The sequence below is a fragment of the Paenibacillus lemnae genome, assembly GCF_012933385.1.
In the GTDB taxonomy this organism is placed as follows: Bacteria; Bacillota; Bacilli; order Paenibacillales; family Paenibacillaceae; genus Paenibacillus_AQ; species Paenibacillus_AQ lemnae.
Genome location: NZ_JABBPN010000012.1, coordinates 57,672 through 115,342, shown reverse-complemented (window position 1 = coordinate 115,342; position 57,671 = coordinate 57,672). Strand labels below are relative to the sequence as shown.

The 57,671-nt window shown below is 48.1% G+C and carries 46 protein-coding genes and 1 pseudogene (2 of these 47 cut by a window edge); 13 read left to right on the top strand and 34 right to left on the bottom strand.

Annotation, left to right across the window (positions count from 1 at the left end; genetic code table 11):
- From HII30_RS13770 to HII30_RS13725, 10 genes are all read right to left on the bottom strand, one after another.
- Positions 1-77: the 5' portion of a cache domain-containing sensor histidine kinase gene (locus HII30_RS13770; protein WP_169505612.1), read on the bottom strand. The gene continues 1,771 nt to the left of window position 1, outside the view; the window shows 77 of its 1,848 coding nt (coding positions 1-77); the start codon lies at positions 75-77; the stop codon falls past the left edge of the window.
- A 1-nt stretch (position 78) separates the two neighbouring features.
- Positions 79-1,500, bottom strand: a complete 1,422-nt coding sequence (locus tag HII30_RS13765) for an extracellular solute-binding protein (RefSeq protein WP_169505611.1) — start codon at positions 1,498-1,500, stop codon at positions 79-81.
- 275 nt (positions 1,501-1,775) lie between these two features.
- Positions 1,776-2,585, bottom strand: a complete 810-nt coding sequence (locus HII30_RS13760; protein ID WP_169505610.1) for an alpha/beta hydrolase — start codon at positions 2,583-2,585, stop codon at positions 1,776-1,778.
- A 316-nt stretch (positions 2,586-2,901) separates the two neighbouring features.
- Entirely contained in the window at positions 2,902-4,143 is a 1,242-nt protein-coding gene (locus tag HII30_RS13755) for an MFS transporter (protein ID WP_246246397.1), read from the bottom strand.
- 16 nt (positions 4,144-4,159) lie between these two features.
- Positions 4,160-5,269 carry a hypothetical protein gene (locus HII30_RS13750; protein WP_169505608.1) on the bottom strand — a complete coding sequence of 370 codons (1,110 nt, stop codon included), beginning with the start codon at positions 5,267-5,269 and terminating at the stop codon, positions 4,160-4,162.
- A 23-nt stretch (positions 5,270-5,292) separates the two neighbouring features.
- Entirely contained in the window at positions 5,293-6,696 is a 1,404-nt protein-coding gene (locus HII30_RS13745) for a family 43 glycosylhydrolase (protein WP_211184584.1), read from the bottom strand.
- Positions 6,697-6,719: 23 nt separating this feature from the next.
- Positions 6,720-7,598, bottom strand: coding sequence for a carbohydrate ABC transporter permease (locus HII30_RS13740; RefSeq protein ID WP_169505606.1), 879 nt, complete (start codon positions 7,596-7,598; stop codon positions 6,720-6,722).
- Between the two features lie 24 nt (positions 7,599-7,622).
- Positions 7,623-8,585 (bottom strand): ABC transporter permease, encoded by a 963-nt coding sequence (locus HII30_RS13735; protein WP_169505605.1) that lies wholly within the window; start codon positions 8,583-8,585, stop codon positions 7,623-7,625.
- A 107-nt stretch (positions 8,586-8,692) separates the two neighbouring features.
- A complete protein-coding gene (locus HII30_RS13730) occupies positions 8,693-10,240 on the bottom strand; it encodes an extracellular solute-binding protein (protein WP_169505604.1) in 1,548 nt (515 codons plus the stop codon).
- A gap of 219 nt (positions 10,241-10,459) precedes the next feature.
- On the bottom strand, positions 10,460-11,950 hold the full coding sequence (locus HII30_RS13725) for an extracellular solute-binding protein (protein WP_169505635.1): 1,491 nt from the start codon (positions 11,948-11,950) through the stop codon (positions 10,460-10,462).
- A 200-nt stretch (positions 11,951-12,150) separates the two neighbouring features.
- Here HII30_RS13725 and HII30_RS13720 point away from each other — a divergent pair, with 200 nt between their 5' ends.
- The 5 genes from HII30_RS13720 (at position 12,151) to HII30_RS13700 (ending at position 17,954) form a co-directional block, all read left to right on the top strand.
- Complete coding sequence (locus HII30_RS13720) at positions 12,151-14,439, top strand: helix-turn-helix domain-containing protein (RefSeq protein ID WP_211184593.1); 2,289 nt, start codon at positions 12,151-12,153, stop codon at positions 14,437-14,439.
- 121 nt (positions 14,440-14,560) lie between these two features.
- Complete coding sequence (locus HII30_RS13715) at positions 14,561-14,773, top strand: hypothetical protein (RefSeq protein WP_169505524.1); 213 nt, start codon at positions 14,561-14,563, stop codon at positions 14,771-14,773.
- 544 nt (positions 14,774-15,317) lie between these two features.
- The gene (locus HII30_RS13710) at positions 15,318-15,812 is read left to right on the top strand and encodes a cation:proton antiporter regulatory subunit (protein ID WP_169505602.1); all 495 of its coding nucleotides are present in this window, start codon (positions 15,318-15,320) and stop codon (positions 15,810-15,812) included.
- Between the two features lie 4 nt (positions 15,813-15,816).
- On the top strand, positions 15,817-17,058 hold the full coding sequence (locus HII30_RS13705; protein ID WP_169505601.1) for a cation:proton antiporter: 1,242 nt from the start codon (positions 15,817-15,819) through the stop codon (positions 17,056-17,058).
- 53 nt (positions 17,059-17,111) lie between these two features.
- Entirely contained in the window at positions 17,112-17,954 is an 843-nt protein-coding gene (locus HII30_RS13700) for a YitT family protein (RefSeq protein WP_169505600.1), read from the top strand.
- 75 nt (positions 17,955-18,029) lie between these two features.
- Here HII30_RS13700 and arfA read toward each other — a convergent pair whose 3' ends face one another.
- Entirely contained in the window at positions 18,030-19,541 is a 1,512-nt protein-coding gene (gene arfA, locus HII30_RS13695; protein WP_169505599.1) for an arabinosylfuranosidase ArfA, read from the bottom strand.
- Positions 19,542-19,780: 239 nt separating this feature from the next.
- Here arfA and HII30_RS13690 point away from each other — a divergent pair, with 239 nt between their 5' ends.
- Positions 19,781-20,692: an ArsR/SmtB family transcription factor gene (locus HII30_RS13690; RefSeq protein ID WP_169505598.1), complete on the top strand. Its 912-nt coding sequence runs from the start codon at positions 19,781-19,783 to the stop codon at positions 20,690-20,692.
- Between the two features lie 20 nt (positions 20,693-20,712).
- Here the strand turns inward: HII30_RS13690 and HII30_RS13685 are convergent, their stop codons facing one another.
- On the bottom strand, positions 20,713-21,738 hold the full coding sequence (locus HII30_RS13685; protein WP_169505597.1) for a dienelactone hydrolase family protein: 1,026 nt from the start codon (positions 21,736-21,738) through the stop codon (positions 20,713-20,715).
- A 143-nt stretch (positions 21,739-21,881) separates the two neighbouring features.
- On the opposite strand from HII30_RS13685, the gene kduI reads away from it, so the two are divergent.
- From kduI to kduD, 3 genes are all read left to right on the top strand, one after another.
- Positions 21,882-22,715, top strand: coding sequence for a 5-dehydro-4-deoxy-D-glucuronate isomerase (kduI, locus tag HII30_RS13680; RefSeq protein ID WP_169505596.1), 834 nt, complete (start codon positions 21,882-21,884; stop codon positions 22,713-22,715).
- A 40-nt stretch (positions 22,716-22,755) separates the two neighbouring features.
- Positions 22,756-23,514, top strand: a complete 759-nt coding sequence (locus tag HII30_RS13675; protein WP_169505595.1) for a DeoR/GlpR family DNA-binding transcription regulator — start codon at positions 22,756-22,758, stop codon at positions 23,512-23,514.
- Between the two features lie 62 nt (positions 23,515-23,576).
- Complete coding sequence (gene kduD, locus HII30_RS13670) at positions 23,577-24,329, top strand: 2-dehydro-3-deoxy-D-gluconate 5-dehydrogenase KduD (protein WP_169505594.1); 753 nt, start codon at positions 23,577-23,579, stop codon at positions 24,327-24,329.
- A gap of 94 nt (positions 24,330-24,423) precedes the next feature.
- Here the strand turns inward: kduD and HII30_RS13665 are convergent, their stop codons facing one another.
- The 13 genes from HII30_RS13665 to HII30_RS13605 form a co-directional block, all read right to left on the bottom strand.
- Complete coding sequence (locus tag HII30_RS13665; protein WP_169505593.1) at positions 24,424-25,077, bottom strand: 50S ribosomal protein L25; 654 nt, start codon at positions 25,075-25,077, stop codon at positions 24,424-24,426.
- Positions 25,078-25,265: 188 nt separating this feature from the next.
- On the bottom strand, positions 25,266-27,617 hold the full coding sequence (gene pulA, locus HII30_RS13660; protein ID WP_246246396.1) for a type I pullulanase: 2,352 nt from the start codon (positions 27,615-27,617) through the stop codon (positions 25,266-25,268).
- 263 nt (positions 27,618-27,880) lie between these two features.
- Positions 27,881-29,596 (bottom strand): phosphoenolpyruvate--protein phosphotransferase, encoded by a 1,716-nt coding sequence (gene ptsP, locus HII30_RS13655; RefSeq protein ID WP_169505592.1) that lies wholly within the window; start codon positions 29,594-29,596, stop codon positions 27,881-27,883.
- Positions 29,589-29,864, bottom strand: a complete 276-nt coding sequence (locus HII30_RS13650; RefSeq protein ID WP_169505591.1) for an HPr family phosphocarrier protein — start codon at positions 29,862-29,864, stop codon at positions 29,589-29,591. The genes ptsP and HII30_RS13650 overlap by 8 nt, the downstream gene beginning before the upstream one ends.
- 47 nt (positions 29,865-29,911) lie before the next feature.
- The gene (ptsG, locus tag HII30_RS13645; protein ID WP_169505590.1) at positions 29,912-31,978 is read right to left on the bottom strand and encodes a glucose-specific PTS transporter subunit IIBC; all 2,067 of its coding nucleotides are present in this window, start codon (positions 31,976-31,978) and stop codon (positions 29,912-29,914) included.
- Positions 31,979-32,248: 270 nt separating this feature from the next.
- Positions 32,249-33,100, bottom strand: coding sequence for a glucose PTS transporter transcription antiterminator GlcT (gene glcT / locus HII30_RS13640; RefSeq protein ID WP_169505589.1), 852 nt, complete (start codon positions 33,098-33,100; stop codon positions 32,249-32,251).
- Positions 33,101-33,153: 53 nt separating this feature from the next.
- A complete protein-coding gene (locus HII30_RS13635; RefSeq protein WP_169505633.1) occupies positions 33,154-34,365 on the bottom strand; it encodes an aminotransferase class I/II-fold pyridoxal phosphate-dependent enzyme in 1,212 nt (403 codons plus the stop codon).
- A gap of 171 nt (positions 34,366-34,536) precedes the next feature.
- The gene (gene floT / locus HII30_RS13630; protein ID WP_169505588.1) at positions 34,537-36,072 is read right to left on the bottom strand and encodes a flotillin lipid rafts scaffold protein FloT; all 1,536 of its coding nucleotides are present in this window, start codon (positions 36,070-36,072) and stop codon (positions 34,537-34,539) included.
- 3 nt (positions 36,073-36,075) lie between these two features.
- A complete protein-coding gene (locus tag HII30_RS13625; RefSeq protein ID WP_169505587.1) occupies positions 36,076-36,609 on the bottom strand; it encodes an NfeD family membrane protein in 534 nt (177 codons plus the stop codon).
- A gap of 150 nt (positions 36,610-36,759) precedes the next feature.
- Positions 36,760-37,923 carry an iron-containing alcohol dehydrogenase gene (locus tag HII30_RS13620; protein ID WP_169505586.1) on the bottom strand — a complete coding sequence of 388 codons (1,164 nt, stop codon included), beginning with the start codon at positions 37,921-37,923 and terminating at the stop codon, positions 36,760-36,762.
- Between the two features lie 173 nt (positions 37,924-38,096).
- The gene (locus HII30_RS13615; RefSeq protein WP_169505585.1) at positions 38,097-39,692 is read right to left on the bottom strand and encodes a UDP-glucose--hexose-1-phosphate uridylyltransferase; all 1,596 of its coding nucleotides are present in this window, start codon (positions 39,690-39,692) and stop codon (positions 38,097-38,099) included.
- 12 nt (positions 39,693-39,704) lie between these two features.
- The gene (galE, locus tag HII30_RS13610) at positions 39,705-40,694 is read right to left on the bottom strand and encodes a UDP-glucose 4-epimerase GalE (RefSeq protein WP_169505584.1); all 990 of its coding nucleotides are present in this window, start codon (positions 40,692-40,694) and stop codon (positions 39,705-39,707) included.
- Entirely contained in the window at positions 40,695-41,876 is a 1,182-nt protein-coding gene (locus tag HII30_RS13605) for a galactokinase (RefSeq protein WP_169505632.1), read from the bottom strand.
- Positions 41,877-42,065: 189 nt separating this feature from the next.
- On the opposite strand from HII30_RS13605, the gene HII30_RS13600 reads away from it, so the two are divergent.
- The gene (locus HII30_RS13600; RefSeq protein ID WP_211184583.1) at positions 42,066-42,920 is read left to right on the top strand and encodes an AraC family transcriptional regulator; all 855 of its coding nucleotides are present in this window, start codon (positions 42,066-42,068) and stop codon (positions 42,918-42,920) included.
- A gap of 84 nt (positions 42,921-43,004) precedes the next feature.
- Here the strand turns inward: HII30_RS13600 and mgrA are convergent, their stop codons facing one another.
- From mgrA to HII30_RS13585, 3 genes are all read right to left on the bottom strand, one after another.
- Entirely contained in the window at positions 43,005-44,009 is a 1,005-nt protein-coding gene (gene mgrA, locus HII30_RS13595) for an L-glyceraldehyde 3-phosphate reductase (protein ID WP_169505583.1), read from the bottom strand.
- Between the two features lie 101 nt (positions 44,010-44,110).
- Positions 44,111-44,845 (bottom strand): NAD-dependent protein deacylase, encoded by a 735-nt coding sequence (locus tag HII30_RS13590; RefSeq protein WP_211184591.1) that lies wholly within the window; start codon positions 44,843-44,845, stop codon positions 44,111-44,113.
- Between the two features lie 62 nt (positions 44,846-44,907).
- The gene (locus HII30_RS13585; protein WP_169505581.1) at positions 44,908-45,675 is read right to left on the bottom strand and encodes an HAD-IA family hydrolase; all 768 of its coding nucleotides are present in this window, start codon (positions 45,673-45,675) and stop codon (positions 44,908-44,910) included.
- A 232-nt stretch (positions 45,676-45,907) separates the two neighbouring features.
- Here HII30_RS13585 and HII30_RS13580 point away from each other — a divergent pair.
- Positions 45,908-46,150 (top strand): annotated as a pseudogene (locus tag HII30_RS13580) (KGG domain-containing protein); the annotation flags it as partial.
- A gap of 242 nt (positions 46,151-46,392) precedes the next feature.
- Positions 46,393-48,078, top strand: coding sequence for a dihydroxy-acid dehydratase (gene ilvD / locus HII30_RS13575; RefSeq protein WP_211184581.1), 1,686 nt, complete (start codon positions 46,393-46,395; stop codon positions 48,076-48,078).
- Between the two features lie 82 nt (positions 48,079-48,160).
- On the opposite strand, the gene HII30_RS13570 is transcribed toward ilvD, so the two are convergent.
- Positions 48,161-49,546, bottom strand: coding sequence for a polysaccharide deacetylase family protein (locus HII30_RS13570; RefSeq protein WP_169505579.1), 1,386 nt, complete (start codon positions 49,544-49,546; stop codon positions 48,161-48,163).
- A gap of 140 nt (positions 49,547-49,686) precedes the next feature.
- On the opposite strand from HII30_RS13570, the gene HII30_RS13565 reads away from it, so the two are divergent.
- Complete coding sequence (locus tag HII30_RS13565; RefSeq protein WP_169505578.1) at positions 49,687-50,832, top strand: AI-2E family transporter; 1,146 nt, start codon at positions 49,687-49,689, stop codon at positions 50,830-50,832.
- Positions 50,833-50,964: 132 nt separating this feature from the next.
- Here the strand turns inward: HII30_RS13565 and HII30_RS13560 are convergent, their stop codons facing one another.
- The 5 genes from HII30_RS13560 to HII30_RS13545 all read right to left on the bottom strand — a co-directional run.
- Positions 50,965-52,731 (bottom strand): peptidoglycan D,D-transpeptidase FtsI family protein, encoded by a 1,767-nt coding sequence (locus tag HII30_RS13560; protein WP_169505577.1) that lies wholly within the window; start codon positions 52,729-52,731, stop codon positions 50,965-50,967.
- A gap of 24 nt (positions 52,732-52,755) precedes the next feature.
- On the bottom strand, positions 52,756-52,878 hold the full coding sequence (locus HII30_RS21860; RefSeq protein WP_281363485.1) for a hypothetical protein: 123 nt from the start codon (positions 52,876-52,878) through the stop codon (positions 52,756-52,758).
- Between the two features lie 4 nt (positions 52,879-52,882).
- On the bottom strand, positions 52,883-55,045 hold the full coding sequence (locus HII30_RS13555; protein WP_169505576.1) for a methyl-accepting chemotaxis protein: 2,163 nt from the start codon (positions 55,043-55,045) through the stop codon (positions 52,883-52,885).
- 228 nt (positions 55,046-55,273) lie between these two features.
- Complete coding sequence (locus HII30_RS13550) at positions 55,274-56,572, bottom strand: peptidase U32 family protein (protein WP_169505575.1); 1,299 nt, start codon at positions 56,570-56,572, stop codon at positions 55,274-55,276.
- A 267-nt stretch (positions 56,573-56,839) separates the two neighbouring features.
- On the bottom strand, positions 56,840-57,671 hold the 3' portion of the coding sequence (locus HII30_RS13545; RefSeq protein ID WP_169505574.1) for a peptidase U32 family protein. Its footprint extends 101 nt past the window's final position; 832 of the gene's 933 nt are visible here — the last part of the coding sequence; the start codon falls outside the window, past its right edge; it ends in the stop codon at positions 56,840-56,842.

The following is a 57,671-nucleotide window of genomic DNA, read 5'->3' as shown; positions in this document are numbered from 1 at the left end:
AGCAGAAAATAAGCGGTCAGCCGGGTCTGAATATGTCTGGAGAATCGTTCACGGACAAGATGTATAATTCTATTCATCTTAGAATTCCTCCGCCGGTTTATCCCTTTGAGCCGCATACCAGGCATTGACTTCCTTGGTGATTTCATCACCGCCGTATTGTTTCCACTGGGCTACAAAGTGATCGAATGCATCCAAAGGCTCGACTCCTAGAATAATGCTTGTAAACACACCCTGCAGTTCATCCAGCTTCTTATCATATTTGCTCATGGATGGAGTAGGAATCCCGTAAAATGCATCCTTCATCACATGCTCCCGTATGCGTTCCAGATTGTCATATAAATGAAAATCCCCCAGGGAATCCAGCCGATTCTTAAACAGCTCCGGGTCTGGTACATCCACCAAAGACTGATACATCCCCCTGTAGAGATGCTCATCATGCTGCTGAAAATCAGTGACCATCACCCCATTCTCCATTCGCCAGATTTCATTCTCAAAACCGAGTTTGAGGTTTCTATAATCGCTCACAATAAAATCCAGCATACGAATCACATCTGCAGCATGCTCTGAACCTGCTGGGATGACATTATATCCGCGAATTTCATTGGTTCCGTAAACTCCCTTCTGCCCTTGTGGTCCGGCAAGATACTCCAGCGCAATCCATTCGGCCTTCGGGTCCTTCAATTTGCTCGCAGCAATAGGACCGCGTGTATCGTACCAGGTCGCGGAAAATAATCCGACTCTTCCACTTTCAATTTTTTCATATAAATTATTCTGCAGATTGAGCGGAAATTCCCGGTCCAGAAGGCCCTCACGATACAATTCAGCCAAATAACCCAGCGCCTGCTTGGTCTGCGGCATAATGCTTCCGTTCACGAGTCTGCCGTCTACATCAAACCAGGTATCCAGCTGTGTACCGAATGCGCCGAATATAGGAGAAGACCGTCCGAGATTGACCGTCAGGGGAAGTCCAATCGTATCATCTTCACCGTTCCTGTCCGGATCCCGCCGTGTAAACGCCCTGATGACTTCCGTGTACTCTTCGAGCGTTTGCGGCGGCTTCATTTCAAGACGGTCGAGCCAGTCCTTACGGACATACATGAGCTCAATTCCGCTGACTTCGTTCAGGCTGGGGACAGCATAAATTTTCCCGCCATATCGGACTCTATCCCAAATCCGATCCGGTATTTTCTTCTTTAGATTGGGGCCATAGGTGTTAATCAGATCATCAAGGGGCATGAAGGCCCCCTGTTTTGCATAATTGCCGAACCATACCGGTTCATAGGCATGAAGCATATCCGGCAGGCTGCCGGAAGACATAATGACGTCCAGCTTCTCATCGTACACCTCGGCAGGTGGTGTAGTAACCTGAATGTCGATTCCCGTCTGCTCCCTAATGTAATTCAAATAGCGGTTGTCATTCTCATCCATACCAGCCGGAAAAGTCATCCCAAGGCTTGATATGACAATGCTTATCGAGGCTTGGGGCGGATTCCTTTCCATTGTCACCCCTTCTGGAGCACTGCAGCTGGCACAAATAAAGAAAGCGGTTGCAAAAAAAGTCGAAATCCATCGATTTGTTATTCTGCTCACCACAGTCACCTTCCCCTTAAAGATTAGTCAACATCATACTATACTTTTGGGTATTTTTGGAGGGAAATGTAATTTTGATGTCAGAAATAATATTAACTTTGAAAAGACGTCAAACAGAGTCCTCCTTGAGCTGGTTCGCCTTGGAGAACTCTGTTCGTTATCGTGCATATGTATCCTGCCCTATACTATACGGTTCCATTTTCTCCATGGATAATCCCGCTGGTACGCAGCCATCCAGCACATAGATGGGTCCACTGGGCGACATGCGGCTCATCATGCGCCAGGCCTAAGCCGTGTCGTCCAGCTGGAAATACATGAAGTTCAAATGGAACTCCTTTTGCGGAAAGAGCGCTTGCATACATCAAGCTGTTCTCTACCGGTACAGCTCCATCGTCGGCCGTATGCCACAAAAAGGTCGGCGGCGTCTCTGATGTTACCTGCAGCTCGCCCGACATCAGCTTGATCATTTCTTCTGAAGGACGCTCTCCCAGCAAACTGATCATGGACCCTTCATGCCTGTGCTGGGAGAATGAAATGACCGGGTAGCACAGAACGGCAAAATCAGGCCGGGAGCTTACATGCTCGACAGGGTCATCAGGATCCGGCCAGCCAGGCTCAGCATGAGTACAGACTGTGGCAGCCAGATGGCCGCCGGCTGAGAATCCCAGAACTCCGATTTTTTCCGGATCAATGTTCCACTCTGCTGCTCGGTATCGCACTTGTCTTACCGCACGCATACCGTCCATCAATGGATACGGATGTTTGACCGGAGCGACCCGGTAATGCACAACAAAAGCAGACAATCCCAGGCTGTTAAGCCAAAGGGCAATAGGTTCTCCCTCATGCTCGGCCCGATTCACATAACCGCCGCCAGGAAAGACGATTACGGCTGCGTGCGTTTGATCCGAGTCGATTACATAGGGGGTTATGTAGGGCTGGTGGGTATCCTGTTCCTCGAACTCGGATCCCGGCGCATGCTGTTCCCACAATTTCATTTGAATGGCTCACCTCTTCCTTTTTCTTCTATATAGAATCAAGTTAAGAGTTACCGTTCTTGGTGGCTGCGATGGCAAGTGTTCTTACGACCGCTGTTGCCTCCAAAATGCTTGGAATTATAATCTAAGGTAGCATTTTGGAGACAAAGGCGGACGCTGACGCTTCTCCAGAATCACTTGTCATCTCCGCTATAGAAGGGTTTGTCTTTAATTCATCTTATAATCAGATCTTCTCTGATCGCGGTTAAATCGTCAACCCATAAAATCATGCATCAGACGCCTGTAAGTCCCGACGTGCATTCTGATTGTCAGCTTCTCATGTTCTTCTCATGTTTATGTCACTGCTGTGTCTCGGTAACCGAAAAGACGGATAGGCCGGAGATGCCAGCCAGCCAATCAGCAGCTGAGACACCGCAGCAAACATCAGCATTCCTGCAAGCGCTCCCTGCTGCATATCTGCCGAAAGAAACATTAGAATGATTACCCCTGCGCTGCGGCCTGCGTTCGTGCATACCTCACGGAGTACAACCGCTTCCACACGAAAGTGCTCTCCAAGCGGCAGACGTGCGCTGAGGTCATAATAATACGCCGTATATGCGTTGTTCTGCAGCGGCTTGACACATGAATACAAGAGCATAAACAAGACTACCGGCCAAAGGCTGATTCCAAAAAACAACGGAATGGTCCCTGCAATAAAACCGACTGCCGCCATTCTTAAATACTGATAGTTGTGACGGCTGCTTCCCCACCTGGCTAACATAAAGCCTGCCGCCATAGTCACACCTAGAAAAAGCACATTCATATAGTTGACGAAAGATTCACTCGGAACCGCCTCATACAGTAAAATTGCCGGAATATAAGCCAGCACGCCCTGCGGAAGTCCAAATACAAACCATCCTGCCAGCGCGCGTCCGAAGGCCGGATACTTTCGGCTCATCTGCCATGAATATTTGATGTAGTAAGTTTTATGCGGTGACGGCTTCCTGCTCATCTTCCAGCTGTTGATCGATGCATAAGCGAACATGACAAAAGATAGCAGATACACCGCCATATAACCGCGGAGTCCTCCAAACATATCTACAAGCAGGCCTGCGACCGCTGGACCTGCGAGCATCGCCGCATTCGTGATGATCAGATTAAGGCCCAGATACCGGTGACGGTTCTCTTCATTACTGACATCCTGAATCATGGTGAAGTGTCCCAGCCAGTAAAACGAGGTCGATACACCTTTCAATACCGCAAAGGCAACATAATAGTTCACTAACATCTCACCCGCCACGAGAATCAGCAGATAAAAAAAGGCCGTCAGTACGATGCCAAGCCGATACACCAATAATCGGTCTTTGACTTTGGCCAGCTTGCCGACAAGCAGGGTGGCTGCAGGAGCAGAAGCCAGTGTAAGTAAGTTGTACATGCCATTAACCCACACATCATTAGTCAGCCGCCAGAGGTAAAGGTTCACCAGGATGGCAGCAAGTGCATTCCCGAACTGGTAGATACCATGATTGGATAAGGTGATGGAGGCTTCCCGGGAAAGCCTCACACTGCTAGAATTCATGCTGCCGCTTCCGATTTTATTTCTCATCCAGGAAAACGGTAAACGGCAGCTTGGACTGCGGCAAATCCTGATCAGGCAGTTCTGCAAGCTTACGAAGCGAATAGCGGATCAATACGGCTTGGGTTCCAGCGTTCATATCTCCTTCTGCCAAGCCTTGACCGATTGGAACGGGAGCAGGCATGTCTGGATAATATTCTCCCGGCTTCACTTGAGCCACGTTCGGGGCGGCAGGAGAATGATTCATTTCCCGGGAAAAGCCTCCATCAGACCTCTTCAGTTTCGACATGTTCGTCAGGGTGATTGTAGTGATCTCCTCCAAATCAGCTTGGGGTATCGCTGCTTCCATCGCAGAGAGCAGACTGATTGGATTTCGGATATAGCACATATCCACCGCCTTCTCATTTCTCAGTGCATAAAGGAGTGACGTATAAATTGCTGCCGTACCAGGCAGCGGCCTCCCAAACCGCTTATAATAGGTTAGCAGCTTAAAGGTGCCGGATATCCGGACATAAGGACTTCCTTCACCCCATAAACCGCTGTCCACATCCTGAATTTCATCAAAATAGGACCATGCTTCGTCAAGAAACAGTGTCTTCTTCTCAACCGGCATTCTGGCAAGGTAGGGTGCCGAGTTGCACAGCCGGTCACACCCCCTCCAGCTGTTGATTAAGCTTATAGAGCGGAGCCACTCCGCATACTTTGCCGGAGACTGGCAGTACCCCGGCATGAGGTCCTCATGATCCGGAACAGGATGCAGTGGAGATGCTCCCAGTTTTCGGAGCGAGTTCTGGCTGTAACCCAAGGCACGTCCGACCATCACCTCGTCACAAGGCATATCCGGGTGCCGGTCGTAGAAGTACCCACTCTTCGGATCCTGCCTGGATTGATAGAAGGAAATGATCTGCTGTTTCATGTGATTCCCCATCATGTCTGCCGCTCCGCAGCGTTCCATTATATTTAATGCCTGGGAAGTGGATTCAATATCCGGACCAAGCTGAGCGGAACGCGAACTTGCTGCATAATAAAAACCGCCGCTGTCACTGTCAAACTGTCCGGAAAGCCAACCATAAAAACCGTTAAATAATTGATCGCCCTCCTGTAATACGGATGTTAAACCAGTGCCCATCTATATCCCTTCTTCCCCGTATTCTAAAGTCCGTGTTCTAAAGTCCGGTAAGAGAAGCTGTGAAAGATCACCTCTCCTTCTCCTGCAGCATCCAGCCCGATCCGGAGGCTCTGGAATCCGCCGAGCGTATTATGATGGAAGCCGGAAGTCTCCAATGTTTTGTCATAACGGCGCCAGATTACGCCATCAAAGCTGTAGTAGAACGACACGATATGCCGGTCATTGACTACTTTCAGATGAACATTGGAACTTCCCTCCCCAGGTACCCGCCCATAGTTTTTAAAGGAACGGAAATGGCGCACACCTTCCCGGTTGACTCCGATCCCGAAATAGGCTTCCTGGTTGTAAAATAACAATAACTGCCCCTCGGCATTGCCCTGTACAGTCACTTCAACGATGGTCTCATAACTTTCATCAGCAGCCATAAACAGAAGCGGAGAGACCGAGTCTCCACTTTCCCCCTGTACAATTAATCCTCTTTCGTCTGTAGTAAATCTTACGGATGGCGCAGCTCCCTCACACTGCCAGTGAAGATTCAGATTTTCCTTCTTAAAATCATCGACAATAGAGGCGGACGGAGACTTGGACCAACCGTGGTATGGAGTTGTTCTATACCAGCCGTCTTCCGTCCACTCCACTGGCTCCATCAGAGTCTGCCTGCCTAATGTATGAAAACCGCTTCGATAAGCATGATACGCCATCCACCATTGGCCGTCCGGCGTCTCAATCAATGAACCGTGGCCCTTTGACCACCAGGGCTCTTCAGCGGAAGCCGTCCGGACAATGGGATTGTATGGCGAGTGTTCCCATGGTCCCTCTGGCGTTCGCGATCTGGATGACACCACCATATGGCTGGTCGGAGGTCCTGCTGTGCCTCCTACAGCTACTGTTAAGTAATAGTATCCATCACGATAAGTCACTTTCGGGCCTTCCAGACTGTATGCTTCCACAATCCAGTCATCGGGATATTTCCATCCGTCATACACATGCTTCACTTCTCCGGTAACCGAAAGTCCGTCATCAGACAATGGACAGAAATGGCCTCCGGACATATGGAGATAACGCTTTCCGTCCGGAGTGGCGATATGTCCAGGATCGATGCCCTTGATCCCGAGATTAATCGGTTTGCTCCATGGGCCTGCAGGGTCTTTAGCGGTTACGACCCAATTGGAGCGATTTGCCGGGTAATAGATATAGTACAGGTCTTTATAATGAACCAGATCTGGAGCCCATACGTCTCCCGCATACTCTGTTAAGGCTGCTCCTATCCGTTTCCAGTTCCTGAGATCCCTGGAATGCCAGATGATCAGCCCGGGCGTCAGTTTGTAAGAAGAGTGTGTCATGTAATAATCCTCGCCGACTACAACCACTGATGGATCGGCATAGTTCCCTGGTATAACCGGCGCTGTGATGTTTAACGATGTCATTTGCATCCCCCTTTCATCAAACCTCAGCCTTTAATAGACCCCAGCAGTGCTCCCTTAGCAAAATGCTTTTGCAGGAACGGATACACACAAAGAATTGGCAGTGTCGCAACGACAATAACCGCCATTTTTACCGTCTGCTCCGGCGGACGTACAAAGTCTTCCATGCCCGATGTATCTGCTGCAAGCCCGCTGGCGAGAATGACAATTTGCCGTAGAATGACTTGAATCGGCCATTTATCTGCATCATTCATATACAGGATAGCCTGCATATACGTATTCCAATAAGTCACGGCATAGAACAATGAAATCGTCGCAATCGCCGGCATAGACAGCGGAATCACAATACGGAATAAGATTTTCCAATCTCCGGCTCCGTCGATCTTCGCAGACTCCTCAAGCCCCTCTGGAAGGTTTTGAAAAAAGTTCCGCATAATAATAAGATTAAAGGCATTGATCGCGGAAGGAATGATTAATGCTCCATAACTGTCAATCAATCCCATCGACTTCACAACCAGGAAAGTCGGAATCATTCCACCGCTGAACAGCATGGTAAAAACGACGGCAAACATAATCAGATTTCGTCCATCCAGATCCTTACGTGAAAGTCCGTACGCCATCAAAGCCGTAACGACCATGCTGAACAATGTTCCAAAGAAGGTGACGCCAATCGAGACACCGAGCGCTTTAAATATCGTGTTGGTCGAAAATATATATTTGTACGCATCCAGCGACCATACGGTCGGAAACAGCACAAACTGCTTTTGGGCAAGCTCTGTGACAGTCGTAAAAGACCCGGCAATAACATGCAGGAAGGGAAGAATGGTCACGAGAGCAATGATGATCAGCAGCGTGCTGTTTACTATATCGAATAATCGGCTGGAGAGCGTTCTATCTTGTACCATATACTTGCTCCACCTTTCTAATGATTAATAAATACCCTCTTCTCCGGCCTTTTTAGATAACCAGTTGGCGAGCATGACAAGAATGAGACCAATTACCGATTTGAAAAATCCTACAGCCGTACTGAAACTGAATTGTCCCTGCTTCAGCCCTGCTGTGTAGACATACGTATCGAAAATCTCCGCCACTTCCCGGTTCATGGAATTGAGCAGAAGATAAATATGTTCGAATCCAAGCTCCAGCACATCTCCGATCTTCAATATCAGCAGTACCACAATGACACTGCGGATGGATGGAAGCGTAATATGCCAGATCTGCCGCATCCGGCTTGCACCGTCAATCCGTGAGGCTTCATACAGACCGGGATCGATGGCTGCCATGGCAGCAAGGTATATAATGGTACCCCATCCCGCTTCCCGCCAGATGACTTGAAGCACATACATGGGACGAAACCATTCCGTACTCATCAGAAAATTGATTTTCTCAAAGCCCATCATAACAAACAGTTCATTAATGATACCGCGGTCCATGGATAACATCACGAATGTAATGGAGACGATAATAACCCATGACATAAAATGCGGAACATAAACCAGGGTTTGAACAAATCTTTTGAAGAAATTGATTCGGACTTCATTCAACATCAGTGCAAGAATAATAGGAACAGGGAAGTAAAAAAGAAGGTTTATAAAGAACAGGATCAGCGTATTGCTGAGTATGTTGAAAAACAGCGGTTCGGAAAACAATCGTTGAAAATGCTCCAGTCCTACCCAAGGACTGCCCATGATACCGAGGTAAGGCTGATAGTTTTGGAAAGCAATGACGAGACCGGACATCGGGATGTACTTGAAAATCACAAAATAGAGCAGACCCGGCAGGATCATGAAATAGATCGACCGGTTTTTAATCATTCTTTTGAGGAGCCCTGATTCCTGGGATTTTTTTTTCGTTTCAGGATTCGGCGCAGCCTTTATTACGGTTTCACTCATATCCACACTTCCTTTCTGACAATACCCGGGAAGACAGAAGAGCTGCTCTCATAGCAGCCCTTCTTGCCTGTAGCTCCCTCCCGGAACGGGCATGGAACACCATGCTGTTATTGAGCCTGTTTCGCTTGATTATACTCATCGATAATCTGCTGTCCGCCGCTGCTCAGCCAGTTATCCACCGCTGCCTGAAACCCTGCGTCGTCCAGTTTTCCAAGCATAAAGTTGTAGGTAGCGTCCTTGATCATTTCCTGAAGCTGAACCCCTTTTTGGTTAAACGTGACCGATTCCAGCGGCGCTGTCGGATCTTCAATCAAATAATCATTATTTTCTACGATCATTTCTTCTGCTTTCGCTTTTACTGGAGACAGATGCTTAGGCTCAAGGAAGCCTTCAATGGTCAGCGGCCCGCCGACCTGCATGGCCTGATACGGTTTCACTTCACGGTCGGTTAATTTAGTATCCGTGGACGGAACAACTTTTCCTTCTTCCATCTGATGATGCTGTCCCTCCACACCCCAATACATTAAGTTCCCGATTTCCGTGCTCATCAGCTGATCCATAAAGCTCAGGACACCTTTTAGTTCTTCTTCATTTTTAATTGCGCTTTTCGGGAACAGAGTCACCGAACCGTAACCCGGAACGGACCAAACACCGTATTCAGCAGAACCGTTTACCACTTTATTCTGGACATCAAGGACTGCATCGGCATTTACCTCTAGCACCTTCGGCTCCAGACTGGAGACGTCAGCCATGGAACCGATGTAAACTCCGGCTTTGCCGGTCGTAAACAGGTTCTGCTGGTCCGTCTTGCTCGTAACCGGGAAGTCCTGATTGATCAAACCTTCCTTATGGAGCTTTTGAAAAAACTTCATCGTGTCCATATATTCCGGGAACATAAATTCCGGCATCAGCTTGCCGTCCTGTTCGCCCCAGTTATTCGGTGTACCGAACCAGGAGCTGACCGTTTTAAAGGCACCATATACAAGATCGCTGCGGTCTGTCAGGCCCATCGTGTCATCTTTTCCATTTCCGTCAGGATCCTTTTCTTTAAACTGCTTCAGCATGTCGTAGAACTCATCCACAGTAGTCGGCGATTTTATGCCCAACTTGTCAGCCCAGTCTTTACGGTAAATCATTCCCTGGCGGGACAAAGGAACCTCACGGTAAACGGCATATATCTTACCATCAACCGCTGTATTCTTCAGCACTTCGGGTTTCAGCCGGTTCAGATTCGGATAATCTTTCAGAAGATGTCCAACTTCCCAAAACTGCTCATTGCGGATCGCATCCCTCATGTTGATCAGAGAGGCTGCATTTTTCAGATAAGTTACCTGTGGCAGCGTGCCTGTTGCAAAAGAAGCGTTTACTTTCTCATCGTAAGTCCCGTCCGGCACCCACTGGATATCAAGTTCGGTATTCGTTTTTTCTTCAATCATTTTCTCGATCATGTCAGAAGGAACTTCAGCAGTATGGAGGTTTGCCATGATGGAAATTTTGGTGGGTTTGTTCGTCTCCGCAGCCTGTGCCGGTTTTTCTGATCCTGAACCTCCGTTTGAACCTCCGGTTGTTCCTCCGGCTTCATTTCCGCCGCAGCCTGCCAGCAGCGTGAATGCGGTTACAACTGCCAGTATGGAACCGGCTTTTGTTTTTTTCATAATTTCTGACCTCCGTTTTTTTTAATGGATATGGCTAACTGCATGCTCAGCGTAATCGAGTTTATGCCGGTACGTACATAATCATGGGATTGGATGAGACGCCAGAAGGCGCAGTATTACTATGTTTAACGGCCTCTATCTTATCTGAGGATTGTGATGTATTCAGAAATACTGGAACAGATGACAAAAAACCGGGATCCGCTGCTGCGGATCCCGGTTTTAATGTGCCTGTTTTTTTAAATAAGAAGCATTAAATTCATGAATGATCTGCTGTCCGCCTTCCTTAAGCCATACCTCGACAGCGCGGTCAAAGCCCTCCTCGTCAATCATGCCCAAAATATATTTGTATACAGCGGAGTGAATGCTTTCCATGATTCGGTTGCCCTTGATGTTAAAGGTTTCCGAAGTCAGTGACACGGTGGGATCATAAACAAGAAATTGTTCATTGTCCACAATGAGGCGCTCTGCTTTCTCCTTGACTTCCAGATTATAATAGGGGACCAGCATATTCGGTATCGTGCTGAAGCCGCCAACCATTAACGCCTGATAAGGCTTAACGTCTTTATCCTTCTGATTATGAGTTCCCAGCGTTGCTGCCTTTCCATCCACAACCTTATAATGAGTGTCCTCCAAACCCCAGTAGATCAGGTTCGCGGCTTCCGGGGACATCAGCTGATCATAAAATTCCAGAATTTTCAGCAGCTCTTCTTCAGTCGAAATGGCTGACTTCGGAAACAGAACGACGGTTCCATAACCTGAGGAAGCCCAAATCTTTGGTCCCTTGGGACCATTCACACGATTATGCACATCCAGGGATGCATCCGGATTTACCTCCTGAAGCCTCGCTTCCAGTGAAACGACGTCTCCCATCGCTCCGATGTATACACCCGCCTTCCCTTGAATTAACAGCTCCTGCTGGTCGGCTTTGCTTGTAACCGGAAAATCCTTGTTAATCAGGCCTTCTTCATGCAGACGCCGGAAAAAATCAAGCGTATCCTTAAATTCCTGAAACATAAATTCCGGTTTCAGTTTTATTGTTCCGACATCCTCCACAAAGCCCCATTCATTAGGCACCCCATGATAAGATGCGATACTCTTAAAGGCACCGTATATGAGATCGCTCCTGTCTGTTAATCCGATGGTATCGTTTCTGCCGTTGCCATCAGGATCTTCCAGGGTAAACTTTTTCAGCATCATATACAGATCTTCCAGTGTTTCCGGAGGTCCCAGTCCCAGCTTATCCGCCCAATCCTTTCGATAAATCACGCCCTGCCGGGCCAAGGCCCTCTCTTGGTACAGAGCATACAACTTTCCGTCTACCCTGATATTATCAAGCACTTCCTGCTTCAGCAGGCTCAAATTAGGAAATGAGTCCAGGTAAGGGCCGATCTCCCAGAACAAACCGCTGCGTATTTCGCTAATCATAGAGGAGAACGATGCTGCATTTTTCAAATAAAGCGCTTTCGGAAGTGTGCCGGTGGCAAGTGAAGCATACATCTTCGCATCATAGCTTCCATCCGGAATCCATTGGATATCAAGACGGGTATTTGTTTTCTCCTCCAGCAGCAGCTCGATCGTCTCTGCCGGAACCTGAGCTGTATGCAGATTGGCCATCATGGAAATTCTTGTCCAGGAATCGTCCGCAATCCTGTCTTTGGCTGCAGGACTACAGCCCATCGAAAGCGAAAACAAAATAAACAGGATTATCATACGAGAAAGACGGTACGTACTCTTCAATCTTGTTCCCCCATATCTATACGCTTTTTAAGCAGTTTAATAAAACATTCTTATCTCAGGATTATTTCAATTGAAATGATTATTGAACAAGTAGAGCTCAGCTCATAGAATGATTATACACACAGATCAGAGAAGAAGGTGTACATTTGCAAACAAATAGTTTTTTCACCAAAATGATTATGTTCGGTTGTGTGATTTGCATCCTCCCTCTTCTGGCCCTTGGATTCTTCTCTTTCCTGAAGTCTTCAGCGGCTGTGCAGCAGCATGTCAATAACGGGAATATTCAGATCATGAATCAAATAAACAGCAAGATGGAGCAGGTTTTGCGAACCGTAGACTATACTTTAAATTATGTCATCAATTCCAATATGCTGCAGGATGCTCTTTACCGCCCTCTGACATTTTATGATTTTGAACTGTACAACCAGCTTCGTAATGAGGTGAGTCTTCTGCAATCTCCGGATACGAAAGTCACCGATGTCATTCTGGCCAATCCCGAATCAAATTGGATCATAAATAACCGGGGGATGTACTCTTTTAATGAATACGCTTCCAAACAAGAGATGCTTAACATCATGAGTGGTGCTGCCATGTCCAGCTGGACCCTCATCCCGACCGAGTCACTGGGTTCCAGTGATACGACGAGCTACGCCTGTCCATTTACAGTTGCTTTGGTGAAGAAAATGCCTTTGTCAGGGGCTCCGGCAAGAGGAGCCGCTATAGCGACGATCCCCAGCTGCAGTCTGGGAGCGATGCTGAAGGATGCATCCAGTTCCAGTGATACGATGATCCTGGACTCGGAATTTCGAATTGTAGCCCACCCCGACCACAGCAAGCTGGGACAGCCTCTAGCAGAGTCCGGTTTTGTAAATCTCGGCGATTTGGATCGCTTTCAAGCGAGAAGCGGACAGTTTGAAACCCAGATCGATAATGAACCCATATCTATAACCTATGTAAAGTCCGAATTCAACGGCTGGATTTACGCTTCATTTACAGAGGTATCTGCAGTCACCAAGGATTCCCGATCCATCGGCTGGTTCACCTTTTACGTCTGTCTGATTATTATCGGTGTCGGTGTCATGTTTGTATGGCTCGGCAGCCGCAGAATGTACTCTCCCATCCGGGATATGTTTCAGAATATTGCGGACCGCCTTCCAGAGATCACGGCCAATAACAAAAATGAACTGCAAATTATCGATGAACATATCCGTGATATGTTCGCGTCCAACAAAAAGCTCAGCTACGAGCTCCATCAAAGCAGCAGGCAGATACGCACTTTTTTTCTCAGCAATTTGCTGCTTGGCAAAATTCCGCCCGGTGAGATTGTGGAACGTATAGAGCTGCTGGGCTATGCTGAACAAATTTCTGGCTGGAATCATATGGCCGTGTTTACACTTCAGATCGATATGCTGGAAGATACCCGCTATGATTCTGGCGATCATGAACTCCTGCTGTTTGCGATCCATAATATTATTGAAGAAATGATTCCCACGGAGCAGCGTCTGCCATCGGTCATTCTGGATCAGACTCAGATTACCCTTGTCGGACGGGGCGATGTCACTCCAGAGGAATTCAATGACTACCTTTATAAGCTGTCGGAAGAAATCCAGAGTACGACCAATTCTTTCCTGGATTTGGACGTCAGCATTGGCATCAGTCTTCCATTCAAACATATTCACAATGCCTCAAGAGCCTACCATGAGGGGCTCGAAGCCCTGAAGCACCGCCTGATCCTGGGTACTGGTGTCGTCATTCCGTACTACAACTTGAACTTTGGCAAGCATACCCGTGTCTACTTTTACCCTGCTCAGCTTGAGAACGAGCTGATCGACGCCATCAAGCTGGCTGAAGAGGATCGGGCAATGGATTTGCTCAAACAGTGGATGGCTGAAGTTTTCCAAAAAGAACGAACGCCGCAGGAATATCAAATCTCTCTCGTCCGCCTGTTGAATGATCTTATGATTGTTATGCAGGAAACTGGCATTTCTCTGGATCAGGTTAATATTAGAGACAGTTCTCTCGTTGAAGAACTGCTCCAGCTGTATGTCAGTGCAGATATTGAAATCTGGTTTAAAACCCGTATTATCAGGCCGATGATATGCGTATTCCGTGACCGGCAGGACTCTCAATATCAAAACTTGTCCGAGCAGATCATTGAAATCATACGCAGCGAATACGACCGGAACATTACGCTGGAGGAATGTGCAGCCCGGCTTCACTACAATAATTTCTATTTGAGCAGTGTCTTCAAGAAGGAAACGAACATGTCGTTTAGTGAGTACCTGACCCAATACCGTTTAAACATGTCCAAAAAATGGCTTCGAGAGACCGACATGCCCGTCAAAGATATTGCCGAAAAGTTAACCTACAACAACTCACAGAATTTTATTCGTTCTTTTCGGAAACTTGAAGGGATGACGCCCGGGCAGTTTCGCAGTAAGTATCGCGAGACTAGCGGGTAAACCTGGTTTCTTTACACCTCTGCTCCTGTCTATAATCTGATTCACAGCTCCTCTTCATGTTTATTCGTTACATATACCGTGACTTGAAGCTGCAAACTAGATAGGAAAGGAATGAGACCATATGGATAAGAAAAAAACAGATCATGAAGATCGTTTTCCGGGAGTTGATCCCATCCCTGAGCCGGACCGTCAGGATCACGCATCAACGGATATGCTTGACGATGTAGTGACCGGCATTTTGGAAAACAAAGATGATGAGAAACTGAAGCAAAAACATAACCCAAGCAATGAAAACGTGGATCGATCACCTGGTAACTTGCCTGACGAGAAGTAAACTTGACCTGGAGCTGACAGCTCCAGGTTTTTTTATCGTTCTCGTTTTGAGAACGATTCATTTTATGTTATGATGAAACAAATGAAATGCAGTATGAAGGGGGTGGAACCACGTTGAAGCTGATTTACAACTTTTTTCGGAAACTAACAACGGTTGCTATGCTCATTATCGTGGCATTTTCCCTATACATCCCTGTTGATCATCCATACGGTTACGAGAATAGTTCGGAACGATTCTTATCTGAATCTACCAAACATGTAAAAGCAGCAGCTTTTCTGAAAAAATCACACTCCACTTCCAAGCTTTTTTCAACGATTAAATCTGTGATACTCATATTATTTACAGCTGCGGCGGCTATACTGTTTGTTCCAAAGCCCCGATTTTCATATCGACCCATTTTCTTGCTGCAGCTAAAACTTCAATGCCTGTTCCCTATTAAGTTCACCTCTCTTTTTGTGAGCCGTTCCAGTTCCTCCCCACTGAATAACGCAATTTAAAATCACATCATACAGAAACTCAGATGACTCCAGGAGGTATTTTATTTATGCATGTAAGAGAAAGTGATCTGCCGGGAATCGGTAAAAAGTTTGTCATTGAGACTCGTGGCGGAGACAAAGCCGTTGTTATCATTCACGATGATGGTAGACGCGAAATTTATCACTTCAGTTACGATGATGCCGAAGAGAGCGTCTCCATGATCTCGATGGACGATGATGAAGCCAGGCAGCTAGCAGCCATTGTCGGCGGTCTGACGTACAAACCAAAAGCGCTGGAAACTATCGATATCGCCCTTGATGAGCTGATCATCGAATGGTATCATATCGAGCCGAACTACTACGGTGCTGGAAAATCCATCGGTCAGCTTGATGTGCGGCAAACCTCAGGCGCCACCATTATTGCAGTTGTAGAGAAGAATCAAGGCAAACAAATTAATCCAGGCCCAGGGGTCATCATTACACCAGGCTCGACGGTCGTGGTTGCAGGAGAGCGCCAGCAGCAGCGGTTATTCAAACAAATTCTACTGAATGGAAGTGGTTGAGTACATGAACCATCTTGTATTTGAAGTAGGCCTTGCGATCGCTTTGATTGCAGCGGCAGGTTTAATCTCTTCCAAGCTGCGTTTCTCTGTTATCCCTTTTTATATTCTAGTCGGTATGGCGGTTGGTCCTCATGCTATGCAGTGGTGGCATTTTGACTTTCGATTCATCGAAAGCGCGCCCCTTATTGAATTCATGGGACGAATCGGCGTACTGTTCCTGCTCTTCTATCTCGGTCTTGAATTTTCAGTGGGCCGGCTAATCAAATCCGGGCGATCCATCGCCGTCGGAGGCACCATTTATATTGGAATCAACTTCACCTTAGGTTTGCTGCTCGGATTTCTTGCTGGTTACCCTACTGCTGAAACGCTTGTTATAGCGGGTATTACAACGATATCCTCCAGTGCTATTGTTGCCAAGGTGCTCGTCGATCTGAAGCGTACGGCCAATGCAGAAACCGAGATGATTCTAGGAATCATTATGTTTGAAGATGTGTTTCTGGCCGTGTATATCTCCATCCTGTCCGGACTCGTATTAAGCGGCTCGTCCTCAATCGGAGGGGTTCTGCTGTCTGCTGTTATCGCATTGGGCTTCATGCTGGTTGTGCTCATTGTAGGACGCCAGGCTGTACCATTGCTGAACCGGCTGCTGAATATCAGGTCCAATGAATTGTTTTCACTCGTTATATTTGGAGCACTGTTCCTGCTGGCCGGTTTCTCGGAGACGATTCACGTAGCGGAAGCCATTGGTGCACTGCTGCTTGGTTTGGTTCTCGCGGAAACGGAACATGCCAAGCGGATTGAACATCTGATTCTGCCATTCCGGGATTTCTTTGGTGCTATATTCTTCTTCAGCTTCGGATTAACCATTGACCCGCTTGCACTCGGCGGAGCGATCTGGCTGTCCCTGATTGCGGTCATCATTACCTTGATTGGTAACTACACGGCAGGAATGCTTGCCGGACGAAGCGCAGGATTGTCTTCCAAGGCATCGTCGAACATCGGTTTGACCATCGTTTCTCGCGGTGAGTTCTCCATTATTCTCGCGAATCTCGGTAAAGCCGGCGGCTTGATGACCATCATCCAGCCTTTTGCGGCACTATATGTACTCATCCTGGCTATCCTGGGACCTTTATTAACTAAAGAATCCAAGCATGTTTATAATTTCCTCAATCGGATTTTCAAATTTAAAGACAGTAAAAGCAAGAAGAAAGCGGACCCTATTATCCTCAACGAGGATCACAGCTGATCATCTTCTCACCTCTGCGCATAAGCAGCAGTTCATACCGTAAGCGGCTGATCATGACAGTCCTTGGTTCTATGATCGCCGCTTTCGGGTTGGATATGTTTCTCGTTCCAAACGGCTTTATCGCTGGAGGAATGACCGGGGTGTCCGCTCTGGCATCGCAAATTACGGGTGTCCAGACCGGGTTATTCCTTTTGATGCTGAATTTGCCGCTTATGATTCTGCTGCAGCGTACCGTACAACAGCAGCAGCATGCTGTTGCCATTGTAGGCCTTGTTGTGTTCAGCGGCTGCTCACTGCTGTTTCATCCTCTACCTGCATTGCTCGAAGCCTCTGCAGGTGCTGCGGCAATAGGAGGGGTAATGCTCGGTTTAGGAATAGGCATCGGCATCCGCCACGGCGCTGTTCTGGATATGCTTCAGTCCTTTAACCTTCCTGGGGCCGTGCTTGCTGCCTTGAACCACCTGCGGCTTCGGGGAACCGTCATAATCGTCAATCTTGTGCTGCTGTCGTTGGCCGGGTTACTGCTGAGCTTGGAACAGGCTTTATATTCTGCAGTTGCTTGTCTGCTGGCTCTGGAATCAGCTCGGTTTGCCGTATCAGGATTCTCTTTGCATTTCGAGGCATCCGTACAGACTGCTCATTCCCAGTTTGTTCAAGACGCGCTGGAACAGTTCCTTGGCGTAAGTGCCATTCAAGATCAGGATCAGGATAAAAACACAGTCCCTTCTGCTTCACTTGAACAGAGACAGATATTGAACTTTAAAGTTCATGTCCTGGAGATAGCCAGATTTAAAGTTCTTCTCAGATCTGCCGATCCACAGGCTTCTCTGTCTATCAAACGGTGGAACAATAATCTTGCACAGAATCAGACAGAGGGTACGTCTGACACAGCATAAGAATCTGTAAGCTGCAAAAAAAGAGAGTCCCGCGAAGATGACTTCCCGGGACTCTCTCTTTTTTACATTAAGTTACTATGCCTTTTTCAAACGAATGACATTCCAGGATGCCTTGGGCAGGCGAGCTGTCACTTTGCCGTCTTTGCACTCACTTTGACCGCGATTATGCGGTTTGACTTTTTCCTCTTCCGCCGTATTTACCGCTTTCAGATCATCATGCTCCAGGACGAGATGTTCTGCCAGCTGATACCCCTCAAAACTGCGGACATCACAATCCAGATCCATGGCAGTGTCCAGGCTGCGGTTCACCGCGAAAATGGTCACTTCATCATCGGCCTCATTATATACAACGGCACTATCCAAATATAGCACATCCGTAAAGTCTTTGGCATCATATTTCGGAGAGTCTACAATCGGCTGCAGTGATACGCCGCGTCCATATTTCGATGCATGTAAATAAGGATAAAAAATGGTCTGTTTCCAAGCACGCCCATTGTTTTCAGTCATAATGGGTGCAATAACATTAACCAACTGCGCTAAACAAGCCATCTTTACACGATCAGCATGCCGCAGGAAAGTCACGAGCATACTGCCGACAAGCAGGGCATCCTCAAAGTTATACACATCCTCCAGCTGCGGCGGGGCGAAAGACCAAGGCTCAATCTTTTGATCTGCATTGTTGGAGTGATACCAGACATTCCATTCATCAAAGCTGAGATACATTGTCTTTTTGCTGCGCTTTTTGGATTTGATATAGTCACAGGTCGAACGGACCGTCTGAATAAAATAATCCATATCCATTCCCCGGGCCAGATAATTTGCGGAATCTCCATCACGATTGCCATAATAGGTATGCAGCGATACATAATCTACAGCATCATAGGTGTGGTCCAGTGTAACAGCTTCCCATTCCGGGAATGTCGCCATTGCTGAGCTGGAACTGCCGCAGGATACGAGCTCAATACTTGGATCCATCAATCGCATGGCTTTCGCGGTTTCCAAAGCCAGACGGCCGTATTCTTCTGCTGTCTTGTGACCGATCTGCCAAGGGCCGTCCATCTCATTGCCAAGACACCAGGTTTTAAAGTTGTGAGGCTGTTCATAGCCGTGTTTGCGCCTCAGATCACTCCAATACGAGCCTTTCGGGTGATTGCAGTATTCAAGCAGGTTTCTTGCTGCATCGATTCCCCGTGATCCCAGATTGACAGCCATCATAACTTCCGAACCTACATCCTTAGCCCAAGCCGCAAATTCATTTGTTCCGACTTCATTGGTTTCAATTGTTCTCCACGCCAGCTCCAGACGCGTCGGACGCTCTTCCACAGGGCCAACGCCATCCTCCCAATTATATCCTGATACAAAGTTTCCTCCCGGATAACGAATAATCGGAACATTTAACTCACGGATCAGCTCTTTCACATCACTCCGAAATCCGTGCTCATCAGCCGTGTCATGACCCGGCTCATAGATTCCGCCATACACTGCCCGTCCTAAATGTTCGATAAATGACCCATAAATACGGTTATCCACTTCCGCAATCCGGAACGATTTATCCACAATCATTCGTGCTTTTAATTGGTTCATCATCCATCTCTCCCATCGGTGATAACTTATCCATTGAATCCGCTTACAGAGAAATTAACACATCAAATCTATTTTGTAAATATAAATATAAATTAATTTATACTTATATAAACTAATAGATCAGTACGAAGACAGCATTTATACCCAAGGCGTGTAACTTTCTTTCCCTTGCCGTTTCGTTTATAATGATGTGAAATAAAATGATGCCGGATGATTGTTCCGAGGAAGAAGGTTCTTTGCCCATGATCTATATCAAACATTTGATGAGCGGTCTCGATATTTTTAAAGCGCTCAGTTCAGATATCCGAATTCAAATCATCGAACTGCTCGCTAAAAACCAGAGTTTAAATCTGAATGATTTGGCAAAACGGTTGAATCTCAGCAATGGAGCCATCACGATGCATATCAAAAAGCTGGAGGACAGCGGCTTGATCGAGATTCAGACCAGCGGCGGAAAGCATGGTATCCAAAAGATCTGTTACCTCAAAAAAGAGAAGCTGATGGTCGATCTGATCAGCAGAGATGAAGACAACCTGTACGAAACGGAGATACGTGTCGGACACTTCAGTGATTATCGGGCAGCTCCTACCTGTGGATTAGCCACTAAAGATCAGATCGTAGGTGAGTTTGACGATCCCCGTTATTTTGCAGACCCCAAACGTGTGGAGGCCGAGATTATTTGGCTCTCTGAAGGATATTTGGAGTATCGCATTCCCAACTATCTAAAGCCTTATCAGAAACTTCGTGAGATTCAATTCTCCATGGAACTCGGCTCTGAGGCTCCGGGTTATTGTGATCAATATCCTTCAGACATCCGGTTTCATATTAACAACACGGAGATCGGCAGCTGGACAAGCCCGGGTGACTTTGGTGACTCACGTGGTACATTTAATCCCGAATGGTGGCCGCCCCAGTTGAACCAGTACGGAATGCTGAAGCTGATCCGCATTAATAACGACGGCTGCTTTATTGATGGCTTCCGCATTTCTGATGTAACACTGGAGCATATCGGACTCGATTACAGAAGTTCTATTGCTTTTCGAATGGCTGTGGATGACCGGTCCGAGAATAAAGGAGGTTTGACTATATTCGGTAAGCACTTCGGCAATTACAGCCAGGATCTGCTTGTACGGGTCATATACGATACGATATAAGGCACTCTGCCCGGATTAAGTTACTTGCGAAGCTGTTGACACAGCCAGTCATATGATTTTCTGCCGCTGATCTCATGTCCACCAGGAAACAGATCGACGGTTAAACGTTCAGATGCCCCCGCCTGATTGTAAATATGCTGAATCTCCGCTTCCGCTTTTCGGAAACCGGCTTCTGGAAATATGAAATCATGAAGGCCTGATTCCAGAAACAATGGACGGGGACATAGTAATCCGATCCATTCCGGCAGCTCCGCATAAGTCAGCATGCCGGGCGTATAGTTGCAGAGACAATGCTGCACAGCCAATATACTATCCTTATACGTATTGGTGTAACCCGTGAGAACAATCGCTTTTAACCGTTCATCCAGTACGGCGGCGGTATACGCAAGCAGACCTCCGCCGGAGAATCCCATCACGCCGATCTTTGCTGAATCCACCTCCGGACGGCTGACAATATAATCGACCGCCTTTCGCAGCTCCGCAATCCTCAGACCGGTAAGGGTCTTTCCCAGCATCATCAGCTGCACAGCCATTCTGTAACAGGAAGAGGCAGCTTCAGGGTTCTTTTCCGTATCTGATCTCAAGCGTCGTTCACCAAATCCGACAACATCCGGAGCAATCACAATGACGCCGCGGCGCACCAGCTGTACTGCAAAATGCTGATGGATTCCGGGCGGACTTTCATCTGCCGTCCCATCCGGCAGCATGCCGGCAATTTCACGGCTGCCATAGCCGTGTCCATGAATGGCCAGCACAGCCGGCAGCGCCTTCTCACTGCAGTTATCAGGAATCAAAATATAGGCGCCGAACTCTAGGCCCTCTGCTGCCGAGAGAATGACTCGCTCACGAGTATAACCGGGACAAGAAACACGTTCCGTGATTACTGGGGCCGGAAGTTCACCTGTCTCAATCTCCCCGATGAGCTTGCGCATAACATCCGTAAGGTCACGCCGCCTTTGTTCCTTGGACTGTTCCCGTGTTTGTTGTGCCACCTTCTCCATATTTTTGCGGTACTGCTGCTCCATCCATGCATCTGCTTGAAACATCTTAAACCCTCCCTTTCTCAATTGCATTCCTGATTATATCATTCATTTTATACGATAACGCTTGCAAAATGAACATAAATGGAGTAGTTTGTACTTATATGAACCTTATTGTTCATGAATACACGGTGAAGGGGAAATGAATGATGGAAAGAAGATATGCATCACACCCTAACGAAGTTAAGCAATTTGATACCGAACGGCTGCGCAAGGAATTCCATATCCCGACTCTTTTTACTCCGGATCAGCTGGAGCTCGTTCTGTCGCATGAAGACCGCTTGATTATTGGCGGAGCCTACCCTGTTAAAGAAAGTGTGAAGCTGGATACGGACATGAAAGAACTTGGCGTGGAATTTTTCCTGGAGCGCCGCGAACTTGGTGTAATTAATGTAGGAGGTTCCGGTGTAGTTTCTGCGGACGGCGAAGAATTCCAGCTTGCGCACAAAGAATGCCTGTATATCGGCATGGGTACCAAGGAAGTCATCTTCAAAAGCAGCGACAGCTCCAATCCTGCCAAGTTCTACCTGAATTCTGCTCCCGCACATAAGGAATTTCCGGCTGCCAAAGCAACCCTTGAAGAGGCGGACTCCAGTGCTCTGGGTGATATCAAGAATTCTAATGACCGTGTCATCTACCGCTTTATCCATCAAAAAGGAATTGAGAGCGCACAGCTGGTCATGGGTATGACTCTGCTGAAGGAAGGCAACATGTGGAACACCATGCCAGCGCACACCCATCCTCGCCGTATGGAGGCCTATATGTACTTTGACCTTCCAGACGATGCCGTGGTCATCCATCTGATGGGACAGCCTTCGGAAACGCGTCATATTGTCATGCGCAATGAACAGGCTGTCATCTCGCCAAGCTGGTCTATTCACAGCGGCGTAGGCACAAGCAATTATACCTTTATCTGGGGTATGGCCGGTGATAACAAGCGTTATGACGACATGGACGCTGTATCGATAAAAGAACTACAGTAGAGACAACACGCAATTTGCCAAGGAAGAGTTGATTTACAATATGAACCCGATCAGGCGATATGAAAAAATTATGGAGCTGCTGCTCACACGCAAGGAAGTCACCGTCTCGGAGCTCAGCGAACAGCTTCAGGTTTCCGGGAAGACGGTCCGCGAGGACCTGACGCGTCTGGAAGAACAGGGATTGATTGTCCGCGTTCACGGCGGTGCGGTTCTTGCACAAAGCGACCAGTTCGGCATTCTTCCGGCCAGAGAGCCTTTGTCAAAACACAGCGATGAAAAAGCCGAGATCGCACAACTGGCACTCTCCCGCATTGAACCGGGTAATATCATTGCTCTGGACGGCGGCAGCACGACATTGGAAATCGCACGGAGATTGCCGAACGCGCCCCTTACAGTAGTCACCAACGATGTGTATATCATCAGTGAGCTTGCGGCCAAGGATGAAATCCGTCTGGTCGTTCCGGGGGGCTACCGGGTACGCAATGTGCTTGCCGGACCGGATTCCGCCGCTTATGTACGGCAGCTCAACATACAGAAAGCTTTCATATCGGCTACAGGTGTTCATCCGGATCATGGATTAACGATCTATACCGGAGACCTGCTTGATTTCAAGCAGGCGCTTGTAAATACGTCCCTGGAAGTATATGCTGCGGTACATCATCAAAAATTCGGACAGACGGCTCTGCGGACATTCGCATCCTTACAGGAACTGACCGCCATTTTGACAGACCGCGGATTGCCTGACGAGACGGAAGACATGTACGTTAAGGCAGGAATACCTATTATCAAGCCCCGCTGACCATTGACCATCAAGGGCAGTCAGGCGGAATATTTTCCATAAGAAAGGAGCGCTGAGCGCCAGTGAGCAAATTCGATTTAAGCGGCAAGACCGCAATGGTTACCGGTGCAGCCCGTGGATTAGGCCAAGGCATTGCAGCTGCCTTAGCCGAAGCAGGAGCTGACGTCGTATGCGTATCATATAACACCAGTGAAGAAACGATGAACATCATTCGTTCTTTCGGCAGAAAAACATCAGAAATCAAGGTGGATCTCAGTGATGCATCCAAGCTTCAGGAGACGTTTGACCAAGCGCTTCAGCTGACCGGCAGCGTCGATATCCTGGTCAATAATGCCGGAATCATCCGCCGTACACCGGCAAAGGATCACAGCATGCAGGACTTTCTCGATGTCATCGACTTGAATCTAAATAGCGTGTTTCTCCTGTCACAGCATGCAGGACGACATATGATCGAGAGAGGCAGCGGAAAAATTATTAATATTTGCTCCATGCTCTCCTATCAGGGGGGAATCAACGTACCCGGTTATACGGCAAGCAAACATGGTATCGCTGGTCTAACCAAGGCGCTCGCCAATGAGTGGGCTGCCAGCGGTGTACAGGTCAACGGCATTGCTCCGGGCTACATTGAGACAGACAACACAGAGCAGATTCGTCAGGATGAGGAACGTTTCCGGTCAATCACAGAACGCATTCCTGCCGGACGCTGGGGCAAACCTGAGGATATCGGCGGCCCTGCTGTATTCCTCGCTTCCGCAGCGGCAGATTACCTGAGCGGACATGTCCTTTGTGTTGACGGCGGCTGGATGGCTCGTTAACAGGTATTTTGATACTGCAGCATCGCATCAAAGCAAAGAGGGCCTTCCCTAAGATCTTTAGGGAAGGCCCTCTCGGTTTATATGATAAAGCGTTCTAGTCCTCTTTTGTTCCTTCTGCTTCCTGGTTTCCGTCTTCGGCCACGGCGCCGTCTTCAGTGTCACTCTCAGCATCTGTATCCGCCGCTTCCACTACGCGAGGAACGATAACAGAAGCAAGAACCTCTTCATCCTCAGCGTAAAGAGTAATCCCTTTAGGAAGCTCCAGATCGGCCACAGTCAACCGGTCGCCAATCTCCAAAGAAGAGATATCGGCTTCAATGACAGAAGGAAGATCATTTGGAAGACCTTCTACGTCCAGCTCCGTTACTTGTGTCTGAACAATACCACCGCTCTTCGTTCCAACAGCCTCACCCTGATAGCTGACTGGAATAGTAACACGAACCGGTTTATTCATGGAGATGTGGAGAAAATCAACATGGACGAATTTACCGCCGCGCTGCTGTACGTCTTTGATTAGAACCGGAAGAGAATCCGAGCCCTTGATGTTCAGTTTGAAAGATTCCGAACGTCCCTTATGAAAGAGCTTGGATGCGTCTTTCAGATCGACGGATACAGGAATACTTTCAGTACCTGCGCCATATACGACTCCCGGTACGCCGCCACTTTCACGAATCGTGCGGCGGGAGGCACGTGTGAATTCATTGCGAACCTCAGCTTCTAATTGAAAACTATTTCTCTTTGACGTCATTATTAACATCCTCCTTATACGAAACAAGCTTATCTATGTTTTACCCCTTTCCCTTGCTTGGTAATCATCTAACTTGTTTTGCGTTTCAGCAGCCTGTCTTGGGGTAATGATATGTACCCCTCTCTTATTAATATAAAAAAATGCAGCTTATGGAATGATTCCAAAAGCTGCATTTTTTTTATGGCGTTTCAGCTGGCCTTCCCCGTGATCACATCAGACAAGGCAGATTCTTTGCCGCTGGACACCTTTACCTGCACGGTCTGTCGATGGTCAGGCACAATAATATAACGGTCCTGCTCCCACTCTCTGGCTTCCCAATCATTAAGCCTGACAATACAGCCGATCTTTTCTACATCGGCAGCAGCATAAATAACCGCTTGCGCACGTCCTTTCTCCATGTGGGTAAAATCAATCCGACCGTCCTTCACTCCAGTGCCCCACACCCATAAATTCCAGCCGCTGTACTGATGGTCTGTACGTTCATATTCAACCTGGACCTTGACCAGGTTTTGCTTCAGCCGATCATGATCTTCGTACAAGACCATGAGTGAAAGCCCCGGTACTGTTACGTCGGCATGATCCGTCGTTGAAATAATCTCATTACCTGCTAACCGTTCATTGACAACAATATTCCAGCTGTAGGGAGTCGGCGGAAGCTCTACCTTTGAAGCCTGTAAATTCCCGTTCACGATGACCACGATCTGCTTCCAGGGATCCCCATTCGCACAATCTGACAACCGGTATGCCACCACCTGGTCACTGCAGCGAATGATCTCCATATGTCTTTCGATTTGTTCACGGCTGTTCATCCGGAATGCCGGGTGATTTCGCCGGAGGCTGATCAAGCCACAATAGTAAGCATGAACCTCCTTAAAGCGCTGCTTCAGGCTCCACGGGATCGCATTGACCGCATCCCCGCTGCGGTAGCTGTTATGGTCTCCAAATTTACTCCGTAAAAACTCATCGCCCGCATGAATTAGCGGAATGCCTTGAGACAGCAGGACGATTCCATTTGCGAGCAAACACCGCTTCACTGCTTCAGATGCCAAGGCATCCTGTACCTGAATTGTTCTGTACGGGTCTGCCGCTGTCACTTTTTCAACAATGTAAGCTCCATCTGCCGGACGCCCGTTTTCCATGTGAATAAATCCTGCCTCATGCCATTTGCCCATCGAGATCATGACCTTATCCCATAGATTCAGATTGTCATGGACCGTCACATAATTAACCGTCTCCGACGCCTCAAGCGCGAAATCATGGATCGATCCCAGCATCCCCTCTGCCACGGCTCCTTCATACCAGGTCTCCCCTGTGGCAAAGCCTTTACCTCCGCCATCATTATCTCCTTTAATCGCATGACGAAAATGATCGTTAAAGACAGCAAAGCCTTTTCCGCGCTGCGTCCCTTTAAAAGTCTTGTTCTGCAGCGGACTATCTCCGCCTGTCCAGGGCTCCCCATAAATCAGCAGACCCGGATCGACTTCACATCGCAGCTCCTGGACAATCTCTGTGATCGTCTCTACATCAATGAGCGCCATGAGATCAAAGCGGAACCCGTCAATATGATATTCTTCAGCCCAATATCGCAGGGAATCCTTGATATATTTACGCACCATCGGTTTTTCTGAAGCCAGCTCGTTACCCACACCAGAGCCGTTAGACAATCGGCCGCTGCTGTCTCTCCTGTAGAAATACCCCGGCACGACCTGCTCAAATGGTCCGTCTTCCACGGTGTAGGTGTGATTGTACACCACATCCATTATGACCCGTATTCCTTTTTGGTGCAGGGCCTGTATCATTTCTTTGCACTCCGTGATCCGGACCTCCGGCTTCCTTGGGTCTGTCGCATAGGATCCCTCGGGCACATTATAATGTTGAGGATCGTATCCCCAGTTGTATTCCCCTTCAGCATCCCAGACAGGAGAGGACGTCAGCTCATTGACCGTTTTAAAATCAAATATCGGCAGCAAATGTACATGGGTGATTCCCAACTCAACCAGATGATCAATGCCCAGACTGTTGCCAAACTCATCACGCAAGCCACATTCCGTAAAAGCCTTGAATTTACCTTTATATCGCATCCCTGAATCGGGTGAAATCGAGAAATCTCTTACATGCAGTTCATACAGAACCGCATCAGTAGGTTGAACAAAAGGAGGCCTCTGGTCGTTTTCCCACCCTTCCGGACAACAAAGCACCGGATTGACGATAGCTCCCCGGCATCCGTTGGCGCTGACTGCAGCAGCATAGGGATCTACAGCATAGTTGAACCTTCCATTTTCCCGGTAAATCTTGTACATATAAAACTTTCCGGACAGATCACCGGATACGGCTGCACTCCAGACTCCCTGATCCTGCATGTTCATTGTAACTTCGATACCACCATGGTGGTCCTGTACCATCCCGGATGAATCATATTTTCCTTCATCTTCATACAGCATCAAAGACACGGCTTCGGCACCCGGAGCCCATAAGCGGAATCCTGTGGACTCCGGGCTGTAGATGATACCCAGTTTCATATCAGTTATTTCTTGGATCATGTCCATATTCATCATAATCACCGTCACTTTTAAAATAGATTCATTTAATAGTATTGGCGCTTGATTCATAAGACAGACCTGCGGAATATAAATCGTTTTCAAATACAGTCTATGCCTTATGCGCCTTATGAGTTCGGGTATACGTCTTTTATCGGATGAAACAGACCGCTTTTTGATAAAAAAAGAAGGTATCCCCGGTTCTTCGCCGGGAATACCTTAATGATGTAGAAACAACCTTGAAAACGGAAGAAACATTAATCAGACTATTTCGATACGGCTTGATTGACCAGCTCTACTACATCTTCTGCTGTGCCCAGGTTCAGTGCTTTGAAAGCAAGTTCCTGCATATCCGTTTTGGACAGCTTGGAAATCTGGCTGCGTGCAGGCAGGATGGAAGTGGCGCTCATACTGAATTCATCCAGCCCGAGGCCCAAAAGCAGCGGAATAGCCGTTGCATCCCCGGCCATCTCGCCGCACATGCCGGCCCAGCGGCCTTCACGGTGTGCAGCATCAATGACCATTTTGACCAAACGCAGAATGGCTGGATTATAAGGCTGATAGAGATACGATACTCTCTCATTCATTCGATCCGCTGCCATCGTATACTGGATCAGATCGTTGGTCCCGATACTGAAGAAGTCTACTTCTTTAGCGAATTGATCGGCCATCACCGCCGTCGAAGGAATTTCGACCATGATGCCGAGCTGAATATCTTCAGAAACCGCGATATCTTCGGAAATAAGCTTGGATTTCTCTTCTTCCAGCAGCGCTTTGGCTTGCCTAAATTCGTCCAGGGTAGCAATCATAGGGAACATGATTCTAAGATTCCCGTGGACGCTGGCCCGGAGCAGAGCCCGCAGTTGGGTTCTGAATATATCCTGGCGCTCTAGACATAAGCGTACGGCACGAAATCCGAGAAACGGGTTCATTTCTTTAGGAAGATCCAGATAAGGCAGTTCCTTATCTCCCCCAATGTCGAGTGTACGCACTACAACCGGCTTTCCTTCCATTTTTTCCAATACCGTTTTGTAGGCCTGGAATTGGACATCTTCGGAAGGCAGCTTGTCACGGCCCATATACAAAAATTCTGTACGGTACAGACCTACGCCTTCTCCACCATTGTCTTGGACACCAGCCACGTCATTGGGTGTGCCGATATTGGCTGCCAGTTCAACATGAACCCCATCACTGGTTACAGTCGGCTCGCTGCGAAGCTTTCTCCACTCCTCAACCTGCTCCGCATAACTTTCCTGCTTCTTACGATATTCAGCAACGGTTTGTTCATCCGGATTGATCAGAACCATACCTTCCAGACCATCCACAATGATCAAGTCACCGCTTGCTGCACTTGTGAGAACATTCTGGGTTCCGACGACTGCCGGAATCTCCAGTGAACGTGCCATAATGGCCGAGTGTGAAGTTCTTCCGCCAATGTTGGTTGTAAAGCCTTTGACATAATTACGATTGAGCTGAGCTGTATCCGAGGGTGTCAGATCTTCTGCGATGACGATGACTTCCTCGCTGATTTCTGAAGGATTTACATAATTCAGGTCCAGCAAATGCTTCAGTACACGCTTGGTAACATCACGCATATCTGCAGCACGTTCCTGAAGATATGCGCTTTTCATATTTTGGAACATCTCAATAAATTGAGATGCCGTCTCATTTAAAGCAAATTCGGCACAGACCGATTCCTCTTTAATCTTATCTTTTACCGGATTGATCAACTCCGGATCGTCCAGGATTAGAAGATGAGATTCGAAAATCTCAGCCTTCTTCTCCCCGAGCTCCTGGAGTGTACGAGCTTTAATTTCCTCAAGCTCAGCTCTTGATGCATCCAGTGAAGATTCCAGTTTAGCGATTTCGCTGTCGGTATCTTCAATTTTCCGGTGTGTTACGGTGTAATCGGGATGCTCCAGGATGAATGCTTTAGCAATGGCAATCCCTGCCGATGCTGCAATCCCCTTAATACTACTCATTGAGCTCCCCCAGCCCTTCGTTCACCATCACATCAGCCAGTGCGTTCAATGCATCATTTTCACTGGGGCCCTCCGAAATTAATGTCAGAGTATCACCCTGTTCCAAACCGAGGGACAGAACGCCCAAGATCGATTTCAACGTTACCTTCTTGCCGCCGGCTTCCGCGAAGGATTCGGTGTCCTTGAATTTGTTTGCTGTGTTTACCAGTGCTGTTGCCGGACGTGCGTGGATACCGTCCTCGTCTGTAATTCTGAATGTTTTTTGCATGTTCATCATCCCTCTTTCTATGGTTTATATCATGTACTTACCCAAATTTATTTAATTGTGATAATATCCGCTTCTCCAGATGTTACACTTCCCGTTTTGTTCAGCTTCACTGAAGCTCCTTCAGGCAGATTGGAGAAGATGATCGGTGAAATAATGGAAGGCGCATGCTCCTTCACATAATCGAGATCGACCTCCATAATCGGCTGTCCTGCCGATACCAGGTCTCCTTCCTGTACCAAAACTTTGAATCCCTGACCTTTGAGTTTCACGGTATTGACACCAATATGGACAAGTACTTCTTTACCGCCATCTGACATGATGCCAATTGCGTGCTTGCTCGGGAACACATTAAACACTTTGCCGTAAACAGGAGAAGCAATGGTACCATCATGAGGCAGCACCGCAAATCCATCCCCCGTCATCCGCTGGGAAAACACTGGATCCGGCACATTGGAGATATCCATCAGCTCGCCGTTGACAGGTGATACGATATCTTCAAGAATGATCGCATCCCCGTCCTGTGCAGCCTGCTGCTCCACTTCCGCAGTTTTCGGTGCTTCAGGTGCAGGTATCGCTGGTCCCGATTCTGGTGTAATGCCGGACATGATGTCTTGAATCTGGGACTTAATCGTGTCCGAACGGGTTCCAAAGATTGCCTGCACATTGTTACCCACTTCCAGAACGCCGGAAGCACCCAGCTGTTTAAGCCGGTCCTTGTCCACATCCGCTTTATCTTTAACCTCTACGCGTAAACGGGTAATACACGCATCCAGATGAGCGATATTGCCTTGACCGCCCAATGCCGTCAAAATATTGCGCGGCAGCTCATCTTTTCCGCCCCCGGAGGAAGCTCCTGCTCCCTGTTTGTCCGACGCTTCTTCACGCCCCGGTGTCCGCAGATTGAACTTGCGAATAACAAACCGGAATCCGAAGTAGTATATGACCGCCATTATCAGACCGACGATGATAACATTCCACCATGGTGTCCGGTTAGGAATGACACCGAAGATCATATAGTCAATCAAGCCTCCGGAGAACGTCATTCCGATCTTCGTCCCCAGAATATGCATGGTCATGAAGGACAGGCCTGCAAAGATGACATGAACGACGAACAGCAATGGAGCGACGAACAGGAATGAGAATTCCAGCGGCTCCGTGATCCCGGTCAAGAACGAAGTTAAGGCCGCAGACCCCATAATACCCGCCACATATTTTTTATGCTCGGGTTTAGCCTCATGGTAAATCGCAAGCGCCGCTGCCGGCAGACCGAACATCATGAACGGGAATTTACCGGTCATGAACGTTCCTGCGGTGAATTCTACGCCATCGCGAAGCTGGGCCATAAAGATATTTTGGTCGCCCCGCACAAGCTGTCCTGCACTATTGACATATTCCCCGAACTCGAACCAGAACGGCGAATAAAAAATATGATGCAGTCCGAATGGAATCAATCCGCGCTCTACGATCCCGAACACCAGTGCCGACAGGGTACGGTTTTGCTCCAGCATAAAATGAGATGCTGAGTTGAGCCCCACCTGGATCGGCGGCCAGATCACGGTCATCAGCAATCCCAGCAGCACAGCTGTAGCCGCAGTCATGATCGGCACAAAACGCTTACCGGCAAAAAATCCGAGATACGAAGGCAGTTCGATTTTGAAGAACCGGTTATACATGCTGGCTGCCAGCACGCCCACGATAATCCCTCCGAATACCCCGGTCGCAAGTGTTGGAATACCCAGAACACTGGCATAAGCATAATCCGTACCGACCATCGCAGGGGTTACACCGATGACCGTTCCCATCGTCACGTTCATGACAAGATAGCCGATAATCGCTGCCAAGCCAGCAACACCATCTCCCCCGGCCAAACCGACGGCGACCCCGACAGCAAACAGCAGAGGCAGATTGGTGAAGACGATTTGTCCGGCATTCATCATTACCGTAGCTACTGCTTGAACCCAGGCTGCATTTAACCATGGGGCATACTGAAGGAAATCGTCGTTGATCAGCATATTACCCAAACCGAGCAGCAAACCAGCGGCCGGCAAAATTGCCACAGGCAGCATAAGCGCCTTACCTACTCTTTGCAAAACGCCAAACAGACGTTTGAACATCGTCATTCTCCTTTCTTTTATTTCACCAAGACGCGGTGAATCAACAGCAAATGTCAACAAAAAAAGGCATAAGCATACAGCAGAATTCATGTCTTGCTTCTAACCGTAGGATACCCTGAAACGGATAGAAACAACCAAAAATCCTGTTATATACTCATGCCTGATCGAATCAGTTACACGTAGATTTGCTGCTTTATTTCATGACAGTCCGTATTGTAACATCCATGTCAGCTTGTTGCAAGCGTATCACTTTCTTTTTCTTGAAAATTATTATTCGCCCTGCTCTTTTCGCTGGGCCAGCCTTTGAAGATGAATAGTCAAGTATCCCGCTTCGGCTGGATACACCTTTTTTTTGAGGCGTACTTCCATCATTTTGGTCAGCGTCCACCCGAGCGCATACATTTCCGGATATTCACGTTTCAGCAGATCATCCAGCGGTCCCTCACCGAAATCAGTCTCTCCCCTGCGAACTCGTTCCAGCGCAAACCGGAGATGCGTGATTAACCGTGAGTAATCCAGAGAGTCCTTCGGAATCTCATAGTCCAGCTTCTCCTCCACGACCTGCACAAGATCAGACAACAGCTTGGAGTATTTCCGCACCTCCGAAATATGCTGATTGGTCAGTGCACTGTGAAAGTGAAGAGCAATAAAGCCGACTTCCTCTTCTCCCAGATCGACGCCCAGCCGCTGCCGAATCGTCCCTACCGCATATTCTGCCATACGATATTCTTCGGAATATAGTTCACGGGTTTCATACAAAAACGGGTTATGAATATGAAGGCCTTGAGCATGACGCTTAATGGCAAATGCAATATGATCGGTCAATGCGATATGAATATGTTCATTGAGTGTTCCACTACCAAAATTTGAAGCATGATGAATAATATCATTCATGGCTTCAATCAGCTGTTCGTCCACTTGGGGTACGAGCTGCTTATATTGCTCCTGCTCCTCCGGTTTCGTTAAAATAAACAATTTTTCCACAGAGGAAAGCGGGATCATATCCTTCGGTTTTCGGTTAAAACCGATTCCTTTGCCAATGACGACCACTTCATCGTGCTGGGGATGATACGCGATAATTACGTTATTGTTTAACACCTTGGCGACTTGTAAGCTGCCCACAATTGCACCTCATTCTAGACCATATATCCGCTAATATATCAGAAAAAAACGCTTTATGCCAAAAACTCTCCGATTCGCGCTGCCGCCTCTGCCAAAGTCTCTTCATCCTTGACGAGAGCCATGCGGACAAACCCTTCTCCCTGTGACCCGAAAGCATCCCCTGGAACGACGGCTACCCCGGTCTGGATTAACAACTCGCGGGCAAAGGTTTTGGAGTTCCAGCATGGGGAGCTTTGTCCCGAAGCCTCTGGCAGCCTGGCCCAGATGAACATCGTAGCCTTGGGTGACGGCACACTCCACCCAGCGGTTCGGAGCGCCTCCACAAACACATCCCGTCTTCTTTCATACATCTGCGCAACTCCCCGTTTATTCTCACAGGACATGGCTCGCTGCAGTGCAGCAATGGCGGCATGCTGAATCGGTTCAAACACACCATAGTCGATGTTGCTCTTTAAATCCCTCAGCGCGGACACCGCTTCGCGGTTACCTGCCAGAAATCCGACACGGCAGCCTGCCATATGAAAGCTTTTGGAAAATGAATGAAATTCAACGGCTGTTTCCAGTGCCCCGGGCACCTGAAGAATGCTGATGGGGCGGTAATCATCAAACCCCATCTCGGAATATGCCAGATCGTGTACGATCAAAACCCCGTGCTTTTTCGCAAGCTCAATCAGATTCTTGAAAAAGGTTATATCCGCCTGTACCGCAATCGGATTGCCGGGAAAATTCACAAGCATAAATTTCGTGCGTTTCCAAATGTCATCCGGAATTTCTGTGAAATCCGGTAAGAATTCATGCTCTTCTCTCAAGGGAAGCAGCCATGGCTCTACACCAGCAAGTTCAAGTGATCCGGCATAAATGGGATAGCCGGGATCAGGAACCATCACAATATCGCCCGGATTGCATACAGCCTGAGCCAGGTGCGCAAGTCCATCCTGAGATCCCATCAATGCAAGCATCTCGTGATCGGGATCAGCCGTCACGCCAAATCGGTGCTTTAACCAGGCCGTGGCTGCCTGCCGAAAAGCGGGTGTACCTTGGGATGACGGGTACGCATACTGATCTTCTCGAAGTACCATCCTGCTTAAAGCCTCTCTAATTTCCAAAGCCGGGGCTTGATCCGGACTTCCGATACTCAGGTCGATCAAAGTTTTCCCGTGCTCTAGCGCTTCCTGTTTCCATCCTGCAATTTCTGCGAAAATCGAGGAACCCAGCCGATCTAATCTATGGGATCGCCATGAAGGCGTCTGCTTGTTGTTAATCATGTACGTATCTCCTCCGTCTCCTACATCTGTAACGATCATTATATAACAACCCGGAGTCTCCGTCCTGAACATTCGTATGGAATGAACCGCCAATTTTCCTGCTGCATATTAAAAAGGACCGCGCATCAAGCGTGGTCCCATTCGGATGATTGTGTTAGATGACTTATATGATCATTTCTTTTCCTGTGCTGCACCCACTTCTAGGGCAGCAGGTTCCGGTTCACGTACTGGGGGTCTAACAGCAGGAACAGCATCCGGAAGTTTCTTCTTCGTCAAACCCTGAATCAGCTGTTCCACGTCGATGCCGGATACGCTTTTCAGCATTTCAGGTGCTGTGGACATAAGTTCTGTTACATAGTTGCTGACCCTTGCAGCGCCTTCACCTTTTCCCGTGTCTACCACAGTCAGCTTATCAATCGAAGAGATTGGCTGTGCGATTTTGCCCGCCAGTTCAGGCAGCATTTTGACAATAATATCGAGTACTGCTGCTTCTCCGAATTTGGAGAACGCTTCGGCAAGCTTTTCCTTGGCTTCGGCATCCGCCAGACCGCGCAGACGCGTTACTTCTGCTTCCGCTGTACCCTTTGCACGTTCCGCATCGGCAATCGCCAAACCGTCAAGACGTTTCTGCTCCGCTGATGCCTTGGCCTGTGTCTCAATGGAGTACTGCACTGCATCCGCTTCACGCATTCTGCGGGCCTTCTCGGCTTCAGCCGCTTGTTCCACCGCATAGCGGTCAGCATCGGCCTTTTTCTTCACTTCCGCATCATACTGCTTCTGACGGACCATGATTTCTTTTTCCTGAAGATCAATTTCCCGTTCCTTCCGAACAAGCTCTACCTTCATTTGCTCTTCAACCATGGTCTGCTTTGCGCGGGCTTCCTGGATATGATACGCCTGGTCAGCCTCCGCTTTGGCCGTATCCTGATCACGTTTAAAGGCGGCGACCTTCAGTTCTTTCTCCTTTGCAGCTTCAGCGATATTCGTATCTCTGACCAGCTCGGCCTTCTGTCCTTCCTCTTCGGCACGGGCTTTCTGGATTCTAGCATCCCGGACTGCTTCGGCTTCAGCAATTTCAGCATCGCGTTTTACGGTAGCAATCCGCGGTTTACCCAGTGCTTCGAGATAACCGTGCTTGTCGCGGACATCTTTGATCGTAAAGGATACAATCTGCAGTCCCATCTTTTTCAGGTCTCTGGCAGCCACACCCTGCACTTCCTGGGCGAATTTGTCGCGGTTTCGGTATACTTCCTCAACCGTCATGGAACCGAGAATGGCACGCAGATGGCCTTCCAGCACTTCCTGCGCCTCCCCTTTCAGCGCTTCGATGGGCTTGCCCATAAATTGCTCTGCAGCGGTAGCCACATCTTCTATCGAGCTTCCCACTTTAATGATTGCCACGCCGTCTGCCATGACCGGTACTCCCTGCTCTGTGTACACTTCAGGCGTCATGACATCAAGCTTATGTGACAACAGCGACACAAACTCAGACTGCTGAAAGATCGGCAGGATAAACGCGCCGCCGCCGCGGACGATTTTGATTCTGCGTCCCGATTCATCCTCTGAAATATTCTTGGTGCCAAGGAACGAACCAGTCACAATCATCGCCTCATCCGGGCTTACGGTTTTGTAACGGGCCCAAAACGCGAGACCCAATACGATAATGACTCCTACAACAATAGACGGAATAACTAAATACTCTGGCATGTGCTACATCTCTCCCTTTCTTTCTTCCAGTTCGGATACCCGGAGAACACCGTCAGCCACCTCCACAACCACAACGCGGACCCCGGCGGCTATCGGCTGCTTATCAAAGCTTGAGGCAATGTGCATGGTGTTACTTGCACCCACTCTGACCATCACTTCACCATAACCCAGAGCCGGCAGCGGAATCGTGACTTCCCCTATACGGCCCGCCAGCTCCTGGATGGAAAAGCCTGTGGAATTCTCACTGTTTTCCATGGGGCGGACATACCCGAAATAAAGGAGAATAGAAATGACCAGCGCTGCTAGCATAGCCAAAATTATCTGCAGCCATGACGTCAGCTCCGTATAATTCCCAAGCATAATTCCTGCACCGCCGAACACCGTAATGAATGAGGCAAGAACCATCGGATTGAGAAAATCGACAGACAAAAAATCAAGCACACCGTCTATCGCTCCGCTCAGAATATCCCCCAATAATACGGTCACGACAGCGAACAATATGCCGCCAACCAAACATCCCCAAAACAGTGCTTCCATAATGACTGCCTCCCCGAGTATCACCTTACTGTATATATAACTCCCTTTTACGCAGAAAAGTTAACATCGTTTCAAGAATTTGTATATGTATCTTACAAAAAAAGACTGCACCCGAACGATTTCACGTTGGCATGCAGTCCTTGTTGATTATTAAAGTGACATTTTATAAATCTCGATAACGTCCTCGCGCTCCAGCTTGCGGAAGTTGCCGAACGGTCCGAAACGAACCGATTTATCCGCCATGACCTCAATGTCCTGGCTTCCAATATCATAGTCCGCCAAGCGGCTCGGCGCTCCGATGGAGCTCCAGAAATGACGAAGGGCCTCAATCCCTTCCAAGCCGATCTCCTTGTCGCTCTTGCCTGCCGGGTCCACATTAAATACATTGACGGCTAGACGTTTGAAACGCTCCGGCTGTACGTCAATATTGTATTTCATCCAGTTCGGGAACAGGATCGCAAGACCGCCCCCATGCGGGATATCGTACACGGCGGATACCGCATGCTCGATATTATGTGTAGCCCAATCCCCGCGCAGTCCCATGCTGACCATGCCGTTAAGCGCCATCGTTCCGCAGTACATGATGGTCTCCCGCAGTTCGAAGTTTTCCAGGTCGTCGATCAGCTTTGGTGCTGCTTCAATGACAGTCCGAAGAAGAGTTTCACAGAAACCGTCCTGAACCGGCGTATTGGGATCCAGATGGAAATAATGCTCCAATACATGGGTCATCATGTCCACCATTCCGTACACGGTCTGGTCTTTTGGCAGAGAATACGTATGCTCCGGATCCAGAATAGAAAATGACGGATACGCATAGATGCTGCCCCAGCCCATTTTTTCCTGTGTGTCTTCGTTGGTAATGACGGAACCTCCGTTCATTTCCGAGCCCGTCGCCGCCATCGTCAGCACAGTACCAAGAGGAAGTCCGGCCTGCGGCACGGCTTTACGCTCCACGAAATCCCACATATCCCCCTCATACTTTGCACCGACTGCAATCGCCTTGGCACAATCCAGCACACTGCCTCCGCCTACAGCCAAGATCAGCTCAATGCTGTGTTCCCGGCACAGCTCAACCCCTCGGTGTACGGTGGACAGACGTGGATTGGGCTCTACACCCGCAAGCTCTGTCACTTCTGCACCAGCCTCATTCAATAGCGAAAGGGTCCGGTCATAAAGACCGCTCCGTTTGATGCTGCCTCCTCCGTAAACGAGAAGCACCTTTTTACCATATTTTTGGACCTCAGAGGTCAAAGCATTCAGCTTTCCTTTGCCGAAGATCAAGGTCGTCGGATTGTAAAATTCAAAAGGACCCATGGGATCATCTCCATTTTCATAAAATTATAGGGAACATTGGTTCCAGCCACTCATTATACTACCCTGGATATGAGAATACAAAACGGGGAAAAGATAAGTGCTGTAAACACACGGTAAACACAAAAACAGACGGATCAAGTTTTCACTTGACCCGTCTGTTCATGAACCATCTTTTATGAATGCTGCGTATATCCCATGCTGGTAAGAAAACGGTGAAAGCCCCGTTGTCCTTCTTCCGTATGCTTGTAGACCCCGGCCTGCTCCAGGATCGTGGTGAATATACCTCCAACCTGATACTGAATTTTCTCTACAGCTTCCTCTTTCGTCAAGCTTCCGGCATCCTCGGCCTGCATCAGGTCACTGATCCAATCACGGTGTACCGCCAAAGGATGACCTTCCATCAATGAAGCTTCATACAGCTCTGAATGTCCGGACAGAATGTCCGCAATCTGGTCCAGCTCGCTCTTGAGTCTCCCTGGCAGAATGGCAAGTCCCATCACCTCAATCAGGCCGATATTTTCTTTCTTGATGTGGTGCATTTCACGATGCGGATGAAAGATGCCTTCCGGATGCTGCTCATTCGTACGGTTGTTTCGAAGTACCAAATCCATCTCATACTCACCATCTGCACTGCGCCGGGCAATCGGCGTGACTGTGTTGTGACGAACTTTCTCACCTTCAATCCAGCTCCATGCCTCAATGTCCAGCTCAGCATCACTGTAGCCTTTCCAGGACTCATACACTTCGTTCGCACATTCAAGCAGAGACTCGGCATCGGCTGCACGCAGCCGGAGAACCGACATTGGCCAGTGAACGATACCCAATGACACGTCAGGATGTGTCTTATGAGTGAATGAAGCTGTAACTTCTGCCTTCTGAATAGGGAATGTATGGCGTCCCCCCTGGAAATGATCATGCGTGAGAATGGATCCACCGACGATGGGAAGATCTGCGTTTGAGCCCAAAAAATAATGCGGGTAGGCTTCGACAAAACCCAATAAGCGCTTCAGTGTATCCTTGGTCAGCTTCATGGGAACATGATCATGGTGAAAAATAATACTGTGCTCGTTGTAGTACACGTAAGGGGAGTATTGAAAAAACCATTTTTCCCCGTTCAGTTCCAGCGGAATCACTCTTAAGTTTTGGCGTGCGGGATGGTTCACCCGGCCCGCATAACCTACATTTTCACGGCAAAGCTGGCATTTGGGATACACCGGAGGCGGTAAAAGCTTGGCTAAGGCGATTTCCTTCGGGCTTTTCTCCGGTTTGGACAGATTAATCGTGATTTCGATATCTCCATAAACACTTTCGTACTTCCAATATTCGTTCTTCGCCACACGATCCATCCGAATATAATTGCTGTCGATGCACAATTTATAAAAGTAGTCCGTAGCTGCCTGAATGCCCTGCGCATCCTTCCGCTTCATGAACTCTGCCGTAACCTCCGATGGACGAGCCATCAGCAGCCCCATAATTTTGGCATCCAGAAGATCTCTGTACGTGTCGCTGTTTTCTTGAATCATTTCATGGGCAGCCGCATAATCAATCAGCACATCCAGCATCTGCTGCGGACTGGCAGGAACCTCATCTCCAACCGCCTCCAGAAACGGTTCATCAAATCCAAACTCCTCCAGCAGCAGATTGCGGCTGTAGTCGATATCCGCTTCCTGAATCAAGCCATGGTTATAGGCAAATGTGACCAGCTGTTCTATCGCATGGAGCGCCTGACGGGATTCAGAGGCGCCGGTTGATACCATTTCATTCTCCATGATGCTCCCTCCTTAGTTGCTGTCGTATCCATTCGGGTGGCTGACGTGCCATCTCCACGCATCCTGAATAATATCCTCCAGCTGCACACGGGAAGGAATCCAGCCTAACAGCGTGCGGGCTTTTTCAGAAGATGCTATGAGCACGGCAGGGTCCCCTGCACGGCGGGCTTCCAACACTACCGGAATGTCACGCCCGGTTACTTTCTTCGACGTTTCGATTACTTCTTTCACGGAAAAGCCGAGGCCGTTGCCCAGATTGAAAATATTGCTCTCTTCTCCGCGCCGCAGGTATTCGACCGCCCGCAGATGGGCATCCGCCAGATCACTGACATGGATGTAATCACGCACACATGTACCGTCCGGGGTCGGATAATCTTCCCCAAAAACGGAGATGTGATCACGCTGCTTCAAAGCCGTTTGGAGGACAAGCGGAATGAGGTGGCTCTCGGGCCGATGATCTTCACCAATCTTGCCGCTGGCGTGAGAGCCGGCTGCATTGAAGTAGCGCAGGGAAACGTACTTGATGCCTTGTACTTTATCGAACCAGGACATCATTCTCTCCATCATCAATTTCGTTTCTCCATAAACATTTGTAGGCTGTGTGCGGTCTTTTTCTTCAATCGGCACCTTCTCGGGCTCACCATAGGTTGCGGCTGTAGATGAGAACACGATCCGCTTGACCCCTGCTTCATTCATCGCTTCCAGAAGACAAAGTGTTCCATACACATTGTTGTCATAGTATTTAACAGGATTATTCATACTTTCGCCCACAAGTGAATTTGCGGCAAAATGGATTACAGCATCAATATCGTTCTCTGCAAACAACGTTTTCAGAAGGGCTTTGTCCCGTAAATCGCCTTCGTACAGCTTTCCTCCAAGCAGTGCCTCACGATGCCCAGTCTCCAGACTGTCGATAACGACAACCTCTTCACCCCGCTCAAGCAGCTCCGCTACCGTATGAGATCCGATATATCCTGCGCCTCCAGTTACAAGTACAGCCATTTATAACGCCCCCTTGTTTTCATCCAGCTCATGAACACCCTGACCGACGCCACATACATAAAAATCAGGTTTCAATCCGGTTCTGGCTTCATAGTGACTTCCTACTTCTGTAATTACCTCATCCACATGATCCTCATGTACGAGCGCTACGGTACATCCTCCAAAACCTGCGCCAGTCATACGTGCGCCGAGTGTTCCCGGCTGACGCTGAAACTCTTCCACCATCGCGTCCAGCTCAGCTCCAGTTACCTCGTACAGATGACGGAGCGAATGATGGGAATCATTCATGTAGCGGCCGAAGGCCTCCAAATCATTGTTTTTCAGCGATTCAACGGAATCCAGCACGCGCTGGTTTTCCTCCACAACATGTTGTGCGCGGCGACGGACGGTCTCGTCCTCAATTACATCTTGAAGATTGCTGAACTCATCCGGCGTAAGCTGTGCCAGATACTGAAGCTCCGGCTTTTTCGTTTGCAGCAGCTCCAGAGCCTGATCACACTCCGCGCGGCGCTCATTATATTTGGAATCAACGAGCCCGCGGCGTTTATTGGTATTGGCAATCACGATCTTGTATAGTCCGGTCTCGAAAGGCACCAGATCATACTCAAGCGTGTCACACATCAGAAGAATTGCATGATCTTTACGCCCGTTCGCCACGGCGAACTGATCCATAATTCCGGAGTTTACGCCGACAAACCGGTTTTCTGCACGCTGGGAAAGCTTCGCAATTTCAACGGTATCACGCTCCGCGTTCTCCAGGGACATCAGGGCAAACGCAGTAACCACTTCGATCGAAGCGGAAGAGGAAAGACCAGCACCGTTTGGAATATCACCATGGTACAGCAGATCATAACCCTTGGTGAGATGGCAGCCGATTTCAGCAAGTTCCAAAATGACGCCGACTGGATAGTCCGTCCACTCGCCGCTTTTACCGCCAAAACCGTCCGCAGGATCTACAGTTGCTTCATAAGGAAGATTCGTTGAAGCAAAAGAAATAAGGTTATCCTCCCGTTCTCTGATCCACAGTGTTGTTCCGAATTCCAGTGCGGCTGGCAGTACATAACCACCATTATAGTCCAAGTGCTCACCGATGAGATTGACACGGCCCGGAGCATTAAATACACGAATTGCAGATGAACTCTGTCCAAATTTGTCTGTAAAGATTTGTGTGAAAGATTGCATGTTCAACTAGATCACTCCATCCTGTTCGATATGGATTACTTGATTACATTCAGTATAGAAGAAAGCAGGATATCTTTTAATGCAGTCTTGTGTGATACATATGGATATATGTGACTTTCAATAGTACAATACAAGAGTTAGATTTACTAGGATCTATATGTTTTTACTACAATAGAAAGCAGGTACAATATGATCAAAAAGGACTTTTACTCTGTGTCATCCAATCCTGTCACCCCGATAAATGATCATCTTATTGTGCTTTTTTCGGGGATAAGTCAGACGGAACCCAACCATGCGCTGGGACCTAAAATTTACGATCATTATCTGCTCCATGTTATCGAATCGGGCAAAGGTAACTTCCAGACCGAACATGGTGTGTTCGAACTCGGCGCCGGGGACGCCTTCCTGATTCATCCCGGAGAACTTGTCAGCTATGCTTCACATGGTGATGAGCCCTGGCTGTACCGCTGGGTTGCGTTTACAGGATTGGACGCCCGGACACTCGTAGAAGCAGCCGGGATGCTCCCGGATTCGCCAGTTGTTTACAATTCGGGCTCACGCAGGTCAGGGCGTTATATCCGGCTCATCCAGGAAAGCTTCCGGCGCAAACAGGATCAGGCACATATCGCCGCTGCCGGATACCTTCACCTGTTGTGGGCTGAACTGATGAATCATACACACCGGACTGTTTTGCCCTCCATGGCTGAAACTCAAATTCAGCGGACGGTAAAGCAGATGATTTCCGTCATGTCTTCCCAGTATGCTCATCCGGTTTCCATTGAACAGATGTGCAGCAGTCTGGGCTATAACCGCGCCTACCTCTCTCGCATTTTCAAAAAAGAGACAGGGCTGCCCCCTGTAACCTATCTGCTGAAACTGAGAATGGATCAGGCGAAACGGCTGCTTCGTGAGCGCCCCGAACTGTCCGTGGAACAGGTTTCCGCCTCTGTCGGTCTGCCTGATTCGCTCTACTTCTCCAGGCAGTTCAAACGCTTCTACAGCTTGTCCCCAACCAGCTACCGCAGAGAAAATGGCGGGACTTAGTTTAAAGCATGAAAATGCCCGCTCTTCTTCGGAAGAAAAGCGGGCCTTGCGGTACGTCGTATATATGGAATAGAAATGTATAGACTACGCTTCGCTATCCTTCTTCAGAATAGCCTCGACACGGTCCAGTTCTTCCTTGGAGAAATCCAGATTGTTTAAGGCGCTCACGTTATCTTCAATCTGGCTGACTTTGCTTGCACCGATCAAGGCTGAAGTAACACGGCCGCCCCGAAGTACCCAGGAGAGTGCAAACTGCGCCAGGCTCTGACCGCGGGCTGCGGCAATTTGATTCAATGCGCGGATTTTCCGCAGCACTTCTGGTGTAATGTTGCTTTCATTTAAGAACATGGAAGCACTCGCAGCACGGGAATCATTGGGAACACCATTCAGATATTTATTAGTGAGCAGCCCTTGGGCAAGCGGTGTAAAGGCAATGCTGCCGACACCCTGCTCATCCAAAACATCCAGCAGACCGTTCTCGACCCAGCGGTTCAGCAGGGAATAGCTCGGCTGATGAATCAGCAGCGGGGTTCCCAGACTTTTCAAAATCTCGGCCGCTTCACGGGTCTTCTCCGGGCTGTAGTTTGAAATACCGACATACAGGGCTTTACCAGAACGAACGATATGATCCAGTGCCATCATCGTCTCTTCAAGCGGGGTATCGGGATCCATACGGTGAGAATAAAAGATATCAACATAATCCAATCCCATCCGCTTCAAGCTTTGATCCAGGCTGGATACCAGATATTTACGGGATCCCCAGTCTCCATAAGGACCAGGCCACATATAATACCCGGCCTTGGACGAGATAATCAGCTCATCCCTGTAGGGTTTCAAATCGCTCGAAAGCACCTTGCCAAAGGTCTCTTCAGCCGAACCGGCTGGAGGACCGTAATTGTTAGCCAGATCAAAATGCGTAATACCCAGATCAAAGGCTCTGGTAATCATACTGCGCCCGTTCTCATATGTGTCAATACCGCCGAAGTTATGCCATAAGCCGAGGGAAATGGCCGGCAGCTTCAGGCCGGAGCGCCCGCAGCGGTTATATTTCATATTCTCATAGCGGTCTTCACTAGCTATATACATCATTATAATATCCCTGCCTCTCTATTGATCGATGGTATCAGGCTGACTCTTATATATGATTAACCCAATCTTAACGGGAATGAGCAGGCCCCGCAAGAAATCGATTACATATCCTCTCGAAGCATCGCATTAATTTCGTTCATGACCATTCCAATCCGATCATTTAACAATAGTCCTGCACGATGATCATACGGGGTAGGGTCATTGTTCAATATAGCGGTCTTGCTTCCCTGGTAATAGGTAACCAGGCCGGCGGCTGGATGAACCGTCAAAGAAGTGCCTCCCACAATCAGCAGGTCTGCAGTTGAGATCTCCCGAACGGCCTTGATCAGAATCTGCTGGTCAAGCTCCTCTTCGTAAAGTACCACATCCGGTTTAATCACACCGCCGCAGTCTATACAGCGGGGGACGATGTCCTGAATGCCCATGATCTCCTCCAGCGAGTAGAAACGAGAACAATCCATGCAGTAATTTCTGTGAACAGATCCGTGCAGCTCCAGCACTTCGGCGCAGCCCGCTGTTTGATGGAGTCCGTCTATATTTTGCGTAATGACGGCTTTCAGCTTGCCAGCACGCTCGAGCCTTGCCAGCAGATTGTGGCAGCTGTTGGGCCGGGCGTTCGGGTGAAGCATTTTGCTGCGGTAAAAATCAAAAAAAATCTCAGGATGTTTTAGGAAAAAGGTATGGCTCAGCATCACCTCCGGCGGATAAGGAGATTGATGTTCACTTTGGTAAAGTCCCGCCGCAGACCGGAAATCGGGGATGCCGCTCTCCGTGGAAGTTCCTGCTCCGCCAAAAAAAACAATATAGTCGCTGGCTTCAATCCAGGTTGCCAGCATTTCAATTTTTTCCTTGTGATCCACTTGTGCACCTCCCACATACAGCGCTTGATATTGGGCCGCTATGCTTTTATCGTAATTTCATTATAATCGCTGATGACAAGATCGGCATCTATAAGATGCTCCGCTGGCCCTTCCTCCTGGTACAGTCCGACCGCCAGGCGGCAGCCTGCCTGCTTCGCCATCTGCATGTCTCCATTGCTGTCTCCAATGACGACAGCTTCTTCGGGACGTATACCCATCTTTGCACACGCATGCAACACCATTTCAGGGTGGGGCTTACCGTTCTTCACCCCATCGCGCCCGATCACGGCATGAAAATAAGAAGACAAGCCCATCCAATCCAAATGTTCATTCGCTGAATCGGTTGTATCTGAAGTGACGACAGCCACCGGAATTCCGCCATCCCGGCAGGCATCCAGCAGGTTCTGCAGGCCAGGCATAGGAAAGGCAGGTTTTTGGCTGCGGATTTCAAACATCGCTTGGTTCGTAATTTGCTGAACCTGAAGGATGGCTTCATTCCATGGCACTCCAGCAGCGTACAGCTGCCATGCCAGCAGACCGTTTGTTTCTTCTGCGGTCGCCATGGCCAGCGGCCCCTTCAAATCATAGGAGCGCACTCTGCCTTGCGGGTTATGTATGGTTCCAAGCACCTTTTCCACGGGAACGGTAAATCCGGCCCCCATGACGGCAAGCCGCTGCTCCATATCACGCAGTATATAATCTGCCCAGCCGCCCCACAATGCCATAAAATGCAGCAGCGTGCCATCCTTGTCGAACAGCAATCCCCTGCATGGAATGGAATGTCCCTTGATTTCCAGCACCGTCACTGTTATGCCCTCCCTTTCCTCAATCATACTCTTTCTATTTTACACGCTGAATCTCCTGCGTTTGAGCTGGATCAATTTTTCTTTCTCTAAATGATATAGAAGGAAATTAAAAGTACTTTTCTATAGATTTTTTCCAATCTTTAGTTGATTTTTATGATTCATTACAACTGGGTCGTGGTAAGTAGGTGGTGCAGCAAGGCAAATCATAGATTCTGGATGAGGAGGAAGTAAAATGGCAAAGAAACCTAACGATCAGAAGATGACTCGGGAAGAAGCCGGACGATTAGGCGGGGAAGCGACTGCTAAAAAACATAACCGTGAATTCTACCAGGAAATCGGTAAAAAAGGCGGAAAAGCCACGTCCAAAAATCACAGCCGTGAATTTTACCAAAATATCGGGCAAAAAGGCGGCGTAGCGACCTCTCGTAATCATGATCGCGAATTTTATCAGGAAATCGGCCGCAAAGGCGGAAAAAAATAATAGCAGCATACGCTGCCGGGCACCTCTTCTTAAAAAGCAGAGAGGCCCTTTTTTTGTGCTGTTTTATCAGACGAAAAGCCTTATCACAAAAGAAGAGCGGGTAGAAAAACATGCCTTTTTATGATAGACTCTTTTAGATGAAAGTTTTATATGTTGATCCGGCTGCTTTGCCGGTAAATCGCGCTAAAGCGCCTTATTTTCATAAATATTAAGGAGACTTGGGGGGAATAGGCATCATGAAACCAAAAAAAATGCGTTCAGACATGATCAAAAAAGGATTCGACCGTGCACCGCACCGCAGTCTTCTGCGTGCTGCCGGCGTAAAGGAAGAGGACTTCGGCAAACCGTTTATTGCAGTATGTAACTCTTATATCGACATTGTTCCAGGACATGTGCATCTGCAGGAGTTCGGTAAAATTGTAAAAGAAGCGATCCGTGAAGCGGGCGGCGTACCGTTCGAATTTAATACGATCGGTGTAGATGACGGCATCGCCATGGGTCATATCGGCATGCGTTATTCACTTCCAAGCCGTGAAATTATTGCGGATTCCCTGGAAACCGTCGTATCGGCTCACTGGTTTGACGGTATGATCTGTATTCCTAACTGTGACAAAATTACGCCAGGCATGCTGATGGGTGCACTTCGCGTCAATATTCCGACGATTGTAGTCAGCGGTGGACCGATGAAAGCCGGCGTAGACAGCAAAGGTAACAAACTGTCCCTCACTTCGGTATTTGAAGGTGTAGGCGCTCATCAAATTGGTAAGATTAACGACGCGGAATTGCTCGAACTGGAACAATTCGGATGCCCTACCTGCGGTTCCTGCTCCGGGATGTTCACAGCGAACTCTATGAACTGTCTCTCCGAGGCTTTGGGACTTGCACTTCCTGGTAACGGAACAATTCTGGCGGTGGCGGAAGAACGCAAAGAATTCGTGAAGCAGTCAGCCCGCCAGCTGATGCAATTAATTGAGATGGACCTGAAACCACGGGATATCGTTACACGCGAAGCGATCGACAACGCCTTCGCGCTGGATATGGCAATGGGCGGCTCCACCAACACGGTACTTCATACACTGGCACTCGCACATGAAGCCGGTATTGAATATCCGCTGGAGCGTATCAATGAAGTGGCTAACCGTGTCCCTCATATCTCCAAGCTGGCCCCTGCGTCCAACTATTTCATTGAGGACGTTCATATCGCTGGCGGAGTCAGTGCCGTACTACACGAGCTGCTGAAGAAGCCGGATGCCTTGTTCGGGGATTGTATTACCGTTTCCGGTAAGACCTTGGCTGAGAATGTAGCCGGATGCGAAATTCAGGATAAGAATGTCATTCACCCGATCGACGAGCCTTATTCCGAGCGCGGCGGATTGGCCGTTCTATATGGTAATCTTGCACCGGAAGGCTCTATCATTAAGGTAGGTGCTGTAGATCCTTCGGTAGGCGGTTATCATAAAGGGCCTGCCATCTGCTTCGACTCCCAGGAAGAATCACTCGAAGGAATCGCTAATGGCAAGGTTAAGGAAGGCATGGTTGTCGTTATCCGTTATGAAGGACCTAAAGGCGGACCGGGTATGCCGGAGATGCTGACGCCTACTTCAATGATCGCCGGTATGGGACTCGGCGCGAAAGTCGGCTTAATTACCGATGGACGATTCTCAGGAGCTTCCCGCGGTATCAGTATCGGCCACATTTCTCCTGAAGCAGCGGAAGGCGGACCGATTGCCTTTGTCGAGGACGGCGACATCATCGAACTTGATTTAGAGAAACGCACCATCCAGCTGGAAGTAAGTGATGAAGAAATGGCCAAGAGACGTGCTAACTGGAAAGAGTTCGAGCCTAAAGTGAAGACAGGCTACCTGGCACGCTACTCCAAACTGGTTACCAACGCCAGCAATGGCGGTATTATGAAAATTTAATTACTGCAAGATTATAAAAGCAGGCCGCCAAGGGATTATCCCGAGGCGGCCTGCTTTATTTAGTTCATGCACTCCACATTATTTATGACGAGAGGCTTTTGGCCGTGTTAGCCAGTGGCAGCTCATTTAAATCCAGATCTTCCTCCAGGTGGCTGCCTGCGGCATCGTGAAGACGCGTGTCTTTCACCGCATACCGGCTGAGCAGCACACCTATAGGCATTACCAGTGTTTTCGGTTCCATTCTCCGGCTGCCCTCTTTCAATCTTGATTGACCCTTGGGATGAATGACGCTGAGCAGCAGCTTTAGATAAACCCGGGTAGAGCTTGCGAATAGCCCTGGCGGCAGATCCTCAAGTATAAAACCGAACTGCTCAGGTCCCCTAGTAATCATCGTTACAGCATATAATCCTTTGATTTTATGAAATTCAGGCCGGTCCAGTACCATCTGGGCAACTGCAGGCAGATCATGCTGGACTGCACGGATCATTTGGATCGCAATTTGCATTTCTGAACGGGAACGGCTGCCGATTTCAAACAGCTTCTTGTTATCAAAATGAAGCTCCAGCACCTGATCGCCTTTTTCCAGCTGGGTCCCGTCCGCAAGATCAATCATTTTGCCATGATAAGAGGTTAGACGAAAGTGCAGCATAGGGTCCTCAGGAGTGGCAGTTTCCAGGCGGAATACCTTGTGAAAAGCCTTCTCCCAAAGCAACCAAAGCGAGACAAGGATACGTTTCCCGAAAGATAATTTCATCGAAGCAGCTCTCCTCTCCTGAGTCATCATTTCATCGATGCGAATACTTGTTAAATCCTGATGTTTCGCTTCCTCCAGCACCCGCCGCAGGGCAATCAGCATTTGCTCTGGTGCTTCAGGGTCGGCACCCATCGTATTGCCGCAGTCATGAAGAAGCATCACTTCTCCCGCTTTCAGCTTGAGCTTCATTCTCCGGGTCAATGTGTCCGCACCTGTACGGATTCTCCAATCTCCGAACATGGAAGACCACAGGACAATGCGGTATCCGCTGTTTTTGGCGAAGTCAAACAGATTCAGGCTTCCCCAGGGAGGACGATAGTATGTCGGTCTCTCACCCGTGATCTTGTAAATAATATCATCCGTACGTTTGAGCTGGGAGCGAACGGATTTGGGCCTCATCAGCCAGTTGCTTTTATGGACATAGTTATGAATCCCGATCAAATGCCCTTCATCATGAATACGCTTGACGATTTCAGGATGACGCTCTGCATGAGAACCCACGATAAAAAACGTTCCCTTCATCCCATACTGCTTCAACAAATCCAACAGCTGGGGGGTGTACACCGGATCTGGGCCATCGTCAAACGTCAGGGCAAATGTTCCCTCAACGGTTCCTCTGCGAAATACGCGAAAGCCAAAAAAACGGGTGATAATTCCCGGTATAAATGCATAAAAAGAAGAAATATAAAACAACCAGAGCAGTAATGTCTGCATGCCAACTCCCCGCTTTTCTTTTTCTTTGGCACAATACACTTTTACTATTTTATCATAGCCCCAAAAGAAATAGGCGTTTTTTTCATAATTCAGGTACAATGAACTCATACCTAAAACATTAAAGGAGCGATTATGTAACCATGCTTCCCCTGTACAAAAAATATTGGAGGACTGCGTTTGATATCGGGTTGATTGTCCTCACCGTCTATCTGGTCATGCTGGCATTCAGCAGACTCTATAACATAGCGGCTCCCGTATTTTTATCATTTATCGTATTTTGGATGATCGAGCCGATCGCACGTTTTTTTCATCGCCGGGGACTTCGCAAGCCTTTTGCATCCGCCTTGGCTGTGCTGATTTTTCTTCTCATCATCCTGGGCCTTCTCTTCGGCGCCGGAGCGATCATCGTATCCCAAATCATGCAGCTGCAGAATAACCTGCCTGTCTACACCACGATGATTCAAGAGCAGTTCGAGTCGCTCACTAATTTTCTTCAGACCAAACTTGCTGCTCTGCCGCCGGATGTCAGCTCCAATATGAACGGCTACTTCAAAGATATTACCAACTTTGCGAAAAATGCCGCTCAAGGATTTTTTCTTTATATCGTTGGTTTTATGGGCTCCTTCACCACCTTTATTGCTAACTTCGGGATTGCAATCATTCTGGCCTTTTTTCTCAGTACAGAGATTGGGAGCTGGCGCAGCATTGCTAGTGAAAAGACACCCAAGACGATTAAATCAGCTGTCCAGTTTCTGAAAGACCATGTCTTCACGAAGATTGGATCTTATTTAAAGGCACAATTGAAGCTGATCAGCATTACTTTTGTTCTGGCTTATATCGGCCTGCTGATTCTGGGCACTGGTAACGCCTTATCGATCGCTTTAATTTGTGCCGTATTCGACTTTTTACCGCTTTTGGGTGTGCCCGTCATTTTCATTCCATGGATCATTTATTTGTTTGTTGTAGGGAACACCAGCTTGGCTGTTGGCCTCCTTATTCTGCTGGCGGTGATCATGGTAATCCGGCAGCTGCTTGAGCCCAAGATTGCAGGCCAGTCGATCGGTGTGACTTCTGCATTTCTGATGCTGTCCTTTATGATCATTTCATTGTCTATCTTTGGTATCGCCGGTCTTATTATGACACCGATTCTGATCATTCTGCTGAAAGAACTGCTTCAGCAGGGTTATTTACAGCGTTGGATTCGCCTGCCGAAAGAAGAGTTTGAAGTGTCTCCTTTGGAAGCCAAATCTCAGAACAATGAGCCTCATCATCACACTTCTTCATGAATTTACGAAACACAAAACAAGACCTTCCCCGAGCCTGAAACGGGGGAGGTCTTTCATTTGCAGAGACAGATGCAGTGATCGTAAGAACCCCTGCCATCGCAGCCTCCAGAAAAGTAATTCAATTTAGTTTATCTACGTCCCGGCGAGCAAATTCATGATATCACCGAATAGGTCAGTCGCCTGATGGCGGGACCCAGGTTTCATATTTTTGACCAGAACCGATACGGCATAGCGCGGCTGCTTCACAGGACCGTAACCGACAAACCACTGATTGTTACGAGGGGAACCTTTACTAAGAACCTCAGCAGTTCCGGATTTACCTGCCAGCTGCCAAGCTGCTGTTTTCTTCAATGTCTTTCCTGTCCCCTCATTAACGACATCCTGCATCCACTCAAGTAAAGTCCTTGCTGTCTTTTTGGAAATCGTATCGAATAAGCGGTTTTGCAGTACAGGAAACGAGTGCAGCTCCTGACCGTTGGCATACGAAATCCGGCTGATCATTCTTGGGCGAAAGCCTCTGCCCTCATTGAGCAGTGTGACGATAAGGTTTGAAGCCTGCAGCGGCGTCATGGATACATCTCTTTGGCCAATTGCTGTCTGGACTCTCACTCCTTCATCCCTGCTGTCCGTGCCTTGCGCGAAGACCATTCCTCTTTCTTCATGATCCAGCGGCTTGAACAGCTTCAAGCCAAGAACATGGGCCGCCTGCCAGCCTGCTTCATACCCAAGTCCCAGCTTATTTGCCGTATCCTGAATTTGAGCACCCGACAAACGCGTTCCCAGTTCTGCAAAAACCACATTACATGATTGAGCGAACCCTTCACGAAGATCCAGTGTCCCGTGTCCGTGTTCCTTCCAGCAGGACAGACCGTAATGTCCAAATTGTCCGCTGCAGTGAAACGTATCCTTAGCAGAAACGGCCCCGGTTTCCAATGCGGCAGCTGCTGTGATGATTTTGAAAACAGAACCTGGCGATGTGCTTTGAAGTGCCCTGTTCTCCCACTGGCCTTCTTCAGGGTTAACACGCTCCGGATTATAAAAAGGCAGGGAGACCATAGCAATGATATCTCCGTTTGAAACATCCTGTACGACGACTGCACCTTCTTTTACCCCTGCTTCTGACATCAGCTTCTCGATCCCTTTTTGAATCGTACGGTCGACGGTCGTTGTAAATCTTAAAGGATAGTATGGATTGCTGTCCGCCTTTACCATGGGATCAAACTCTTGTATAAGACGGTTTTTACTGTCCACTGTAAAAGAAATAATCGTCGGTGAAATACCCTGCAGGAGAGGATCCAATGTTTTTTCCAAACCACTGGTACCCATGACATTCTGATAATGTTCAAAAAACTGATTCTCTTTCCGCTGACCTGATATGAAACCAAGCCACTGCATGCCGGATTCCATGTCTCCGTATCTTTGCTCATATGGAAGAATCTTCACATACGGCAGCTGTAAAGCAGTAAGTGCCTGCTGCTGCTGCTCGCTCAACGGGACGGGCAGTCGACCGTCCTTTCCATGCCAAAGCCTCGGTTCTTTTAATCCAGTCCAGATCTTGGTCAAATCATTCGGGTCACTCTGCAAAATTTCTGCCGTACGTTCAATGCTGTCTTCTGACAGCATTGAACGTTCAGGAACTGGAAACAGCACCGCTGTCCAGATCAGTTTTCCGGTTAATGCGCTGCCGTTGCGATCCAAAAAATGACCGCGGCCCGTGTCGAGTACAACAGCACGTTCTCTTTGAAGCTTAGAGGACTCCAGCAGTGTGCGTTTCGTTCCGGGCATATGTTGATGTTTCATCACCAATTGAATCCACGCCAGCCGTCCCATGAGAAGGAACAGCAGTATGGCAAGAAGCATCCAACCGTAAAAAATACGGTGCTGTCGGCTCCTGTGCATGTTCAATCCTCCTTAAGGTCTCACTTACTCTTTATAGCGTACTTCATCATCTTTTCCTCCTTTACCTTGAAACAGACCTGACTGCTTCTCTGCCCGTAAAAAAGAGTCTGCTGCAGATGACTCCGCAGCAGACTCTATAATAAACATTTTCTTAAAGCGTAAAGCGAGACAGTGTTTCTTTAAGCTCCTTGGACACATTCTCCAGCTTGTCTGACAGATTGACCAGCTGATTGCTGACACTCTGCTGTTCACTGCTCAAGGATGCCACTTCTTCTGAAGTTGCAGAAGATTCCTCGGCCACGGCGCTTACATTCCCCATGGCTTCAGAGAGAACAACCTGGGACTGATTGAGACCATCAATGGAATCGGTAACCGAATCCAGTCGTTGAATAAATTCAATCATCTGCTGCTGAACGGAAACGAATATTTCGTTCGTCTCTTTTACGGAATCCATCTGTGCTTTAAACAGCGGGTTCGCATCCAGCAGAACCTGTACTGTATCATTCATTTCCGTCATAATTTTCTCGGTGATCTGACTCACCATATCAATGGATTGACGGGACTGGTCTGCCAGCTGACGAATCTCATCTGCGACGACCATAAATCCTCGGCCGGCCGCACCAGCACGAGCTGCTTCAATCGTCGCATTCAGTGACAGAATATTGGTCTGCTTCGTAATATTTTGCAGAACATCAAGCACTTTCACGACCGAAGACGTCGTCTCTTTCAAACCGTCCACTTTACGCATCATGGATCTGGTCATATCCTCAGTTTCATGAGTCTTATTTAACAGATCATTCAAATGCTTGGTTCCCCGTTCGCTGGAGCTTTCAACATGACGAGCGGATTTACTCATCTCATCATTAGCATTCACCACAACCTGCATCTGCCTGGAAATATTACCAGTCAAATCACTGCCGCGCTCTGCTTCTACAGCCAGGCTGCTCGCACCGTTTGCGATTTCTTCAGTGGCCACAGCAATTTCCTGGGCGGAAATAGCCGTTTTCTTGGATGCATCACTAAGCTCTGCCGCTGTATTTAATACATCCTGTGCCGTACTGCTCGTCTGACGGACGAGTCCAGTAATCTGCTCCATCATTTCATTAAAGCTGGAAGACAGTCGACCAATCTCGTCTTTCGATTTATGGTCAGTGCGCACATTAAGGTTACCCTTGGCACCTTCTCCCATCAAATGACTCAGCTTGCCCAGAGGTTTGCCAATCATGCGCACCATCCAGATGCCAATCAGAATCGCAATGACAATAACGACGAGTGCAATCCAAAGCGTAAGGTTGAGAATTTCTCTCGCGTCTTCCGTAAGATTTTTTGTAGGAATGGTGCCTACAAGTGTCCAATTGTTGATACTCAAATCATTATAGACTGCAAGAACATTATTGCCGTTCGGATCCTGGGCTACCAGATTTCCGCTTTTTTGATTTCGGGTATCATCCTGCATAAATGTCCATTTCGAATCACCGGCCACTTCATCGGCATTATTCGAAGAAACTACCTTCATGTCCGGAGAAAGAAGCTGGATTCTGCCATCATCGCCAAGGTCAATGCCTCTGAGCTGCTGATTTACAACTGATGCATTCAATTCAATCACGAAAATGTAAACTTCACTGAAGTTGTTCATGGAACCTATCGAGCGGGCAACTGAAAAGTATGGGGCACCGCCTTCATTTACTGTAGGAATCCATAGTGTCTTTTTCTCTTTTTCAAGTTCCGCTACCCAAGGATATTCCAAGACTTGATCGATGTTTTTGGCCATACTGCCAGCAGCGATCACTTTGTTTTTATTTGGTGGAACAATGTAAATAGATTTGATGTTGGAATCTGCTGTAATCTCATTGCTCAGCTTTTCACGGATCTTTTTTTCAATCTCGAACAGTTCATAATCCGTTAATGTTTCACTAGTAAGCTGTGATAGAAGATTTTGTAACTCACCATCATAAGAACTTAAGTTCTGATAGTTGGAAAATATGATATCCAGCTTCTCCGAAGTTTGAATAATCGTCTGCTGGTTCGCATTGGCAGCATTCTGCTCAATGATTTGTTTGGCCTTACTATAGGACATCTGACCGAGGACCATAATAAAAGCAACGATTGTTACGAAAAAAATGAGAAACAAACGAATACCAACCGATCGGGCCGGATTCAGTTTATTCATGCCTGATGTCTCCAACTTGTTAGTCCACCCGGCAAACCGATTCACTTTACCGTTTGATGACTTTGCTGTACTCATCTTTTCTTTCGGCTGCTTTTCTGGCTTTTCTTTCTTGGGCTTGACCTTCTTCTGACTAGAGTCCCCCATACGCATATCACCCACCATATGTCATTTTTTTCAATAAGATATCAGATGACAGCTTTAGAGCCGCATCTTTGAATATCGATGAATATCTTACTAATTATTTCGACATATAAGAGAAATAACTTTGGGTTTTACTATATAAATAAGTCTAAAGACCTAGTTTCAAAGACATAAAAAAAGGAATCCAATTTCCCGTGAAGGACTTTGGATTCATATCTATTGCTGGTTATTTTATTTTCGCTGAATACGCATCATATCATAAGGTTTTACTGCCTGATCTACTTTCATCATAATATGCTGAAGCGGATGACGTGCAGCATCCAGTTCAAGGCCATGTTCGTCCTGGATCACACCGACCGTTTGTTTGAAAAATGTACCCTCCGGACCAAAAAACTCAATTTCATCTCCTGGTTTGAAATAATTCCGCTGCTGGATCATAGCCATGCCTGTATCGACCTGATAATCTTTTACCAGCCCTGCAAAATCATAAGGAGCGGCCTTTTCCTCCGGCTCATAAATGTGATCCTCATGATCCGGTGTATCGTAGAAAAACCCGGTATTGAGCGGACGATTCGCCGCTTTATTCAGCTCATCCACCCATTCCGGTTTAAGGACATAATGATCCGGGTCAGCCATATAAGCATCAATGGCCTGACGATATACATTCACCACGGTGGCAACATAATGAACCGACTTCATTCTGCCTTCAATCTTGAAGCTGTCAATACCAGCTTCAATTAAATCCGGAATATGTTCCAGCATGCATAGATCTTTGGAGCCCATAGAGAAAGCATGATCCTGCTTCTGGAATAGCGGGATCCCGGTTATACCCGGTTTGAATGAAGCTGGCGCGGATGATTCTTCTGGCGCCTCTTCAAATAGATCATATTTCCACCTGCAGGACTGACAGCAGCCCCCGCGATTGGAGTCCCGGTCGGTAAAATGATTCGATAGTACACACCGGCCGGAGAATGAAGAACACATGGCACCATGAATGAATGCCTCAATTTCAATATCTACATGCTTTTTAATTTCGGCGATTTCCTGAAGACTGGTTTCCCTTCCAAGCACCACACGCGGGAGTCCCTCCTCTTTCCAGAACTGCACCGCCTGCCAGTTCAGGGTAGACTGCTGGGTGCTTAAATGAACTTCCAGTTCCGGAACAGCGCGCTGAGCTACCTCAATGATCGCAGGATCTGCCGCAATAATGGCAGCAATTCCAGCTGCATGAAGATTGCGCAAATACTCCTCGATCCCCTCAATATCCTCATTGTGTGCATAAATATTAGCAGCTACAAATACCTTCGCACCATATTTTGCAGCAAACTCCACGCCTTCCTTCATTTCCTCAAATGTGAAGTTATCTGCATTGGACCGCAGTCCGTACTTCTGTCCACCTATATATACAGCATCCGCTCCATAGCGGACAGCAAATTTCAGCTTTTCCAGGTTACCCGCCGGTGCCAGCAGTTCCGGTTTATCCAAACGGCTGCGTTTCCCCTTGTACAATGGCTGAACCATAGCCCCCATGTTCGTTCACTCCTTACTTATTGAATCTTCATAAATTGAAGTTATAAGTTACCGTTCAGGGTAGCTGCGATGTCAAGTGTTCTTACGACCGCTGTTGCCTCCAAAATGCTTGGAATTATAATCGCATGTAGCATTTTGGAGACAAAGCTTATGCTTCCGATGCTAGCTTTCCTTTGGAAAGCTTTGAGGCGGACGCTACCGCTTCTCCAGAATCACTTGTCACCTCCGCTATTGAAGGGTAATCTTTTGTTCATTTTATATAGTTTCTTAATATACCTGTTCTTTGTAGAAAAATCCGAATGACAATTCACGTTCTGGATCCTGCACACTTCGAATACGCTCCATCCACGCTTCCTGAAATTCATAATGTTCAGGGTCAGTATAATAAGTGTCTATCGCTTGGCGAAACGTATGCAGCACGACCTCGTTATAAGATACAGACTTTAGAAGCGTCTCTACCTTGAGGCTGTCGAGACCAGCCTCAAGCAGCACATGAAGGTCTTCCAGAATGCATATGTCATCTGAACTCATAATGTGTGTACCGTTTATATCTTCATAGATTGGAAATTTCTCTTCTGCCCGTTCCGCTTCAACCAGAAACAAACCGCGTTCCTTCCCCAGACTGTCTCCGTCTACCGGACGCCCTTGGTGTGCCATATAACTTTTTACCAGCTGGCGTTTGGAATGATAGATATTGGTCATCCCGTGAACCTGAACTTGTGCTTCGATCTGAAGGGACGGCTTCATTTCCGTAATTTCATCCATATTCAGCTCGCGTGCCAAGATCACACGTGCAGCTCCTTTACGCCCCCAATAGTTGGAGGTGGAAAAATTCGTTGATGTCATCTCGGCGTTCCAGTGAAGCCGGATATCCGGCGCACATGTCTTCACAGCTTTAAGTACCGAAGGATCGTTAAATTCGACAGCATCCACGCCGATCCTGCCCAGCTGCTTCACATAATGCGGCAGTTCCTCTAAAAGTTCATTTGTCATCAGATTGTTCAAACTAACATACAGCTTGGCCCCCTGCCTATGCGCCAGTTCAACCGTCTGAGCAATATGATCCAGATTCATACTGCCAGGCAGCCGCATGCCATAA

Excerpts from the sequence above, each read along its gene's own strand:
- HII30_RS13725 (WP_169505635.1), bottom strand. The coding sequence starts at position 11,950 with ATGATAATCCTGTTTATTTTGTTTTCGCTTTCGATGGGCTGTAGTCCT.
- ptsG (WP_169505590.1), bottom strand. The coding sequence starts at position 31,978 with ATGTTCAAACGTCTGTTTGGCGTTTTGCAAAGAGTAGGTAAGGCGCTT.
- HII30_RS13685 (WP_169505597.1), bottom strand. The coding sequence starts at position 21,738 with ATGTTTCAAGCAGATGCATGGATGGAGCAGCAGTACCGCAAAAATATG.
- pulA (WP_246246396.1), bottom strand. The coding sequence starts at position 27,617 with ATGATCCAAGAAATAACTGATATGAAACTGGGTATCATCTACAGCCCG.
- HII30_RS13565 (WP_169505578.1), top strand. The coding sequence starts at position 49,687 with ATGCTTCCCCTGTACAAAAAATATTGGAGGACTGCGTTTGATATCGGG.
- arfA (WP_169505599.1), bottom strand. The coding sequence starts at position 19,541 with ATGATGAACCAATTAAAAGCACGAATGATTGTGGATAAATCGTTCCGG.
- floT (WP_169505588.1), bottom strand. The coding sequence starts at position 36,072 with ATGCCAGAGTATTTAGTTATTCCGTCTATTGTTGTAGGAGTCATTATC.
- HII30_RS13715 (WP_169505524.1), top strand. The coding sequence starts at position 14,561 with ATGGATAAGAAAAAAACAGATCATGAAGATCGTTTTCCGGGAGTTGAT.
- HII30_RS13615 (WP_169505585.1), bottom strand. The coding sequence starts at position 39,692 with ATGGAGAATGAAATGGTATCAACCGGCGCCTCTGAATCCCGTCAGGCG.
- HII30_RS13665 (WP_169505593.1), bottom strand. The coding sequence starts at position 25,077 with ATGACGTCAAAGAGAAATAGTTTTCAATTAGAAGCTGAGGTTCGCAAT.
- HII30_RS13570 (WP_169505579.1), bottom strand. The coding sequence starts at position 49,546 with ATGCAGACATTACTGCTCTGGTTGTTTTATATTTCTTCTTTTTATGCA.
- HII30_RS13620 (WP_169505586.1), bottom strand. The coding sequence starts at position 37,923 with ATGGGTCCTTTTGAATTTTACAATCCGACGACCTTGATCTTCGGCAAA.
- HII30_RS13740 (WP_169505606.1), bottom strand. The coding sequence starts at position 7,598 with ATGGTACAAGATAGAACGCTCTCCAGCCGATTATTCGATATAGTAAAC.
- HII30_RS13590 (WP_211184591.1), bottom strand. The coding sequence starts at position 44,845 with ATGCTGGCAACCTGGATTGAAGCCAGCGACTATATTGTTTTTTTTGGC.
- HII30_RS13730 (WP_169505604.1), bottom strand. The coding sequence starts at position 10,240 with ATGAAAAAAACAAAAGCCGGTTCCATACTGGCAGTTGTAACCGCATTC.
- ilvD (WP_211184581.1), top strand. The coding sequence starts at position 46,393 with ATGAAACCAAAAAAAATGCGTTCAGACATGATCAAAAAAGGATTCGAC.
- HII30_RS13550 (WP_169505575.1), bottom strand. The coding sequence starts at position 56,572 with ATGGGGGCTATGGTTCAGCCATTGTACAAGGGGAAACGCAGCCGTTTG.
- HII30_RS13560 (WP_169505577.1), bottom strand. The coding sequence starts at position 52,731 with ATGCACAGGAGCCGACAGCACCGTATTTTTTACGGTTGGATGCTTCTT.
- ptsP (WP_169505592.1), bottom strand. The coding sequence starts at position 29,596 with ATGAGTAGTATTAAGGGGATTGCAGCATCGGCAGGGATTGCCATTGCT.
- HII30_RS13555 (WP_169505576.1), bottom strand. The coding sequence starts at position 55,045 with ATGGGGGACTCTAGTCAGAAGAAGGTCAAGCCCAAGAAAGAAAAGCCA.
- HII30_RS13755 (WP_246246397.1), bottom strand. The coding sequence starts at position 4,143 with ATGAATTCTAGCAGTGTGAGGCTTTCCCGGGAAGCCTCCATCACCTTA.
- HII30_RS13690 (WP_169505598.1), top strand. The coding sequence starts at position 19,781 with ATGATCTATATCAAACATTTGATGAGCGGTCTCGATATTTTTAAAGCG.
- kduI (WP_169505596.1), top strand. The coding sequence starts at position 21,882 with ATGGAAAGAAGATATGCATCACACCCTAACGAAGTTAAGCAATTTGAT.
- HII30_RS13700 (WP_169505600.1), top strand. The coding sequence starts at position 17,112 with ATGACAGTCCTTGGTTCTATGATCGCCGCTTTCGGGTTGGATATGTTT.
- HII30_RS13710 (WP_169505602.1), top strand. The coding sequence starts at position 15,318 with ATGCATGTAAGAGAAAGTGATCTGCCGGGAATCGGTAAAAAGTTTGTC.
- HII30_RS13605 (WP_169505632.1), bottom strand. The coding sequence starts at position 41,876 with ATGCAATCTTTCACACAAATCTTTACAGACAAATTTGGACAGAGTTCA.
- HII30_RS13600 (WP_211184583.1), top strand. The coding sequence starts at position 42,066 with ATGATCAAAAAGGACTTTTACTCTGTGTCATCCAATCCTGTCACCCCG.
- HII30_RS21860 (WP_281363485.1), bottom strand. The coding sequence starts at position 52,878 with ATGTTTATTATAGAGTCTGCTGCGGAGTCATCTGCAGCAGACTCTTTT.
- HII30_RS13705 (WP_169505601.1), top strand. The coding sequence starts at position 15,817 with ATGAACCATCTTGTATTTGAAGTAGGCCTTGCGATCGCTTTGATTGCA.
- HII30_RS13760 (WP_169505610.1), bottom strand. The coding sequence starts at position 2,585 with ATGAAATTGTGGGAACAGCATGCGCCGGGATCCGAGTTCGAGGAACAG.
- HII30_RS13650 (WP_169505591.1), bottom strand. The coding sequence starts at position 29,864 with ATGCAAAAAACATTCAGAATTACAGACGAGGACGGTATCCACGCACGT.
- HII30_RS13745 (WP_211184584.1), bottom strand. The coding sequence starts at position 6,696 with ATGACATCGTTAAACATCACAGCGCCGGTTATACCAGGGAACTATGCC.
- HII30_RS13765 (WP_169505611.1), bottom strand. The coding sequence starts at position 1,500 with ATGGAAAGGAATCCGCCCCAAGCCTCGATAAGCATTGTCATATCAAGC.
- HII30_RS13750 (WP_169505608.1), bottom strand. The coding sequence starts at position 5,269 with ATGGGCACTGGTTTAACATCCGTATTACAGGAGGGCGATCAATTATTT.
- HII30_RS13625 (WP_169505587.1), bottom strand. The coding sequence starts at position 36,609 with ATGGAAGCACTGTTTTGGGGATGTTTGGTTGGCGGCATATTGTTCGCT.
- HII30_RS13720 (WP_211184593.1), top strand. The coding sequence starts at position 12,151 with ATGATTATGTTCGGTTGTGTGATTTGCATCCTCCCTCTTCTGGCCCTT.
- HII30_RS13635 (WP_169505633.1), bottom strand. The coding sequence starts at position 34,365 with ATGATTAACAACAAGCAGACGCCTTCATGGCGATCCCATAGATTAGAT.
- HII30_RS13675 (WP_169505595.1), top strand. The coding sequence starts at position 22,756 with ATGAACCCGATCAGGCGATATGAAAAAATTATGGAGCTGCTGCTCACA.
- mgrA (WP_169505583.1), bottom strand. The coding sequence starts at position 44,009 with ATGATGTATATAGCTAGTGAAGACCGCTATGAGAATATGAAATATAAC.
- galE (WP_169505584.1), bottom strand. The coding sequence starts at position 40,694 with ATGGCTGTACTTGTAACTGGAGGCGCAGGATATATCGGATCTCATACG.
- HII30_RS13735 (WP_169505605.1), bottom strand. The coding sequence starts at position 8,585 with ATGAGTGAAACCGTAATAAAGGCTGCGCCGAATCCTGAAACGAAAAAA.